Raw genomic sequence first — 52,739 nt, forward strand, 5'->3', positions numbered from 1 at the left:
GGCTTGAAAGCGAAACCTCGCACTTCGGGTTCACGAGCCGCCCCGCGCGCCACGGCCTGATCGTGCTGCAGGTGGGTCTTGGTCGTCAGCCCGGGCACACCGATTGCCGGAGAGCCCAAGGAGCCAATCCTGGCAGGGAGGGAAGCGATGCAGACGAGCCCGGGCCTCGCTCCCGTGCACTCCACAGGGATGCGCTTCGTGATGTTCTGCCATTCCCTCGTTTCCGACTGGAACCATGGCAGCGCGCACTTTCTGCGCGGCGTGTGCAGCGAACTGCTCGCGCGCGGACATGCGGTGGCCGTGTACGAGCCGCGGCAGGGCTGGAGCCGCGCCAACCTGAAGGCAGCGCACGGGCGCGCGCCGTTCGCCGATTTCTCGCGCTTCTATCCGGAGCTCTCGAGCACGACGTACGACCGCGCAAGGCTCGACTTGGGTGCCGTGCTCGACGGGGCCGACGTGGTGCTGGTCCACGAATGGACAGATCCCGCTGTGATCCGCCGCATCGGGCTGCACCGCCGCGACAGCGGCCGCTACCGGCTGCTGTTTCACGACACGCACCACCGCCCGGTGACCGATGCACGCGCCATGGCGGCTTGCGACCTGTCCCACTACGACGGCGTCCTCGCGCTGGGCAACGTGGTGCGCGACCTCTACCGGGCGCAAGGCTGGGCGCAGCGTGCATGGACCTGGCATGAAGCGGCCGATGTGCGGCGGTTCCGCCCGATGCCGGGAGCCGGAGAGGCCAAAGCCCGCCGCGGCGAACTCGTGTGGATCGGCAACTGGGGGGACCCGCAGCGCGCCGCGGAGATCGAGGAGTTCGTGCTCGGGCCGGTGCAGCGCCTGCAGATCAGGGCCCGCATCCACGGCGTGCGCTATTCCGATCGCGCGCTCTTTCGCCTTGATTCGGCGGGCGCGGACTTCGCGGGATGGCTGCCCAACTTCAAGATGCCCGCCGTGTTCGCGCGCCATGCGGTGACGGTCCATGTGCCACGCCAGCCGTTTGCGAATGCCCTGCCCGGCGTTCCCACGATGCGCATGTTCGAGGCGCTCGCCTGCGGCATTCCCCTGGTCAGCGGGCCGTGGGAGGACGTCGAGGGTCTGTTCACGCCGGGGCACGACCATTTGGTGGCGCGCAACGGCGACGCCATGCAGCGGCACCTGCGCGATGTGCTCGAAGATCCCGCGCTGGCCCGCTCGCTGGCCGCGCACGGCCTCGCCACGGTGCGCGCACGCCATACCTGCGCCCATCGCGTGGACGAGCTCCTCGCCATCCTCGCGAGCATGGCGCCCGGGGCCACGAAAGGATAAGGCCCTGCGGAGGCCGCCGGCATTGCGAGGACGGGCTCGGGCAACACCACGCGCGCCTGAGGACCGCTCCCACATCGCAGGCGAGCCACCAGCGAAATAGACATGATGTCCAGGCCGCAAGACCCGCGCAAAGGCCTGCGGCAGGACCTGCGAGACGACGGCCATGCGACAGGGGCCGACAGCCCACCACTCGACGACGGCGTGGGCGCCCGACGTTCATCCGCACGGCGGATCAGCAGCTTCTGCGGCAAATTCTTCCGGTCGATGGAAGGACTGGCAGCCGAAGCAGGCGCACATTCTCGGTCGTTCCGCGAAGCCTCCGCCAGCACCCCGCCCGGTCCAGGCGGCCCCGATCGTCAACCCGCATCCGCAGCGTTCATCACGCCGGTGGAAGGGCCTGCCGCCCTCAGCGCCTGAACGATGTGCCGGCAAAGGACGACAGGGAGGGCTTTCGACGAGGGACCGATGCAGCGGCAATCGGTGTGCCCGGCATCGTGCGGCATGGCCGGAGCAAAGAAGGAAAGAAAGAAGCAAAGAAAAAGCGCCGCTTCGTGCTCGACGAAGCGGCGCAACGAGCCCTAGCGCAGCATCAATGCGCTGGCCCCACCACCGCCTGCAGCCGTTCGATCACGCCGGGCTCGACAAAGACGCACGGCACTTCGGGTGCCAGCGCCACGTCGATCGCCCGGGCCAGCGCCTCGCGCTTCAGGTGCACGAGTCGCCCCGTGCGCCAGGCCTGCTCTGGCTTCATGCGGTTCTGATCGGCCGGCACCCCGCTGCGCTCGGGGTCGCATTCGATGAGCGCGACGAAGCCCTCGTCGAAGAGTTGGCGGTGCGGCTCGCAAAGGCCCCAGCCCGTCACTGTGTGGCGCTGCATGCGCTGGCGCAGGCGCCCGTCGAGCAGGATGCCGCCGGTGTCGAAGCTCAGGCCGCATACCAGGCAGAGGTGGCGTTCCAGCGAAACATGTGATTTCTCGTTCATGACGATCTCCGGTTGTCCGGGCGGAATTGCCCGCCGCCGGGACCGCACGGCGCAGCGCAGCAGTCAGGGGTCGGCGACGGCCGCCAGGCCGCCAGCGCCGCAACGCGGCGCGCAGCCCTTGACGGCGAGAACGCCGTGCAACGCTGAAGGCTCCCGCAAGATCGCCCTTCCCGTCCTCCCTCTTCCCCCCGTCCTCCGGCTTCCCGGCGACGCCCGCACCTGAGCAGACCCAGGCGGATGCACGCACCGCATGCCCCACCAGGACCGGATCGCTTCAAGGGGGAAATGCCAAGCCATTCTTCTTGAAGAATGGCTAAAATGGCTAATCACTTTTACCCGAGTCCGTCATGCAAGTCAGTGCCACCGATGCCAAGAATCGATTTGGCTACTACCTGGGTCAGGCCGAGCGCGAGCCCGTGCAGGTCATGAAGAACGACCGCGTTGCGGTGGTGATGGTCTCGGCTGCCCGTTACGCCGAACTCGAGGCACTCGAACGGACGAAGACGCTCGGCCAGCGCAAGCGCGAATTCAACGAGAGTTATGCGGAGTGGATTGCCGCCCAGAACGAGCTTGTCGAGCGCGTAGGTGTTTTCGGCGAGGACTACCGTCCCTGGTGATTGCACGATGGCCCAGTTCGACGTCTATGCCAACCCCTCCAAGACCCAGCGCGGCGAGATTCCCTGGATGGTGGACATCCAGAGCGAGATCCTCGACAAGCTCCCGACCCGCCTCGTGATGCCGTTGGCACTGCGTGCCCATATGCCGGGGGCGATGCCGCGGTCGCTCTGTCCGACCATCGGCTGGAACGGTGTGATGCTGGTGGCATTGCCCCATCTGGCTGCGCCCTTTCGGGTCAAGGATCTGGGCTCTGTCCAGGGCAACTTGCGATCTCAGGCCAGCGACTTCGTGGCCGCGCTCGATGCAGTGATCAGCGGAATCTGAGTCGAATCTCCGGCACGACGCTTCCAGCGCGCCGCGCCCGTGCCCGCGCCTGCGCCCAAGCGAACACCGCACGATCTCGGCGAGCGCTGAAACGACCGGCAGCAACCACGAGCTACCGGTCGGCATCGAGCCAGGCATTTCGAAAGGGCATATCGCGTGCCCCCGCTCACCATTGGATTGCCAGTCAGGAGTTTTCGCAGCGGCAAATCGGCAGGCAGCAGCAAACGCCCGCACAAGACCCGGCACGCCGCAGATCAACAAGGCGAACTGACTGCTTAAATAAGGTACTGGATCACTAGCCGGGTCACTTCGTCGATGAAGGTCTCCACCCTGTCATCCGTAAGAAGCTCCGGCTGATGCGACACCGCGCCATGCGCCAGGGTCTGCACGGTCGACACGCAGACGAAGGTGGCCAGCCCCAGGTCTAGGTGTGAAGTTTCAAAAGGTTGTTGCGGGTGTTCACCCGGAGCATTCGGCTCGGACGGGAAAGTCACGTCCAGAAAAGGCCTCGCAGTCGCGAGGTTTTTTTGCTTTCAGCCGAGGCCTTGTCCGCCGTCCATTTGGATTTTCTACTCGAGGGCGGTACAAGCTGAACTCCTAAGCAGCCCATAGCCCGCACGGCTTCGCCGCGCGGGCTTTTTTCATTTCTTAAACCTCGGCCATCGGTCGAGGTTTTTTTCGCCCGCAAGGGCGCTTTCCCCCGTGGACCACACCATGCGCAAGCTTCAATAACTGCTGGAGTGGATCTTCGTGATGATCGATCTCTACGATCTGATCGACACGCTGATCAACTTCATCAAGAACTTGTTCTGACGCACGGCCAATCGTCCTGACTTAGCCCTTGCAGGTCAGGCTGACATTGCCCCCAATGTCGGCCAAGGCCCGAACTCGCCCCAAATTTCATCAAATTTGGGGGCGACGCATTGTCTGGCGATAGGCACCGAACATCCAAAGAAGCCATCCATCCATGCCAAGCTGGGTGACGCCAAGCAAAATCGTCGTCGTGGTTCTTCTCCGCACCTGAGGATGCGCTCAGATCAGATGCTGCGCAGGTTCACGCGCTTCGACAGCGCTTCGGCGCTCTCGCGCCGCTCGCTGTAGCGGTCCACGAGATAGCCCGCGCAGTCACGCGTGAGCAGCGTGAACTTGACCAGTTCCTCCATCACGTCGACCACGCGCTCGTAGTAGGGCGATGGCTTCATGCGTCCAGCGTCGTCGAACTCCATGAAGGCCTTGGCCACCGACGATTGGTTGGGGATGGTGAGCATGCGCATCCAGCGGCCGAGCACGCGCATCTGGTTCACGGCGTTGAAGGACTGCGAACCACCTGACACCTCCATCACCGCGAGCGTCTTGCCCTGCGTGGGCCGCACCGATCCGATGGACAGTGGAATCCAGTCGATCTGCGCCTTCATGATGCCGGTCATGGCGCCATGGCGTTCGGGCGAGGTCCAGACCATGCCCTCGGACCACTGCACGAGTTCGCGCAGCTCCGCCACCTTGGGATGGTCCTCGGGTTCCGCGTCCGGCAGCGGCAGGCCCCGCGGGTCGAAGACCCGTGTCTCGGCGCCGAGTGCGCGAAGCAGCCGCGCAGCCTCCTCGGTCAGCAGGCGGCTGTAGGAGCGCTCGCGGACCGAGCCGTACAGCAGCAGGATGCGCGGCGCATGCGCAGAGCGCTCCGACGGGAAGAGTCGCTGCGGATCGGCCCGTTCGAACAGGGTCTCGTCGACGTTCGGCAGCTCACGACTCATACCAACCCCGCGACGAATTCACGACCTTGACCACCGCCAGCATGATCGGCACTTCGATCAGCACGCCGACCACGGTCGCCAGCGCCGCCCCCGAGTGGAAGCCGAAGAGGCTGATCGCAGCGGCCACGGCCAGCTCGAAGAAGTTGGATGCGCCGATCAGCGCGGAGGGGCACGCAATGCTGTGCTTCTCGCCGAGCTTGCGGTTGAGCCAGTAGGCCAGGCCGGAATTCAGCACCACCTGGATCAGGATCGGCACCGCGAGCATCGCGATCACCAGCGGCTGCCTGATGATGGCTTCGCCCTGGAAGGCGAACAGCAGCACAAGCGTGAGCAGTAGCGCAGCGATCGACCAAGGCCCGATGCGGTGCATGGCCCGCTCGAAAGCTGCAGGTCCGTCCTTCAGCAGCCGCTTGCGCAGCAGCTGCGCGAAGATCACCGGCAGCACGATGTACAGCCCCACCGAGGTGATGAGCGTGTCCCAGGGCACCGTGATGGCCGACAGGCCCAGCAGCAGGCCGACAATGGGCGCGAAGGCGAACACCATGATGGCGTCGTTCAGCGCGACCTGCGACAGCGTGAAGACCGGATCGCCACAGGTCAGCCGGCTCCAGACGAAGACCATCGCCGTGCAGGGCGCGGCAGCCAGCAGGATCAGGCCGGCAACGTAGCTGTCGAGCTGGTCGGCCGGCAGGAAGCCGGCGAAGACCTGGCGCACAAAGAGCCATGCCAAGAAGGCCATGGAGAACGGCTTCACCGCCCAGTTGATGAACAGCGTCACGCCGATGCCGCGCCAGTGGTTCTTCACCTGCGCGAGCGCCGCGAAATCGACGCGCAGCAGCATCGGGATGATCACCACCCAGATCAGCACGCCCACCGGGATGTTGACCTTGGCGACCTCCAGACGGCCGACTGCCTGGAACGCGGCCGGAAACAGTTGCCCCAACGTGATGCCGGCGACGATGCAGAGGAACACCCACACCGTCAGGTAGCGCTCGAACACGCTCATGGGGGCCGCCTTGACGGGCTGACTTTGGATCACAGCGCTCATGGTGTCAGTTCGCCGAAATGCGCTTCAGGCGCTCCTGCAGCTCGGCATCGCTCATCGCCTCCGGGTTGTCGAGCGCGAGCAGCTGCAGCATGCGATAGGAGATCGCCTGGCGCGTCAGCTCGAAGGCCTGGCGCTTGGCGGCATCGCCGCCGTCGGTGTTCGACGGGTCCGGGTAGCCCCAATGCACCTTGACGCGCGTGCCGGGCCAGTACGGGCAGGCTTCCTGCGCCGCGCTGTCGCACACCGTGATCACCACGTGCATGGGCGGCGTGGCGAACTCGTCCCAGCTCTTGCTGCGAAAGCCCTCGGTGTTCACGCCGGCGGCCTGCAGCACCTCGATGGCGAAGGGGTTGATTCGTCCGCTGGGCGCGCTGCCAGCACTGAACGCCTTCACGTCCTTGCCGAGCTTGTGGGCCCAGTGGTTGAGCATGCCCTCGGCCAGCACGCTACGGGCCGAGTTGTGGGTGCAGAGGATGAGGACGTTGAGCGTCATTGCGATGCCTTTTGAACCTTGCCGATGTCGCGGATCTCGCGCTGGATGGCCATCGTGTCGAGCCGGGCCAGCGGCAGGGCCAGCATCAGCTCGATCCGGCGCTTGAGCGCGAGAGCCGTGTCCACGAACTGGCGTTCGGTGGCTGCTTCCGTGCCGGCGAAGGCCGCCGGGTCCGCCACACCCCATTGCGCGGTCATGGGCTGGCCGGGCCACACCGGGCAGACCTCGCCTGCGGCCTTGTCGCAGACGGTGAGCACGAAGTCCATCTCGGGCGCGTCCGGCTTTGCGAACTCGTCCCAGTTCTTGCTGCGATAGCCGGTGGCCGGCAGATGCATCTTGTCGAGCGTGAGCAGCGCGTAGGCGTTGACCTTGCCGGCCGGGTGGCTGCCCGCGGAATAGGCCTTGAATCGCCCTTTGCCCAGGTGGTTGAGCAGGCCCTCGGCCATGATGGAACGCGCGGAATTGCCCGTGCAGATGAAGAGCACGTTGTAGGTCTTGTCAGTCATGACGGTGTTGCCCAGTAGGGCGAGTTAGGGGATGTCTTTGAACATGCAGACCGCGGAGGCCGGGCACAGGCTCTTGAACTCGCTGCTCGCCTGCACGGACGCCGGCAGCGCCGTGCGATCACAGCGCTTGAAGCCGCGCGCCTCGAAGAAAGGCTCTGCGGTGGTTGTCAGGATGCAGAGGCGATGCACGCCTTTCGATGCAGCGAAGGCCTCCATGGTCTGCAGCGCCTGGTCGCCCATGCCGTTGCCACGCGCGTCGGCGCGAACCGCGAGGGAACGCAGCAAGGCGGTGTCGCCGAATCGCTCCAGGCCGACACAGGCCACGATCCCTTCGTCACCGACCCGGCTGACGAAGAAGGCATCCATGTGCTCTTCCCGCAGATCGGACTCCGGAAGGCCCGCATCCCTGAGGAGGGCCCGCACGGGCGGCAAAGAGGCCGCCTCGGCGCGAACGAACAGCGATCTGACCAGCGATTCAGAGGGATCTTTGGGCATGGTTCAGCCCTCAGCAGCAGGCGACCTTGGCCTTGACGGCCACGTTCACCGGGACGCCTCGGACGACAGCGGGTGCACAGCAGGCGGACTCGGCTTCCGCAGCGGGCCTGGACTGACCGTAGACCGGGACCGTGCCGTCCAAGGTCTTGAAGTGCTCCCATGCGATGCCCTGCGGATCGGTGACCCAGTGCTTCTCGCTGCGCGCGTAGCAGCACACGGTCTCTCCTTCGTCGAGCAGCGTGCGATCGGCGGCCTGGCCGCGAGCCTTCAGCTCGGCGAGCTCTTCGTCATCCTCGGCCTGAATGCCCAGATGGTCGATGCCGTTGCCGTGCCCGACCGTGGAGATCGCGAAGTTGACGCGCGGGTCGTCGAGCATCCACTTCGCATAGTCGGCCTCGACCCGCAACGGGGGCATCGCGAAGAGGTTGGAGTAGAAGGCGATGCTCCTGGCCAGATCGTCGACGTGAAGATGGACATGAAAGCGCTTCATGAGGGTTCTCCTTCAGCATGCACAGGCGGTGGTGCTGGCGGGCAGGCAAGCTTCGCCCTGGCAGCAGTTCTCGGTGAGGTAGCCCAGCAGCGCGTTCATCTGCTCGAACACCGCGCGATAGATCAGGTTGCGGCCGTCGCGCTCCTGGCTGACCAGGCCGGCGTGCACCAACTCCTTGAGGTGGAACGACAGGCTCGTCGGGGCCACTTCGAGCCGCTCTGCGAGCACCCCTGGCGTGAGGCCGGCCGGACCGGCAACCACCAGCGCACGAAAGACCTGCAGCCGAACAGGTTGGGCCAGAGCGGCCAAGGCCTGGATGACATTCTTTTCTTCCATGATTCAATAATAGTTGAATCATGGAATAATTTCAACGCAGCCGCTGAATGCCTTCGTCTGGCACTTGGCTGACGAGCACCTCGGTGAAGCTCACTTTCCGCCGTATCGGTTCGGTCGGCAGCGCTACACCCCGCGTCCATAGGTCCGCCGGCATTCCCTTCATCGCTGCCTGAGCGCGCTTCTCGTGGTCATGTCGCTGCTGATGCCGCAGCGGGCATCGGTGAGTCATGCGTGCCCGCGGCACGCCCGACACCGACTCGATGGCGCAACCGGAGGCTGCACGCTGGCTCCTGCATGCGTACGCGTCAAGCTTGCCGAATCGGGCCGCTCGGATCGCCATGAGCAGCGTTGCGCACGCCTCTCAGGCGCAGCGCGTTGGCAATGACCGAGGCCGAGCTCAGACTCATCGCGAGCGCCGCGATCATCGGCGACAGCAGCCATCCGGTGAACGGGAACAGCACGCCGGCGGCCAGCGGCACGCCGAGGGCGTTGTAGAGGAAGGCGAAGCCGAGGTTCTGCTTCATGTTGGCAATGGTCTGCTCGGAGATGAGCCGTGCCTGAGCAATGCCCCGCAGATCTCCCTTGACCAGCGTCACCTGGGCACTGTTCATCGCGACGTCCGTGCCGGTTCCCATGGCCACGCCCACGTCGGCCTTGGCGAGCGCAGGCGCATCGTTGATGCCGTCGCCGGCCATGGCGACGAAGTGCCCTTCGCGCTGCAGTTTCTCGACCAACGCGAGCTTGTCGGCCGGCTTGACCTCGCCGTGGACCTCGTCGATGCCCAGCTTCGCCGCGACCGATCGCGCCGTGATCAAGCCATCGCCGGTCGCCATGATGACCCGCATGCCCGAGGCCTTGAGTGCCGCCAGCGCCTCCACGGTGGTGGCCTTGACCGGGTCGGACACCGCGAGCAGGCCGGCCGGCTTGCCCTCCACCGCGAGAAACATGACGCTGGCGCCGCCTTCGCGCATCGCATCGGCGGAGGCTTTCAACTCGGCGACCGAAACGCCCGACTGGGCCATCAACGCGGTGTTGCCAAGCACCAGCAGCCTGCCTCCCACCTTGCCGCTCACACCGATACCGCTGTCGGATTCGAAGTCCTCGGGTGCCGCAAGCGCGAGATGGCGCTCGCGCGCCGCGCGCACGAGGGCGTCCGCCAGCGGGTGCTCGCTGCCCTGGTCCAGACTGGCCGCAAGGCGCAGGACCTCGTCCTCGGTGAAGCCGGCCGAAGCCACCGCGCGCTCGAAGCGAGGTCGGCCTTCCGTCAGCGTCCCCGTCTTGTCCACAATGAGCGCATCCACCTTGCGGAAATTCTCGATCGCGGCGGCATCGCGGAACAGCACACCCTGCGTGGCCGCCTTGCCGGTGGCCACCATGATCGACATCGGCGTGGCCAGACCCAGGGCGCAAGGACAGGCGATGATGAGCACCGCCACGGCGTTGATCAGCCCATAGACCCAGCTCGGCTGCGGGCCGAAGAGCCCCCAGGCGAGGAACGTCAGCGCGGCCGCCGCGATGACGGCCATGACGAAATAGCCGGCGACACGGTCCGCCATCCGCTGCATCGGCGCTCTGGAGCGCTGGGCCTGCGCGACCATCTGCTCGATGCTCGCGAGCACGGTTTGCGAGCCAACCTTTTCCGACTGCATCACCAGCGCGCCATTCGTGTTCAGCGTTGCGCCGATGAGCTTGTCGCCCACCCGCTTGCTCACAGGCAGTGGCTCGCCCGTCAACATGGACTCGTCGACAGCGCTGCTGCCTTCGACAACCAGCCCATCCACGGGCACCTTCTCTCCGGGGCGCACCCGCAGCCTGTCGCCGACGTGCACCTGTCCGACGGGCACATCCTCCTCCGCGCCGTCGGGGCCGATGCGACGTGCCGTCTTCGGCGCCAGGCCCAGCAGCGACTTGATGGCCGCGGAGGTCTGAGACCGCGCCTTGAGCTCCAGGAGCTGGCCCAGCAAGGTCAGCGAAATGATCACTGCGGCGGCCTCGAAATACACCGCCACGCGCCCCATCGAAACGAACGAGGCAGGAAATACGTGCGGCGCGACCGTCGCGACGACGCTGTAGACGAATGCCGCGGCTGTGCCCAGGCCGATCAGCGTCCACATGTTCGGGCTGCGGTTCGTCACGGATTGCACCGCGCGCCGGAAGAAGGGCCACCCCGCCCACAGGACGATCGGCAAGGTGAGCACCAGCTCGATCCAGCTCTGCGTCTGCATTTCGAACCAGTGCAGACGATGGCCCGCCATTGCAAGTACCGTGACGACGACCGTCAGCGGCAGGGTCCAGAGGAAGCGCCGCTTGAAATCGCGCAGTTCAGGGTCCTGCGCTTCGTCCAGCGTCGGCAGCTCGGGTTCCAGCGTCATGCCGCACTTGGGGCAATTGCCCGGATGATCCTGCCGGACCTCAGGATGCATGGGACAGGTATAGACCGTACCGGCTGCATCTGCCGCCGTGGTGGACGCCGCCGTCGGCACCGCCTCATCGTGCGCTGCCGCAGGATGCTCGTGCGGGTGATGATCGTGGTGATGATCGCGGGGATGGGGAGGCTGTCCTTGGGATGTCTCGTTCATTCAAGCTCTCCAGGCAAGAAGGGGGATATGGCAGGCTGGCGGCACGAAGCCAGTCACTTTGGGGGGTATCCCGCTTGCGTCAAAGCTGCGATCACGCTGGCGCGGTCCTCCCGAGTTTCGACGCGGACGGTCTGCCCAGGTATATCGATTTCGACCCGCGCTTGCACGTCAAGCTTCTTGAGCGCTTGAGTGACCCGACCGGCGCAGCCGCCGCAGGTCATGGACTGGATTTCGAACTCCTGCATGGAAGACTCCTTCGTTGATGGGGGGCCGTCCAGTCTCCAGGTTGACACGATGTCAAGGTCAAGGGGGGAGACGTCCGCAATTTCTCGCGGGGAGGAAACTCGGGCTCGCACGTCGAACACAACCATCCGTCCTGGTCAACCATCTTGGTCGACACCGCTAATGACGGCCTGGTCGGATCTGGGACAGCGGCAACCGACCACCAGCGGCCCAAGTACAGAGGCTAGGTCGATACCGGCCCCGTCGTGAGCAGCAGATCGCTACCGAATAGCGCCGCCGATCACCCGGTCCCGTCCATCTGGAAAGAAGTCCAGGCCCATGCGGGCGGATTTGTCAATCCGCGTTCGTGGTATCCATTGCCTGCGGATTGACACCAGACTTCGCCTTCAACCATCAGAGGAGAGGTCATGCTGATATTCACGAATCGGGTGATGCGCAACAGCGCGAGTGAGACCGCGTTCGGGACGGGCTTCCCACAGGGGTCGCCGCAACTCGGCATGGCCACGGTGGCCGGCCCCTCTGGAAATGCATGGGCCGTCTCCGGGGCGGTCCCCGACATCAGCGACGACCAGGCCCTGGCTTCGTTGGTGCCTCTGTTCAACGGCGCGAAACCTGTTCTTGCATACATTCACGGCAACAACAACACGCCCGCCAAGTGCTTCAAGCGGTGCGATGCCTTGCAGAAGCTCTATGGTGTCGAGGTCATCGGATTTTCATGGCCGTCCGAGGGGTACTCGGCCGACGGCTCGGTGGTGACCGGCGTGATGCCGACCGAAGTCGATGGCGACGAAAACGAGCTCGCGCAAGTGACGTCGAGCAACCGGGGTGAAGGGGTGATCCGCTCGAAGATCAACCGCTATCACCAGGCGACGCTGAACGGCAAGCACTCCGGTGATGCGTTGGCACGGTTTCTCCGGTTGCTCGCAACCGCCAGGCTCTATGCCAATGCGCAGCCCTTCACGCTGGCGGCCCACAGCCTGGGCGCGCAGTACCTCGAATACACACTGGACCTTCCGGGCGCAAGCGAGTCGGCCTCCACGGCCCAGAACATCCTGCTGCTCGCGCCGTGTGTGCGCTCGAGTGGACATCGCAACTGGCTGGTCAAGATGCGCCCCAAGGGCCAGCTCTTCGTCACCTTCAATCATGGCGACTCGGTCCTGGCCGCAGCGAGCATCGCCGACAACGGCTCGGGGCCAAAGCTCGGCACAGACCCCACCACCGATCTGCTGCGAGTGCCCTACATGCGCTATGTCAGCTGCACCAACGCAGCGAAGGACGTCGGAGGCCACGGCTATTTCGTCGCCGACAAGATGCCCAAGGCGATGAAGAAGGTGTTCAAACGCATCTTCAGCGCCAGGCCGGATCTGGAACCAGGGGAGATCGACCGCGACGTCTACGGCATGAAAGGCGATGAAGACGGCTTGACGAAATACTTCAACGCGCCGTGATGGGCCTGGGCTTTATGGCGCCATGCCCGTCACCGAACGACGGCATTGGGCCTCGCATCAAGAGCCGCGAAAAGACGGTATGAGTTGCTGCAGTGGGGCGGCTTCCTTCGCCTCACCTCCGACCGGTGCCGTAGCGCACGCCGTCATTTTTTCCGCTGGCAGTGCTCGCCGCGCCCACTATCGGGACGTGCGATGAGGCAGCGTCATCGCGTGATCGCGGGCGTTGGCCGAGGAGACGACTACCGGCAACAGCGGCGCGATCTTCTTGAACAGCGCGGCGCTGATCTCTTTGTTCTTGTTTCGACCCACGCAGCGTCATCCGGCGATCAGGGGTTTGGCGCCGACATCGTTTTGTTAACCGCTCTAGACTTGAAGGTCGGACACCACGCGCGAACACCAGGCCGGCATCTTCAATTCGCGGGTGCCACAGGATGCTCAAGAAGCACGCTCGGCACCGTGCTCCTCTCCTTTTTTCGGAAACAAACAACATGTGCAATCGCGTCCTCCAGGTCGCTGCGGCAGCAGTGGCCTTCCTTTTTTCAGCGCCCTTCGCGACCGCGCATGAGTTGTGCACACTGATCGCAGATGCCGATTCCGGCAAGCTCGTTCTGCAGCGCGGCCCCGCCTGTTCCGAGCGCGTGACACCTGCCTCGACTTTCAAGCTCGCCATCAGCCTCATGGGATATGACGCAGGCGTGCTGAAGGACGCTGCACAGCCTGCCTTGCCGTATCAGGCGGGATATCCGGATTGGGGCGGCGATGCCTGGCGGCGGGACATCACGCCGACAACGTGGATCAGGGACTCCGTCTTCTGGTACTCACAGCAGGTTGTGAAGCGAATGGGGCAGGAGCGCTTCGCGCAATATGTGAAGGCTTTTCAGTATGGCAATGCAGATGTCTCTGCCGTGCCGGTCGATGACCCCGGGCAGAGCGGCGTCTGGGTGATGAGTTCGCTGCGCATCTCCCCCGAGGAACAGCTTGCGTTCGTGCGCAAGATCGTGCGCCGCCAGTTGCCGGTGAGTGCGCATGCCTTCGACATGACCGCACTCATCTCGAACTACGGCGCCCCGATCGACGGCTGGGCCGTGCATGGCAAGACGGGCACCGGGTCGCCAGGCAGCGACAACCGCTATGACGCGAGCCGCGCTTATGGCTGGTACGTCGGCTGGGCTACCAAGGGCGCGCGAAGGCTGGCGTTTGCACGCCTGATCCAGGATGAGCAAGCCCTCAAGCCCAACGCGGGCCTGCGTGCGCGCGACGAGCTGCTTCGGCTTCTGCCAACCGTTGACGATTGAGGCGGGCATCGCCATGACCGCATTGCGTCGCGCACTTGCCGCGCTTCTCGTCCTTCTCGGTTCGTCCTGCGTTCCGGCCCAGACCTTGGCGCTGACGTTCGACGATGGCCTCGACCCTTCGAAAGAGCCCGCGGCCGCGTCGTGGAACCGGCAGATCCTGGAGACGCTCCGCGATGCGGGCATCACGTCCATGGTGTTTCCAACACTCGTGCGCACCGGCCGGGCCCAAGGACTGGACCTCATCCGGGATTGGGCGCACGCAGGCCACGCGGTAGGCAACCACACGTCCCGGCACCGCAGCCTGGGGTCGCCTCAAGTGCCGCTTGCGGACTTCATCGGCGATGTCAAGGAAGCCGATACCGTGCTGAGCCGGATGCCGGGCTGGACGAAGATGCTGCGCTTTCCGTATCTCAAGGAGGGCAACACGCTTGCCAAGCGGGACGGCATGCGTCTGTGGATGCAGGCCGCAGGCTACAGGGCGGCGCCGGTTTCCATCGACGCGAGCGATTGGTACTACAACCAGGTCTATGCGGCCTGGCTGGACGAAGGAAATGCCGACAAGGCCGATCGCGTGAAGGCCGCGTACATCGAGCATCTGCTGGACCGCGCGGCCTACTACGATGGCTTGGCGCGGCAGGTCCTCGGCCGCAGCCCTGCCCACGTGATGCTGCTGCACACAAGCAGGATCAACGCCGCCGCTCTCGAGGAATCGATCGCGGCATTCCGGGTGCGACGATGGTCTTTCACAGCCGCCAGGACAGCCTTCGATGACCCGATCTACACCGTGCAGATCGACACCCTGCCGGCGGGCGAAAGCGTCGTCTGGGCCAGCGCCAAGGCGGCGCGGATTCCAGGTCTGCGCTATCCAGCCGAGGACTCGGTCTATGAAGAGCCCAAACTACGCGCGCTGGGACTGGTGCCGGCGCGCATGCCGCAGTAGTGCACCGGCAAGGTGTTTGACGATGACATGGTTTTGTTAGCCGCTCTTGGGAATCCATACTCCCGAGGAGTTGGTCAAGCAGCTCTGCGAACGTCTTCGCAACGAGCGATTGACTCGGCAGATGACGCAGGCCGACGTGGCCGCGCGCGCCGGCATCGGGGTCAATACGGTATCCGGCCTGAAGGCTGGCCGGAACGTGACGTTCGAAAACGCGATTCGCCTGGCCATGCTGCTCGGACGCACGCAGGAACTGGAAGAATTGTTCGAGCCGAAGCTCTACAGCCTGGAAGACATTGTTCGCTACGAAAGCAGCGCCACGCGACAACGCCTCAGGAGGAAAACCGGGGAGGCCTAGGAAGCTCGGCGTCTTCCATGACGGCTGGGGCAAACATCGGCGGTGGGGCACGCTCGTTTCCTCCACCGCCCACACCGGAAGCCCGCTGATCGCGCTCGAATACAGTGATGAAGCGCGGAGCTCGCGGGCCGTGAAGCACGGCAGCATCATCGACGGCATGTGCGACGTGCCGGCCGAATTCTCGGCAATGGCCAGGAACACGCATCCCGGTCAGGTCACCCGGGACACGAGGCGCACGACTCAAGGCCGGATCGACGACAACATCCGTCGCCTCCGATAGAGGCGGCCTGCAAGGGCCGCACGAGGTCCCACAAAAGCCCCACAAGGCCGGGCACGCCGCGGACCGACCCAGCACAATCTGCCGGCCCAAAAGCCTGAGCGGCAGAAGCCGTTTTCGCATCCTCGCCCGGAAGGCGATGCGCGTTCATGAGGGAGGGTCGCGAGCGATTTGCCCTGCGACCCGAAGCGCGCGTGATTGCAGACAGGCCCAGCGCGTCTGGCGGCAAATGTCTGCCGACGCCGCGCGCTTCTCATGCGGCGTCTTGCGGTGAAGCCGACGCTGGCAGGCCGATGCCCCGCGCTTCGGCCTGCTCGATCCATTCAATGCACTTGCGCTTCAGTGCCTCGAGGCCTGCAGCACGGGCGGTCCGGGGCAGGCTGACCACCAATTTGCAGCGCTGTTGCCGATGCAGTTCCACATCCGCCACGGCACTGAACGCGTCGTCGCCGGCCTCGATGATGTAGATGGTGTAGATCCATTGCCCCGACCTGCTGTCATGAGTAAATGTTTCGCCCCTCATAAGGCACCCTATTGCTCGGTACTACCCCGCATCACGATACGCGCAACCCGCTCGCCAGCCAACAGGAGGCGGCCCGAGGACGGTTTTCATCAGGGCAGGCAGCACCTCCCCTCAAGTGCCACCTGATACAATCAGGCCATGCCCAGTCCTGCTGGGCAATGCCTGGCCAGGCAAGCTGAATCTCATGCCAGCGCGTCGAAGTCACTACGACGAGAAAAACAACAATGACTTCATGCAAAAGAATTTGCCGTAGCGTGGACCGCGTAAGAGTTCACGACCACCTTCCCAAAGCCCGCCCTGCGCGGGCTTTTTCACGGGCGCGGGCGCTGCCCCTGTTCCTACGCCGGGTGTGCTCGTCGGCCCGGTGTGGGCGTCGGAGCCTCGGGCCCGTCAACCCATCACAGGCCAGCCTCCTTCGCCACCCCGATGGCGCGGTAGGCGGAAGCTGCCAGCGGCCGACCGATGAGCACGCAGGAGGCAGGAGGAAAGCGCTTGCCGTCGCGCGCCCTGAAGGTGTCGTCTGCTCACGACCTTCTCGGATGCCGCGCCGCCTCAGCCCGCTCTTGGAGTAGAGTCATCACACCTCAACACGGAACCCGCAAGGGAAGGACAAGATGACCACACCGCAAGAGGCTACGGGAGCAGCTTCAGCTGCAAACTCTCTCGGAACGGAGATGGCGCTGACTGCCGCGTTAAGGGCACTCATCAAGACGCACCCCCATCCCAACCTGCTGGCCCAGGAACTGGCGCAACAGCGGCAGTTTTCTCAGGCCCACCTCGAAGCAAGCCCGGTCCCGGACAAGGCGTTGATGGGCTTCGAACTGACCTGGGCGCTGATTCTTCATCAGGATCCTGCGCAAGACGTCAGGCTGGTGGCGCGTCCCGGATAGGGCTCGGCGAGACGGGCCGTTGTAGACGCCAGGCGGGTCAACGACGCGAACCTCCTTGAGGCCCACCCTGCCCCGCCGGCTCGTTTCCACCGAGGGGCAAGGGCCCCGTCCCCTGGTGTCCACCACCGACCTCCAGCGAGATCGCCGAGTGTGATTCACAGGCCTTGTGCGCGGCTTGACTGGAGACGTGCGCGGCGCCGATGGTCAAGCAACCCTGGCGTTCCGCCTGCGAGGTCTTTCTCCCAAGTCCTTGTCCAACAGACAGTCGATAAATGCACCGAGGAGGGCCGGTCGATGCTGCCTGTTCGGATAGTAGAGAAACAGCCCTGGGCGTGAAATGGACCAGTCCGCCAGGACTTGAACCAACCTGCCCTGGGCCAGGAGGTCACCGACGCTATCTCGCTCGAAGTGATAGGCAATGCCGAGCCCGCCCAGTGCGGCGGCAATGCCGATGTCAGCGTGATTCGTGACGACGGGGCCGTCCACCGCCGCTTCGAGTCGTTGCCCCTTTTTCTCGAACTCCCAGCGATAGTGCCTGCCGTCCATCTGAAGCCGCCAGTTGATGCACGCGTGGCCATGCAGATCGGCCGGGGTCTTGGGTATGCCTCGACCAGCAAGGTAGTCGGGAGACGCCACGGCAACCATGTCGAGGTCTGGCGTCAGGCGGACGGCGACCATGTCCTTCTCGAGGCGTCCGCCCACGCGGATGCCCGCGTCGAATCGACCGGCGACGATATCGGCCAGCGCGTCATCGACCACGATGTCGAGCACCACGTCGGGGTATGCCTGATGAAAGCGTGAAAGCCTGGGGGCGATGATGGTTCTCGCTGCAATCCCCAGCGTGTTGATACGAAGCGTGCCCGTGTTCTGTCCTGCGGCTTCACTGGCTTGAGCGACCGCAGCAGCCATCTCTCGAAACAACGGGGCGATGCGCATATAGAGCAACTCGCCACTGGCCGATGGCGCGACGCTTCGTGTCGTGCGATTGAGAAGGCGTGCGCCGATGCGGCCTTCAAGCTGTCGAATGGTCTGGCTCAGCGCAGAGGGCGACAGGCCCAGATGTTCTGCTGCCCGGGCAAAGCTCTTTCGTTCGACCACTGCGGCGAAGGCCTTCAGCTCGGCGAATTCTGCCCCGCGCATTATGTATTCCTTTCTACACAGCCTATTCAGATTCTAGGATATTCCCTAAATTAACCCGCGCATGCATCCTCGGGTCATCACCAACACATGGAGCCATCACCATGGGCAACCTGACCCTTCCCGAGCCAATTGCCGCGTACTTCGCGGCCGAACACAACCCTGAGGCCCTGGCGCGTTGCTTCACGGCGCAGGCCGTCATGAAGGACGACGGCCGCACCTACATGGGCGTCGATGCCATCAGGGCCTTCATGGCCGAGGCATCTGCCAAGTACAGCGCCACGAGCGCGCCGTTCGCGCTGGAGCGCGGGGACGGCTTCCAGGTCGTCCGCGCCAAAGTTGCGGGCAACTTTCCCGGCAGCCCGATCGATCTGTCTTACCGCTTTCGACTCGAAGGCGGCCTGATCGCATCGCTAGAGATCACGGCATGAGCTTCGACCTCCAACTGCAAGGGCAGCGTGCCCTGGTCACGGGCGGCACGAAGGGGCTGGGCGCTGCGCTCGTCAAGAGTCTCCAGAATGTCGGCGTGCAGGTCATGACCACTGCGCGCTCCGCGCCCGAGAAGCCGCTGGAAGGCGTGACATATGTCCAGACCGACTTGGCTACCGCGGAAGGTGTGACAAGGCTCGCGCGCGCGGTCACGGAGCGCTGGGGCGGCGTCGACATCCTGATCAACTCCCTGGGAGGCTCAAGCGCGCCAACAGGTGGCTTCGCGGCCCTTGACGACGCCGTGTGGTTCAGCGAGCTGAACCTGAATTTCATGTCCGCCGTTCGTCTCGACCGTGCACTGCTGCCCGCCATGTTGGCCAGGGGCACCGGCGTCATCCTGCACGTGACCTCGATTCAGCGAGTGCTTCCGCTGCCGGAATCGACCACCGCCTACGCCGCGGCAAAGGGGGCCCTTTCGACCTACAGCAAATCCTTGTCGAAGGAGGTCACGCCCAAGGGTGTTCGCGTTTTGCGCGTCTCGCCAGGCTGGATCGAGACCGAGGCTTCGGTCGCGTTCGCCGAGCGAATGGCTGCCCACGCAGGCACGGACTACGAGGGCGGCAAGAAGATTGTCATGGACTGGCTCGGCGGAATTCCGGTTGGCCGCCCAGCCAAGCCGCAGGAGGTCGCAGACCTGATCACCTTCCTTGTGTCTCCACGCGCGGCATCGGTGTCGGGCTCAGAACACGTGATCGATGGCGGGACAGTTCCCACCGTCTGAAACCCTGGGCCTGATCGTCCAGTCGATGTGTCAGCCTCCGCGGCATGCTGCAGTCTCCGGGGACGTCATCCAATCCCGGTCTCGCAGCCGAACCTGGTACACGCCACCGTGACACTGACTGAAGCAGCGCATGAAGCCCCAGACGGCGCAGCGCCGTGGCCGCGGCTCACCACCGACGCGATCAGGGCGACGAAGAAGCCAAAAGAGAGTGAGTGAGACAGGGAGTGAGACAGGGAGAAAAAAGCGCCGTCGCGGACTCGACGAAGCGGCGCAACGCCCTCAACGCAGCATCAATGCGCCGGCCCCACCATCGCTGCGCCCGAGCTGATCCACAAGGATCGGGACCGTCTGTCTGCCCCTGGGTTCTCGATGCGGCCGCGTCGAGGCGGGGCATCCGGCCGATGCGACGGACTTCGATGCGTGCGCGATGACGCTCGGTCAGTCGAGCGCCGGAAGGCCGAAGCCGAACCCGAAGCTCGGCCCTTTCTTTGCCCCCGGGGTGGCCTCCGCCTCCTCTTCGACGGGCCCCACGTCGAGGTCGTCGATCATGCCCTGCAGTTGCAGCAGTCCCGCCGCCATGGCGGCCTTGTAGCTGCGCACGGGCCGGGGCTGCTCACGCAGGACGCGCCAACCGGCCTCGTCGAGTTCGATCAGGCGCCACCGGTAGGCACCTTGCGTGTCCTCGACGACCGTGATGGCGATGTGGCGCAGGGTGGGCATAAGGGGTCTCGCGTGCTGACGGCCTGAACCCACAGTAGCGTGCCCCCCGAGGCATCGCAATGAGCGGGCGGGAGCCAGTGCCGGACAGCGCCGTCCTACACGGTCCTCTCGGCGCCCGATGTCTCGCGGCCCCGCGATGAACGCGCCGTCAGGGATCGCTGGCCTCGATGTCGCGCCGGCCTGCGATGCGCGCCGACGCTGCCGTCCGTTGGTCACAGGCCCGACCCCGCACAGCGCCGATGCCGCACTGGCAAGCCACCTCAGCGCAGCGCCACGACCGGGGACGTCCGCCCCGGTGGACCGACTTGCCAGTCTCAATGAAGGGCCGCCAGTGTCTTCAGCCGCGCCAGCAACGCACCGACGACGTCGCCGTACGTGCGCCGCTCGGACGGCCCGACCCACTGCGCGAACGCCACGCGAAAGACCGCAATGCCCGCCTCGGCCACCAGGCTCGCGTCGGGCTCGCCGATCCCTCTGGCGCGCAGCGCCTCGGCCAGCGCCGCGGAGAGCCTCGCCAGCTTGATGAGTTCGCGCTCGTGCAGTTCGCCATTGGCGGCGATCACCGAAGCGCGCATGCGAGCGAAGTCGCGGCGATCCTCGCCGAAGAAATCGGCGGGCGCCTGCAACGCGAACGCCATCGCATCCATGGCGCTGGCATCCACTGGCGCGCTGCGAAGCGCCGCCACCATCGACGCCTGCAGCACGTCCGAGCCGCTGAAGAGCACCTCCCGCTTGTCGGCGAAATGGCGGAAGAACGTGCGCGAGGTGAGCCCCGCGCGCTCGGCGATGGCGGCGACGGTCGTCTGTTCGTAGCCGACCTCCGCAAACAGTTCCATGGCCGCCATTCGAAGGCGGCCTTCGCCGTCCGGCTCCCAACGCCCCATCGTCGCATCCCCGTGGTGTTGACACAAAGTGACATCATAGGCCTACAATGATGTCACTCAATGACATCAAAGGACCATCCATGCGAATCCTCGTGACCGGCGCTTCCGGCTGGATCGGCTCGGCCAGCGTCACCGAACTCATCGCGGCCGGCCACCATGTGATCGGCCTGGCACGCAGCGACGAGGCCGCGGCCAGGATCAAGGCCCTGGGGGCCGAAGTGATGCAAGGCTCGCTCGACGACCTGGACAGCCTGCGCAACGCCACCGCCCGCGCCGAAGGCGTCGTGCACCTGGGCTACAAGCACGATTTCTCCCAAATGGCCGAGGCAGCGCGAACCGATCGCGCGGCCATCGACACCTTCGCCGAGGTGCTGCAGGGCAGCGGCGGCCCGCTGCTGATCGCCTCGGGCACGCTGGGCCTGGCGCCGGGGCGCATCGGCACCGAGGCGGACATGCCGGACCCGGCGGTGCATCCCCGGGTCGGCAATGCGGCCTACACGCTGGGCCTGGCCGATCGCGGCATCCGATCCCTGGTGGTGCGTTTCGCACCGACCGTCCATGGCGCCGGCGGCGACCACGGCTTCGTGGCAACCCTGGCCAGGATCGCGCGCACCCAGGGCGTCTCGGCCTGCCTCGGCGAGGGCCGGAACCGCTGGTCCGCGGTCCACCGGCTCGACGCCGCGAAGCTGGTGCGCCTCGCCATCGACAAGGCTGCGCCGGGCTGCGTGCTGCACGCGGTCGCCGAGGAAGCCATCACCGCGCACACCATTGCCACCGCGCTGGGCCGGTCGCTGGCGGTCCCGGTGACATCGGTCCCTTCAGACCGTGCGGCCTCGCATTTCGGCTGGATCGGCGCGTTCTTCGGTGCCGACGCGCCGGCGTCGAGTACCCAGACGCGAGAACGGCTGGGCTGGAAGCCGCAGCACCCGACCTTGCTCGAAGACATCGCGGCGGGCCACTACCCGGGCACCTGAAGGGCCCAGGCCGCTCGAAGGATCAGGGACTTCACTTGCAGTTGGCCGCATGAGAAGAGCCTCGAGGGCCCATCGACCACCCGGCGACGCGCCAGCCCGTTCACCGCCCATCGACACCTGCCTTCAACAAGCCACTGGCACGCCCGAAGGCGAAAGGATCTCCTGTGGGAGGCACCGCGCCCGAAAATCCTCGCACCACGCTCCCAGTCACGGAACGTGCAAATGGAAGCGCGTCCCGATAACATTCCCGCGACATTTGTTTCCTTAAGTAGAAAATGCCGCCACTGCCCCCTCGCACGCGACTGAGCCTCGCCCTGGCCATCGTCGTGCCCTTGATGCTTGCATCGTGCGGCGGGGGCGGAGGCGGCGGCTTTTCCTTCGTGCCCCTTCCTCCGGCCAACGGCGGCGGAGGCGACGCACCATCGCCGCCACCTCCTCCGCCCCCTGCGCCACCCGCAGGCGCGTCGAAGTTCACCGTCGGCGGCACTGTCACCGGCCTCGCGGGCAGCGGGCTGGTGCTGCAGAACAACGCAGGTGACGACCTGGCCGTGGGAGCCAACGGCAGCTTCAGCTTCGCCACTTCGCTGGACGACGGTGCCAACTACGGCGTGACCGTGAAGACGCAGCCCACGGCGCTGCAGGTCTGCGTTGCGAAACAGGCCTTCGGGACGGTGGCGGGAGCGGCGGTGAGCTCGGTGACGGTCAGTTGCTCGGAGGCGGGAGCCGATCGCTTCGGCTTTGCGGCCAACGAGCGATCGGACAATCTGACTGCATACACCGTTTCTTCGGATGGCAGTTTGTCGGCAGCCACCGCGTACCCCTTGGCGGGCACGCCCCAGCACGTGACCGCGCATCCCTCGGGGAAAAAGCTTTACACCAGCGTCTACGTCGGGACCAAAGGCGTCACCCAATACACCATTGATCCCGCCGGTACGCTGTCGCAGAACCTCAATATCACCACCGGCGTGGGCACGAGCCCGGTTTTTGTCGGCGTCGAACCCAAAGGACGTTTCGCCTACGTGATCGGCGATGGGCAGATCCATCGGCTCAATATCGACGCCACCACCGGCGACCTCGACGGCAGCACGGCCGTGGCCGTGGTCGGCGGCAATAGCCGCAAGCTGGGTTTCGATCCCGACGGGCGATTCGCGCTCGTGCCCAACGGCGCGTCCGTCGAGGTGTTTCGCCTGGATCAGGGCACCGGCGTTCCGATCTCGCCGCCCGTGTCGGTCGCGCTGCCGGTCGGCGGCTTCGTCGACGTCGCGGTCGAGCCCAGCGGCCGTTTCGCCTACGTGAGCACCGGCAACAATCCCGGCACCCTGCTCGCTTATTCCATCGACCAGACCACGGGCGCGTTGACTTCGATCGGCTCGGTGCCCTCCGGCGACACGCCCTTTGGCATGGCCATCGAGCCGACCGGACGCTTCGTGTACGTTGCGAACAGGAACTCCAACAACATCTCGGCCTACGCCATCAACCCACGAACCGGCGCGCTGACAGCGGTGCCGGGCCAGCCGTTCTCCGTCGGAGCGAACACGCCCAACTCCGTGACCGTGGATCGCACAGGCCGGTTCGCCTACACGGCGAACCAAGGCGACAACACGATCTCGAACTTCACGATCGACCGGACCACCGGCGCGCTCGCTCTGCAAACCGCGCACCCGGCCGGAGCCAATGGGCCGCAGTTCTTCGCGCTCACAAAGTAGCGCCAGCCCGGATCAGGCCCCGTAGAGCACGAACGCGGCCCAGTAGGCCGACCGGCGCAGCTTCTCGCCGTATTCGCCGCCGGCGAACACCCGCTTTGTGCCGCAATCGAGCGGTCAAGCGGTGGATCCATCCGCCCCACTGCCGTAGCAAGGCGGCGGACGGATCAGCGTCAGCCTCTTGCGTCGTGAATCAATTGCTTGTGGCCGACGATGTTCCAGAACGCGAAGGCGATGGCACCTTGCGGTGGATCGGCATCGGGGTAGAGCTGCACCACGCCCGCATGGCCGGGCAGCCAGGCCGGATGCGCGTCCCGTGGCCGAACTGACGGCCAGCATGGAGGCGCTGATTGCTGCGGGGACATCCCCTGCCTGATGCGCTTGCCTGTCGTCTAAAACGCAGGGACGCGGAGCTAGAGATCTTCGGCGGAGCCGCTATCGCTATCCCTCATCTCCACCAGCAGCCAATCCCTGAACGCCTTCACCTTCCGCTGATGGATCGCCTCCGGTGGATACACCAGGTAGAAGCTGGAATAGGCCTTCAGCGTCTGCTTGAACGGCCTCACCAGACGGCCTGCAGCAAGGTCGTCGGCAACAAGCATGGTGCGGCCCAGGGCAACGCCTTCGCCCTGCACGGCGGCCTGCACCGCAAAGGTATAGGAGTCGAACGTCAGGCCAGCGCGAGGGTTGACGCCTTCGATGCCGGCGGCTGAGAGCCAGTCGGCCCAGGCGATCGGGTAGCCGTCGCGGATGAGCGTGTGGTGGCGCAGATCGGCGGGGTTGCGCAGCGCCCGCGGGCCTTTGAGCAAACCGGGGCTGCAGACGGGGAAGACCTCTTCGTCGGCGAGCCACTCGGTGGTCAGGCCCGGATAGTTGCCTTGGCCATAACGGATGGCAACGTCGATGCCGTCGCCATGAAAATTCGCCAGGCGGCCCGTGGTGGACACGCGCACGTCGACGTCATCGTTGGCCCGGTGGAACCTGTACAGGCGCGGCACCAGCCAGCGGCCCGCGAAGCCGTCCGAGGTGCTGACATTGAGGGTGCTGCAGGACTGGCGCGCCGCGGCCGCCGCGGTGGCGGCAGCGAGTTGACCCAGCATGTCGCGCACGGCCTTGGCGTAGGGCTCGCCCGTCTCGGTGAGGCGCACGGAGCGCGTGGCCCGTTCGAAGAGCTGCACGCCGATTTGCTCTTCCAGGTGCTTCACCGCGCGGCTGATGGCGCCTGGCGTGAGGTGCAGTTCCTCGGCCGCCTTGGTGAAGCTCCGCAGCCGGGCCGCGGCCTCAAAACATGGCAAGGCGGTGAGCGGCGGCAGCTTGCCGGGCGAAGCGGTCAGGTCGGGCATGGTTGAATATTTCTCACAGGTCGTTGCCAAAATATGGTTTGTCACCAGGGTCAGCCCCGCACAGAATGTCCTTCATTCGTGAGTACAAATCAAGGACAGAACATGCGCAACACCGGCACTCATCCCGTCACTGTGGTGATCACCTGTGCCATCCGACCCGACAAGCTGGAGGTCGCCCGGCAGGAGCTGAAAGCCGTCATTCGGCAGGTCATGGCGCTCGAGCCCGCCTGCAAGGGCATCCGCGTGCTCGAGGCGACGGATGCCCCATACCGCTGGCTGATCGTCGAGCAATGGGAAAGCGAGGAGGTATTCAGCGGTCCGCACATGCAGCAGCCGCACATGCGGGCCTTCATGAAAACGGCCGAGACCTTCCTTGATGGCAAGGCCGATTTCGCGTTCTGGCACGAGACGTTTGCCGCCTGAGGAGACCGCCATGCAACCAACCATCCTGCAATGCCGCTGTGGCCAGGTGCAACTGCACTTGAGCGAGGCGCCGATCGCGCAGTTCTACTGCCACTGCGGCGATTGCCGCGCCGTGACAGGTGGCGGGTATTCACCGCTGGCGCTTTTCCCGGCCGCCAGCGTCAAGCTCGCCGGCGGCGACACCACGACCTGGACGTATCGGACCATGCCGCGGACCCGTTGCGCCCACTGCGGCACGCTGCTGTTCGGCGAATCCCCAGGCATGAATATGCGCGGTGTGAGCGGCTTCCTGCTGCCGGCCGACCTCTTCAACCCGACCTTCCACATCCGCTGCCAGCATGCGGTGATGCCGGTGAAGGATGATCTACCGCACTTCAAGGACGTGCCGGCTGCTTTTGGGGGTGACGACGAGGCGGTGGGTTGGTAGAGATCTGGGGTACGCCTACTCTCACTGACTGGCTTGTCGTGAGCAAAATAGCGGAGTCAGAGCCCAAAGGGGTCGTTATTACCTCAGCGCCAAATCCGAGCGGGACGAGCGATGCGCAGCCGAATGCCCGGAACTCCGCCAGCAGGGGGTGCCGAACTGAGGGAGCGTCTGCTTCAGAGCGTCGGATCCAACGCCGGGAATGACAGCGGCGGGCCTGAAACGCCTAGTAGTCGACAGGCGAAAGTCAGCCCCAACCGGGCGCTCCCGACCGCCCGCCAATTTGCCTGTGAAGCCAACAGCATGCCCATCGAAGCTCACCTCAATATCGCTGAGATGTATCCGTCCGGCAAAGTCATCTTGAACCGGCAGTCGCCTGCGACAAGGATGCTGTCCACGTAACGTAGGTGGACGCATGACAAGCGACAAGAAGACACGGCGGCGATACAGCGAGTTGGAGAAGGCGCAGGTGCTGGCCGAATGCAGCGAGCCTGGCGCGTCGGTGGCCAAGGTGGCGATGGCCCACGGCATCAATGCCAACGTCGTTCACCGCTGGAGGCAGTTGTCTCATGGCCAGGCCCCTACCGGACTCGCCAAGACAAGCGAGTTCATCTCGCTCCCGCTCCCTGCGCCGACGGAGCCTGCTGCGGTGGCGCCTGATGTCCGAGTCGAACTCCGGCGCGGGCCAGTCTCGATCACGGTTACCTGGCCGGTCAGCGTGGCGGCAGAGCTTGCCGCCTGGACTCGCGAGTTGTTGCGGTGATCCGCGTCGACGCCGTGTGGCTGTCGGTCGAGCCGCTGGACATGCGAGCCGGCACCGAGGCCGCCCTGCGCCGCGTTGTCGCTGTCTTCGGTGCTGCCCGGCCCCACCATGCCTACCTCTTCGCCAATCGCCGGGCCAACCGGATGAAGGTGCTTGTGCATGACGGCATCGGCGTGTGGCTGGCGGCTCGTCGCTTGAACGCCGGCCGCTTTGTGTGGCCACGGGACGTGACCGCCACGGTGAGCCTGAACCGCGCCCAATTCGACGCGCTGGTGCTGGGCCTGCCCTGGCAGCACGTCGGCGAGGCCGGCATCATCACGCTGCTGTAGCTCTGAGTCCATTGCGGCAACTGCCGATGGGCAGCTCGGTCTGCGCCGGGCAGTATCACGTCTCGTGATTGCCGATGACCTTGACACGCTCGATGCCCAGCAATTGCGCGACGCCCTGAGGGCCGCTCGCGCCGAGGCCGCGTTCAAGCAGGCCGTCATCGACAAGCTCACGCACGAGAACGCCATCCTCAAGCGATTGAAGTTCGCGGCCCAGAGCGAGCGCTTCAGCGCCGAGCAGAAGAGCTTACTGGACGAGACGCTGGACAGCGACCTGGCGGCTGTTGCCGCCGAGATTGAGGCACTGCAGCCAGCCCGCGCCGCTGGCGAGCGGCAACAGCCCCGACGCGAGAAGCTGCCGGCGCACCTGCCGCGCCGCGACGTGCACCATGAGCCGCGGGACACCACCTGCGGCTGCGGGCAGACCATGCAGCGCATCGGCGAGGACGTGGCCGAGAAGCTGGACTACCGGCCTGGCGTCTTCACCGTCGAGCGCCACATCCGAGGCAAGTGGGTGTGCAAGTGCTGTGAGCGCATCGTGCAGGCGCCGGTCGCGCCGCACATCATCGACAAGGGCCTGCCGACGACGGGCCTCCTTGCCCAGGTGCTAGTGGCCAAGTACCTCGACCACCTGCCGTTGTACCGACAGGAAGCTATCTTCGAGCGGGCCGGCCACGCCATCGCGCGTTCCACGTTGGCGCAATGGGTCGGCGAGTGCGGTGTGCAATTGCAGCCGCTCGTCGACGCGCTGATCGCGGAGTTGCTGCGCCAGCCGGTGCTGCATGCTGACGAGACGCCGGTGGCGATGCTCAAGCCCACCGGTCAGCGCGACGGCAAAACACATCGGGCCTACCTGTGGAGCTACTGCAGCACGCAGTTCAGCGCGTTGCAGGCCGTCGTCTTCGACTTCGCCGACAGCCGTGGTGGCCAGCACGCCCGCGACTTCCTCGGACTGCCTGGCACGTCAAGCCAGCCAGCTTGGCAAGGCAAGCTCGTCTGTGACGACTTCGCCGGCTACAAGGCTTGCTTCGAGCAGGGCGTGACCGAGGTCGGCTGCATGGCGCACGCGCGGCGCAAGTTCCACGAGCTCTGGGCCAATCACGGCAGCCAGGTCGGCGAGCAGGCGCTGAAGTTCTTCGGCCAGCTCTACGAGGTCGAGCGAACCACCGCCAGCGCCGACAGCGCGACCCGGCTTGAAGCCCGGCAGGTCGCAAGGCCACTAGCCGACGCCCTCCACCAGTGGCTGCGACAGCAACGCCAGCGCGTGCCCGACGGCTCAGCCACCGCGCGGGCCCTCGACTACAGCCTCAAGCGTTGGGTGGCGCTGACGCGCTACCTCGATGACGGCGACCTGCCCATCGACAACAACTGGGTGGAGAATCGCATCCGTCCCATCGCGCTCGGTCGGCAGAACTGGCTATTCGCCGGCAGCCTGCGCGCGGGCAAACGGGCAGCGGCGGTGATGAGCCTCATCCAATCGGCCAAGCTCAACGGGATTGATCCCTATGCGTACCTTCGCGACGTGCTTGAGCGGCTGCCGACGCAGCCGGCCAGCCAGATCGGGAAATTGATGCCGCATCGCTGGAGGGAACCCTCGAACTCAGTCCACAGAACTGCGCTCTCCGCAACCGTTAAGCTTTCGCCCGCGGCTTCATGCGGAAGCTAATGCCCATGCGGTTTATCGCGTTCATCGCGGCGATGGTAAGGGTCAGGTTGACCAAGTCCTTCTCGCCGAACACCGCCAACGCCGCCTCGTAGGCTTCATCGGAAGCGTGCGTTTCGCTGACGCGGGTGACTTCCTCGGACCAAGCAAGGGCCGCTCGCTCTTGCTCCGAAAACAGGTACTCCGCTTCGTGCCACACTGGGACGAGAACTACTTTCTCAACCGACATTCCGCCAGTCATCAGGTCCCGGGTGTGAATGTCGATGCAGTGGGCACAGCCATTGATCTGCGAGACTCGCAGGAACACCAGATGGATAAGCTGGCTCGGCAACGACGTGCCCGAGGTGACGAAGTGATGCAGGCCACCGATGGCCTTAGCGCCTTCGGGAGATGCTTGAAACCAAACTGCGCGGGTCATAGACGCTTTCTTCAAGTAGAGATTGGGAGCGGCTGCAGGAGCAACCTGATCCCAAGACGTTTGACTTGATCGCGTTGTGACAGCCACAGCAAAAAAAGGGCCGCTCCCGGAGCATCAGGTTCGTGGTGGCAGCCCGTTTGGCCAAAAACTCAGGAAACGAGTTCCTTTGCCTTCAACCGTGCCAACTTCACCGGATTCCGCTGGATGCGAACCCGAGCGACCTGAACATCGGTGAACTCGAAAGTTTGTACGGAGTCAAGGGCACCATCGAGGTAGCGCAGGAGCGCCCATTCGCCATTGAGTTTGGCCAGCTCAAGTCGCATGGCGTCACCGTGGCGACGATGCATGGCGAAGTAGAGCTGAGCGATGCGTTGAGCCCCAAGCAAAGGCCCCGTAAAGCTTGGCCTGACGTCGCCGAAATCGCCCAGCATCTCCGCTTCCTCTGCGAGGAGCATCTTTATGTCTCCAAGGTTGCCGCTCGAAATGGAATGAACGAGACGTCGCAACAGTTCCAGCTGAGCCGGTGCGGGCATTGGCAAGGCCTTGGTGCCCGCCGATCCACGTGCGTTCTCAAGCCGTCGCTTGGCTCTATGGACAATCTGGCGGGCGGAAGCCTCGCTTCGTCCAATGGCCTCGGCTATCTGCTCGTACTCAGCGTCGAAAACCTCACGCAGCAAAAAGGCGGCCCGCGCTTCCGGCGACAGGCAGTCCAGAAGTAGCAGGAAGGCGATAGACACATCGTCGGCTGTTTCACATGCCTGCTCAGGCGTGGTCGGCGCCTGTTCCAAAATTGGCTCAGGGAACCAAGCGCCCTCATATGTGGCTCTTCGTAGTTTTGCCGCCCGTAGCCGGTCTATCGCCATCCGCGTAGTCACTGTGACGAGCCAAGCTTCGGCATTCAAGACATGGGTTTGGGACGACTTCGTCTCCTCATGCCAGCGCAACCATGCGTCTTGCACCAAGTCCTCCGCCTCCTGCACGGACGAAAGCATGCGGTAGCCAATTGCCATCAGCCTGGGACGCACGTTCGAGAACAGTTCGGTAGACGCGGACGACATGATGAACAAGTCTAGTACGAGGGTCAGGCTCCCTGGCGCGGCGTGACCATCTCCCGTCGCGAGCCGGTTGCGGGCATTGGTTCACGACGTTGGTTTCGCTGCCATACGCCATCGCTACCCTGTCCACAGCGCGCCAGAGTCCTTTCACGCCGCCACTCAAGGCCGCGCTGTAGCGCCGTCGCTATCCGTCCTGTCATCACGTCCACCCGTCCACTAAGTTGGGTGCACACGACCCTTCTGCCTTCAGCCCCGGTTTCCAGATGACTTGGCCGGACGGATACGCTGAGATTCCCTACGAGTCAGGAGCTATCAGATTCCGCTATGCACGGGTGATGACACCAGACCGGACACACTGGATTCGGCACGGTCTCTTTGTTGAGTACCATGAGAATGGCACAGTAATTTCCGAGGGCCAGTACGCGGCTGGCAAGGAGGACGGGCTCTGGCGCGACTTCCATCCGAACGGCCAACTTGCATCAGAGGGATGCTATCGCGCGGGCAAGGAGGTCGGCGTCTGGCGGTTTTGGAATCTCGCTGGGATCGAAGAGCCGAGCACGGACTTCAACTGAAGGCTAGTTCCAGACATTCATCTCCGCTTCCCAATTGCCCTCAACGCCTGATGCAGAACGCCCTGCAGCTTCTGGTCTACGCGGTTTTCGCGTTGGGGGCAACTGTGTGTGCTGGAACGGTCATTATGGCGGCCGTTCTTCGCAGAAGGTTTCCGGAAGTCTGGGCCAGCTGGGGACAGCCCGAAGCTTGGATATGGCTTGCCAGAACACCCGCAAGCAGAAGCTTTTTCGAGTTCTTGGACCGACGGGCGTACCTCATGACGTATGACCGGACGTTCATCGCCTATTGCTCCGTCCTCCGGGCAGGCTGGTACTTGTTCTTAGGGTTGTTTGTGGTGGCACTCATCGTGCTTGTCGCCGTACTGGTTTAGCAGAACGACACCAGAACCCGGGGGGAGGCAGAATGCGGCCAGGACCGGTCATCCAACGCCGCCTCAGAAATCGCTAGAAAGCAGACGCTCCGTCAAACGGCGCGGCGCCCTGAATGTGCGGCGCACAGGCCTTTCAGCTGAACACGCTTTCGAGGTCGACTTCCTCGGCACTGTCATCCAGCTTCAGACTCTGTTCGATGTGATCGAGGTGATGCAGCATCAGCTTCTCGGCGCGCGAGGCGTCGCCGCGATTCACCGCGGCGACGATTTCCTCGTGCTCGTCGGCGCGGCAGCTGGTGGCCGTGGGCGCGTCGTACAACGAGATGATCAGGCAGGTCAGCGCCGACAACTCGCGCATTGAACGCGCCAGCGCCGAGTTACCCGCCAGTTCGGCCAGCAGCACGTGGAACTCGCCTGACAGCCGCACGATGGCACGCTTGTCGTCACGCCGCCGTGCGTCGGCCTCGAGTTCGATGTGGCGTTGCAAGCGCTGCTTCTTGGCATCGTCGAACGTGCGGATAAGTCGGCGCAGCACTCCGGGCTCGATGAGACGGCGCGCCTCGAACACGTCCTGCGCCTGCTCGATGGTGGGCTTGGCAACGAAGGCACCGCGCTGCGGCACCAGTTCGACGATCTGCTCGTGCGCCAGTCGGGCCAGCACTTCGCGCACCTTGGCACGGCTGGTCGCGAAGATCGTGGCGAGCCGATCCTCCCCCAGCTTCGTGCCGGGCGCGAGACGATGTTCCAGGATGGCGGCCGAGATCTTCTCGGCGATCTCGTCGACGCTGTGTTCACGGGCATTGGTGGCACTTGTCGTGCCAATGGCGCCATTCGCGCCGCGGGCTGGGGCTTTGGTGGGCATCGGCGCTGATTCTATCGGCGCCCCCTCCAGACTGCAGGGTGTCACAGCGCCCGGGACCTCAGCCCGGAGCGCGTGCGCTGTCGCGTGCCAAAAGCCGCGCCAAGGCCTCGGGCAGCCCGTGGTTCGGCTTGATCGGCGGAGGTGCAAAACTGCCCAGCCGCGCCGGCGCGGGCGCCAGCGAGACGAGCGTCTGCGCATGGCAAACGGCGCTCGACACCCCATCGACCACTGGCACCGGAATGCGGTCCTTGATCGAGCGCGCCAGGCCCGCCAGCGGCGCGCCGGCAATGATGATCACGTCCGCACCATCGTCCTGGATGGCCGACATGCACAGGGCCTCCAGCCGCTGGCCGTGGTCGTCCTGCACATGCCCGATGTCCTTGAGCGGACCGTCGAGGCTGCGGATGCTCGCCAGCCGGTGGATCAGGCCGTTGGCCTGCACGCACTCGCGGTACCACGCCGTGATGCGCCGCGAGATCGCGACGATCGAGAAGCGCTTGCCCAGCAGGCACGCGCTCATGAGCGCGGCTTCGGTGAGGCCGACCACGGGAATGTCGAGCGCCTCGCGCAGGCCGTCGATGCCGGGGTCGCCGAAAGCCGCGACCACGATGGCGTCGTGCCGCGTGTGGTGTTCGGCCGCGAGCGTGGCGGCAGCGTAGGCGCCGATCAGCGATTCGAAGCGGGTCTCGATGTAGGCCACGCCGAAGGGCGCCGTGAGCACTTCGATGTGCGTGTCGCTCGCGGCCGCGCGCCGGGCCTCGGCCGCGATCAGGTCGGAGACGCTTTGCGAGGTGTTGGGGTTGATGAGCAGCAGATTCATGGCGGTGGCTCCAGATTCAGGACGGTCGGCGGCTCGGCAGCAAGGTGGGCTCGCCCCGGGGCAGGAATTCTCCTCGTCCGGCGCGCGGATGGAAGCGCTCGCCGTCCCACACGACTTCGCCGCGCGCCAGCGTCAGCGCCGGCCAGGCCTTGACCTCGATGCCCTCATAGGGCGTGTAGTCGACGTCGTGGTGCAGGTCGGCATTGCGGATCGCGCGCGGCGTGGCGCCCCAGACCACGAGGTCGGCATCGGCGCCGACGGCGATGGTGCCCTTGCGCGGATGCAGCCCGTAGGCCTTGGCGGGGTTGGTGGACGTCAGCTCGACGAACTTGTTGATGGTGATGCGCCCGTCGAGCACGCCGTGCGAAAACAGCAGCGGCAGCCGCGTCTCGATGCCGGGAATGCCGTTCGGGATGTGGCGGAACGCCACCTCTTCGCCGCCGGGCTTCTTTCCTTCGGGCGCGTCGTAGCGGAACGGCGCATGGTCCGACGAGAAGATCGTGAACAGGCCGTCCGACAAGCCGTTCCAGATCACCTGCTGGTTCTCGCGGTTGCGCGGCGGCGGGCTGCAGACGCAGCGCGCGCCCTGGTAGCTGTCGTCGATGCCGAGGTCTTCGGCGGTCAGGAACAGGTACTGCGGGCAGGTTTCGGCGAACACGCTCAGGCCGTGCGCGCGTGCCCAGCGGATCTGCTCGACGGCTTCGCGTCCGGACACGTGCACGATCATGATCGGCACGTCGACCAGCTCCGACAGCGCGATCGCGCGGTGCGTCGCCTCGCGCTCGACCAACATTGGCCGCGCATGCGCATGAAAGCGCGGCGCGGTGCGCCCGCTGGCTTCGAGCCGCTTGGTCAGCCACTCGATGCAGTCGGCATTCTCGGCGTGGATCATCGCCATCGCGCCCTGCTCCCTTGCCACCGCCAGCACGTCGAGGATCTGGCCATCGTCCAGCTTCAGATCGTCGTAGGTCATGTAGATCTTGAAGGAGGTGTAGCCCTCCGCGATCAACTGCGGCAGCTCTCGCTTGAGCACCTCCTCGGTCGGATCGCTGACGATCAGGTGAAAGGCGTGGTCCACGTGGGCGCGGCCTTCGGCGCGCTGGTGGTAGTCCTGCACGGCGGCGCGCAGCGACTGGCCCTTGTGCTGAGCGGCGAACGGGATCACGGTGGTCGTGCCGCCGCAGGCCGCGGCGCGGGTGCCGGTATCGAAGTCGTCGGCCATGCGCACCGGCGGCTCCATCGGCTGATCGAGGTGGCAGTGGGCATCGACGCCGCCCGGCGTCACATAGCGGCCGGCGGCGTCGATTTCCTGTCGGCCGGGCGGCAGGCCAAGGCCGAGTTGTACGATGCGGCCGTCGCGAATGCCGATGTCCGAGTCGAAGGTGTCGCTGGCGGTGGCAACGCGGGCGTTGCGCACCACGAGATCGAGGTCGCGGAAGGTCATGGTCTTTCTTTGCTTTTCTGTCTGGCTGCTGGCGGGTCGGGTCCTGGACAAGGCTCAGGCCTTCGCGTCGAAGAGTCGGCCCCAGCCTTTCACGGCATGCGGATCGACGCCGACCGTCTTCAGCGCCTGCCACACCACGGTGGCCACCGAGTCGTAGATCGGGATGCCGAGTTCGCGCTCCATCTCCTCGACCAACTGCGCGCCGCTCAGGTTGGTGCACATGATGCTGATCGCGTCGGGGCGTTGCTGCGCCACCTCGCGCAGCATGCGGCGCAGCGTGTCGGGCTGGACCTCGCTGAACGAGAAGTTCACCGTCAGGTCCAGATGCCGCTCGGCCACGCAGTCGATGCCGATGCCCGCGTAGTTGGCGACGATGCGCCGCTGCACGTCCTCGACATACGGCGACACCAGGCCCAGCGTGCGTGCGCCCTGCGCGACCAGCAGTTCGTTGAGCGCCAGCACCGAGGTGGTCGCCGGGATACCGGTCGCCTCGGTGATGCGCGCGCACAGCGCCTGGTCTTTCTCGAAGCCAAGCCAGCTGGCCGAGGTGCCGCTCCAGCAGATCGTGTCCACACGCGCGTCGGCCAGCAGCCGTGCGGCCTCGAGGATCTTGCTGTCGTCGAACTGGCTCAGCGACGCGCCGCGCATCGAGATCTCGGTGACGGTGAAGCGCGAGAAATGCGCCGAGACGCCGGGCACGCCCGCAACCATCGCGCTGGTCAGTGGTTCGAGCGCGGTGTTCGAGGAAGGCGTCAGCACGCCGATGAGCTTTCGTTGCGTCATGGTCTTCAGAGTCGGGGGGTGTCGGTCGGGTCGGCCGGTGCGCCCGGCTTGCCCTGGTGGTGCGCGGCCAGATCGAGCTCGCGCGCCAGGGCCTTGCGGCGCGCGGGCGTCGGGGCGGCATGCGAGGCATTGGCCAGCGCGGGCAGAACGAAGTCGTTGACCATGTGCCGGATCGCGAGGACGTTCTTCGACTCGCGCAAACCACCCTCGATGGGCAGCATGCTGGTCATGACGACCACCGCGTTGCGCTGCGGCAGCGCCACGATGAACTGGCCCTTGAAGCCCATGGCATGCACCTCGGGCTCGGTGGCGACGATGTCGTTGATCCACCAGTACTGACCGTACCAGGGCGCGGACGATGGCGCCGTCATGGTCCGTACCCAGGCCTGCGACACGATCTGCCGGTCGTTCCAGCGGCCGCCGGACAGCACCAGCATGCCGAGCTTGGCCATGTCGACGGCGCGCAGTCGCAGGCCCCAGCCGGAGGAAACGAGCCCCTTGTCGTCCGCGCGCTCCCAGGCGTAGTGCGTCATGCCCATCGGCTTGAATATCTTCTGCTCGGCGAAGGCCTGCAGGGGCATGCCGGCATCGGCGCCCAGCGTGGCGCTCGCAAGGATGGGGTTGACGTCGGTGTAGTCAAAGGCCTCGCCGGGCGGGCGCCGGGGCGTGGTGCCAGCCGCGAGCTTCAGGCGGTCCGGCGCGCCGTAGTAGATCGGGTCGTCGGTCGGCTTGAAGTCGTAGAACAGGCCGGTCGACATCGACATCACGTGTCGCAGTTCGATGGCCTGCTTGTCCGCGAGCGCGTCCTTCAGGTCGGGGCGCGCCGTGGCCAGAATGGGCGCGATCTTCTCGTCGAGGTGCGAGCGGCCCTCGTCGATCAGCACGCCGGCCGCCAGCGCCGTGACGTTCTTGGTGATCGAGTACAGCTCGTAGTTGTGGTCTCGGGTGAGCCCCTGGCTGTAGCGCTCGAAGACCAGCTTGCCGTCCTTGACCACGAGGAAGCTGCGCACGTCAAGGTTTTCCTTGCGGATCCACTCCGACAGCCGCACCAGCGGCTGAGAGTCGACGCCCACCGCCTCGGGCGCCGCAACGGCAATCCCGGGCTCGGCATCGGCCGGCGGCTGGGCCAGGACCGCGCCGGCGAAGGCAAGCTGCAGGACAACCGCAACCGCCGCGAGACGAAGATGAGAAACAAACATGGGAGAGTCTCCTTCCGGTTCGGTTGCGAGCCTCAGACCGGCAGCTTCTTGCCGTAGTCGATCAGCATCGTCGAGCAGACGAACAGACCGGCGCCGGCCGCCGTGAACAGCATCAGCGCCATGAAGTAGGAGCCGGTCGCCTGCACGATCAGGCCCACCACGATCGGCACGCCAATGCCCGCGACGTTACCGCCGAGGTTCATGGTGCCGCCGAGGAAGCCGACCCGCGCACGCGTACCGAGGATCGACGGAACGCACCAGAACAGGCCGCACCAGCGCAGGAAGAACAGCGTGACCGACAGCAGCACGACCACGGCGACCGGGTCCTTGATCCGGGTCACCATGAAGATGGCGATGGTGGCGATGATCGACGAGATGCCGAACAGCGTGCGCAGCACCTTGCTCTGGGACGCGCCGGCCGCCTGCCACTTGTCGGCCAGCCAGCCGCCGAACATTTCGCCGACGAAGCCCGAGAAGAACATGATGAACACCGCGCCGCCCATCTGCTTGATGTCGAAGCCGTGCACCTTCGACAGGTAGTTGGGCATCCACGTGAGCAGGCCGTAGAACAGCGCGTTGAAGCACATCCAGCCGAAGAACATGCCCCACACCGAGCGGTAGCGGAAGAAGTCCAAAACCCTGCCGCTCGCGTCGGCCGACTCCTTGGCAGCGTCGGCGGCATGGCTGGCCTCGATGTAGCGCGCCTCGGCCTCGTTCACGCCGGGATGCTGGCGTGGATGGTTGCGGACGTAGCTCCAGGCGAAATAGCCGGCGATCACGGTCCCGACACCAGCGATCACGAAGGCCAGGCGCCACGAGCCGAGCACGGCGATCAGCGCCGAGATCAGGATCGCGCCCAGCGCCGCGCCCAGGGGCGCACCGCCGTCGAGCAAAGTGGCGCCCCGCCCGCGTTCGGTCTGCGTCATCCAGATGCCGTTGAGCTTGCCGCCCGCCGGGTAGATCGGTGCCTCAGCCGCGCCCAGGCCCAGCCGCGTCAGCAGCAAGGGAACCCAGCCGGTACAGGCCGCTGCGATGGCCTGGAAGAAACCCCAGCCCACGGTGGCGCCGGCGATGACGACGCGTGGGCCGAAACGGTCGGCCAGCATGCCACCCGGAATCTGCATCAGCGCATAGGTCCAGAAGAAGGAACTGAGCAGCAGGCCCTGCACGGCCGGGCCGATGTCGAACTCCTTGGCGATCAGTGGCATGGCCACTGAGAGCGAGGCCCGGTCGATGTAGTTGATCGAGATCAGGAACAACATCATCAGGAAGATCTTCCAGCGCACCTTGGTGGGCTGGAGGGCGACGTCGGGCGCTGCGGCGGTCGCCTTGGCGCCGTCCGTCATGGTGTTTTGCATCGGTTTGTCTCCTTGCAGTGGCACGGATGCCAGCTTGCAAGGAAACGACCCGGCACGCTGGCGAACTTTGCAGTCGCGGGTCGGGCTGGTCCGGGCCAGTGCGCCTCCGAGGCTGTGGGGCGGAATTTAGGCTTTGTCGAAATCATAGTCAACAATGTTGTTGACAATATTGTTGACGATAATGGCAAACACCTAGCCGGCACGCCTGCCAGCTTGAAACCCATCTCGATGCCAGTCAATGCGGCCATCAGGGTGAGGTCGTTGCAGTCGCCCGGATGGCCGATGCGGAACATGCGCCCCCTGAGCTTGCCCAGCCCCGAACCCAGCGACAGGTCGAAGGGCTGGTGGATGAGGCGGCGCAGCGCGTCGGCATCGCCCCCTTGCGGTGTTATGACGCCGGTCAGCACGGGGGAATGCACGCGCTCGTCGGCGCACTGCGTCGGCAGGCCCCATGCCTGCACGGCGGCACGCACGCCGCGGCTCCAGCGCTGGTGGCGCTCGAAGATCACGGGCAAGCCCTGCTCGAGCACCATGTCCAGCGCCTCGCTGAGCCCGTACAGCAGGTTCGTGCTCGGCGTGTAGGGCCAATAGCCACCCTGGTTCATCTCGATGATCTCGTCCCAGGCCCAGAAGGCCTTGGGCAAGCGCGCCGTCTTCGCCACCTCGAGCGCCTACGGCGACACCGCGTTGAAGCTGATGCCCGGCGGCAGCATGAGGCACTTCTGCGAGCCGCTAACGGTGACGTCCACGCCCCATTCGTCGTGCCGGCAACCGAACGTTAGAACCGAGGACATAGCGAGGCACTTGCAGGGCCCCCTTGAACCTTCGCGAGGGCTGAGCGACCAGCTACAGTCGGCCAAGACCGGTCAGTCGGGCCGTGTGGAAAATTCGGCCAGAAGCGGCTGTCCGTTAGGCCTGGCTCATTCACCACAATCGACAGCGGCGAGCGGTGTTGTAGCGTCAGGCCCCGATGCCGGGCGGCCAGTCAAGGTAGTAGTTGCAGCTCTTGGGGAGCGGATTTCCATCCATGATGTACGCTGCCCACGCGAACAAATTCAACATATGCTTAGCGCCGGCAGGTGTCAGGCCGCAGGACTCGGCGACTTCTGGCAAGCGCGCACAACAGACGTCAAGATGGCGTCGTACGCCCTCCCGTCCACCGAGGTAGGTATTGAACTCGTCAAGATCGATGCCCAAACCGGAGACTCCGTAGGTGCCCGCCACGCCCGGTGCATCGGTATAGACGGCCATGACATCGTGGCCTTCAAGAGTCGCAACAGTCGTCAGCACTTCGCAAAAGGCATCTTTCATCCCATTGCTGATCCAGAGGTCCGTCTTGTTGTTGATCCAGATGGGAGCGCCCATAAGGTTTGCCTTTGAGTAAGCCTTAGGAGGCGTTTGGGTTGCAGGCCTCAGCGATGCTGGGTGTTCGCGGCTGTCGCTACGTAAGTTGAGTTGAATGCCAGCTTTGGAGAAGATGCTACATCCGCTTCGGGTCCTTTGCGCAGCGACCTGTCCAGCTACATTCGGCCATGACCAGTCATTGAAGAAGCATGCCCGAAAAGATGCCCAGGCTCTATCCGTGCGCAAAGCTGGCAGACTGTGCAAGTAAATATGTCGCTGCGCTCGGCGAGTAACAGACGCGCAGTTGGTCAGTCGTTCTTACATTCTCATTTGCCATGGGCTACAACGTTTACGTCACGCGCCGCAAAGACTGGTTCACGGAAGACGGCCCTGAAATTTCACTGAGGGAGTGGGTTGACCTCGTTCAGGCCGACGACGAAATGCGGCTGGACGGGTATGCCGAAGCGGCAGCAGGCAGCGGTGACGTGATTCGCGTCAAAGACGAAAGCATGGCCGTGTGGCTCAAGTATTCAAAACACGAGGACAGCGGGAATATGGCGTGGATCTGGCACTTTCAAGGCAACATCGTCGCAAAGAACCCTGACGAGGAGATTCTTCGCAAGATGTGGCGAGTGGCTCAGGCCATGTCAGCCAAGGTGCAGGGAGAGGAGTCCGAACTCTATGGTGCGGATGGCCGCCTCCTTCAGGAGACATCTGTGGAGGAGGAGGCTTACAAGTCCACCAGCAGACCTTGGTGGCGCCTCTGGTAAGCACGGCGCCGGCCAGAAGCAGACGTATATCAGAGTGCGCCGGTGTACTCGCCACGTGCCGGGTACTCGTTCTTGATGACGAAATCCAAGGCTTGCACAACCTCGGCAAAGTTCGGTCGAACGAACGGCATTGACTGGACCGAGAGCCAGTACAGAATCTGATCTGGCCGCACGAGGAACAGGCCCGGCTCGGAGAACTTTGCAGGCTCCTCTATCCCGATGGAGGTCTTGCCACGAGACTCCGAAATGTAGAGGCCCCAGGCCCGCGCAACTTCCAAGGAAAGTCCGTACCCGAAGTCAAGCTGCGCACCGTCACCTTGATTTTCGAGACGTCGTTGTTGAGGGCCGTGAAATCCTGCTCCGACACCAGTGTTGTCCCTTCATGGAAGTCGGCCTCATTCACGCAGGCGGCGGAGGAATCAGCCCTATCGGAGAGGGGGGCGGGGGCAGAGGATGGCGCCAGCATCGAGGCCAGGGCGGGAGCAGGTGCTGACGGCGGTTTGTTCGGCAGATTGGACTGCGCGCTCTCCCCTCCGTGGCTGCCACCTCCGGCACAGGCCGCCAGAGCTATGAGGACCACGGCAGCGGCATGGATCCTGGATTCTCCGAGCTTCGTATCAACCAATTGATTTCTCCCGCCTCCGGCTGCGCGAGGTGGCTGCTTGGCCTGTGCAAGCGGATCGTCTTCTCTTGACTCATATGCCGCCAACCCACTCTGGCGGGCAGACGTTCCGCTTACACAGGGCCGAGCGCTACTTCGGCGTGTACGTGATCTGCTTGACGACGAGAGTGCCGACTGTGTGTAAGCCGTCAATTAACCACGCCCTTGTTCAGGGAGCAATGAGCTGTGAGGCTACGTGCCCATGTATAGCAACATGGACACGTAGACATGACAGAGCAGTACGCAGAGTTGAGAGGCCGGTTGGTTGTGGGGCGCAAGAGTGACGGTCGCGGCGTCTACGACGAATCCGCCAAGAGGGAGTTGATCGTTGCCTGTCTCAAGCAGGGAGTGTCGGTGGCACGCATGGCGATGGAGCACGGTGTCAACACGAACCTGCTGAGGACCTGGATCGCGGCTTACCAGAGGCGAAGCGCCCAAGTGTCGGCGGGCGACATCGCGCGAACGCAAGATGCGGCATTCGTTGCCGTACACGTGGAGGGCGAACAGGATCCGCCGCAGCGCGAGCGTGCGGTGGCTGTGCCCGCGGTAGCCCACACACCTGCCACGGCCGTGGCGGTGATCCCGGATGAGAGCCCCTTGGCGACACCGACTCCGATGGTCGGTTTGCAGGTGCGGCTGCCCAACGGTGTGCAGCTCGATCTCGGCGAGACGAGCTTGCAGGAATTGCCGACGCTGGTGCAGATGTTGAGCCGATTGCCATGTTCCGCTTCGACGAAGGGCTGAAGGTCTACCTGCATCGCGAGCCGGTGGACTTCCGGCTGAGCATCAACGGCCTGGCGGTGCTGGTGGAGCAGGCGCTGGGCCTGGATCCGTTCGCATCGTGCGCCTACGTGTTCAGCAACCGCAGGCGCGACCGGGTGAAGATCCTGGGTTGGGAGCGCAACGGCTTCTGGCTGTTGCTCAAGCGGCTGGAGAAGGACAGGTTCATCTGGCCCTCGGCCGAGGCGGTTCCGGCGCTGACGGCCGAGCAACTGCACTGGTTGCTGGAAGGCATCGACATCGCGGTGGTGCAACGCCACCCCCATCTGCGCTATTGCAGCGTGGCCTGACGGAACAATGCTGGGGCACGCCGATCCAAGCTGGCGTGTCCACGCCTGCCACCATCACCGCTGAAGAACTCGCTGGCCTCATCGCCGAGCGCGATGCGCTGGCCGGCGCGCTTCGTATTGCGACCACCGAACGGGACTTGGCGCTCGAACGGTTGAGGTCGCTGCAGCGCCAGCTGTTCGCCGCCAAGAGCGAAGCGCGCGGCACCGAGCAGAAGGATCTGTTCCTCAACGAGGCCGAAGCACTCGCGCCCACTGATCAGGCACCGCAGGCCGAGACTGACGAAGAGGAATCGACACCGGTCGCCGGGCATCAGCGCAAAAAGCGCGGACGCAAGCCGCTGGACCCCGCGCTGCCGCGCGAGATCGTGCGCCACGAGCTGCCCGAGGCCCAGCGCGTGTGCGCACACGACGGACACGCGCTGGTGGAGATCGGCTCCGAGATCAGCGAGCAGATGGATGTCATTCCCGAACAGGTGCGCGTGCTGCAGCACCACCGCATCAAGTACGCATGTCCCTGCTGCGATCAGAGCCTGAAGGTCGCACCGGCGCCGGCGCGCATCATCCCTCGCGGGCTGCTCACCGAGCAGGCCCAAGCCTGGGTCATCACCGGCAAGTATCAGTTCGGCATGCCGCTGTACCGCACGGCCGCGCTGCTGCGCCGCTTCGGTGGCGACATCGTGAGCAACACCCTGGCCTCTGGCGTCGTGCGCATCGGCCGGGCTGTGCAGCCCGTCATCAACCTGCTGCGCGATCACCTGCTCGACTCGGACCTGATCTACGGTGACGAGACCACGGTCCAGGTGCTCAAGGAGCCCGGAAGGAAAGCCCAGACGAAGAGCTACATGTGGGCGCAGATGAATGGCACGGGTCCACCGGTACGGCTGTTCGCCTATGCGCCGGGGCGCGGCGCCGTGCACGCCGAGAAACTGTATGCCGGCATCCGCCCCGGCACCACGCTCATCACCGACGGCTACGAGGTCTACAACGGCATCGCGAAGGCCGGTGGCCTCACGCATCTTGGATGCTGGGTTCACGCGCGCCGACCGCTGATCAAGGCCGAGGAGGCCATCCCGAAGGCAGCTCGTTCGCTCGACCAGCTCGCGACCCGGTTCGTGCGGCTCATTGGCAAGCTGTACCGCGCGGAGGCACTGGCCAAGGACTGGACGCCCGCGCGTCGGCTGCGGCTGCGTTCGCGCTACAGCGCCGCCGTTGTGCGCAACATCGAGCGGTTGCTGCTCACGCACCTGCACAGCGTTGCGCCGTCGAGCCTGCTGGGCGAAGCACTGCACTACCTGCATGGGCAGTGGCCCAAGCTCGTGCGGTTCCTGGACAACGGAACCTGGCCGCTGGACTCCAACCCGGTGGAGAACGCGATCCGGCCCTTCGTCGTTGGAAGACGAAGCTGGTTGTTCGCCGACACCGTGGGCGGCGCGAACGCCAGTGCCAACCTGTACTCGCTGATCGAGACGGCCAAGGCCAACAACGTCGAGCCCTACCGCTACCTCGTCGCGCTGTTCAAGAAGCTGCCGCTGGCACAGACCGTCGACGACTACGAGGCGCTGTTGCCCTGGAACATCGAGCTCGGCTCGCCGTAGACCACCCCGTGCACGTCGATTCCGACACCGCGCGCAAGGGCGTGGTTTATTGACGGCTTACGACTGTGTCACCTTCGTGAGTGACCATCTTCAGCAACTGACCGCGATTGGGACCTTCGGCAGCGATCCAGTTGTCCTGCCATTGAGTCACGTCCGATCCGTTGGGCTGCCGGATCCGCGCCACGCTCGAGAACTTGCAGGCATTGATGGCCCCCATGGCCGTCGCCAGGGACTCGCGTCCGACGTAGGTCCTTGTCCCCGAGATGGGCTGCTCGGTGCGGATCTCGCCGTTTTCACCCGAGATGCCCACGATCACGTAGTTCTGCCCCGGGGTCATGGTGGGAGTTTCAACGGCCGGTTGGTTGAGGGTGTAGCCGAACTTCGGATCGGCACCGTCGCCTCCGTTGCGCGAACCGTATGCACAATGCCCAGCCCGGCAATCTCGCCCCTCACGGCTTGCCCTGGTCGTATTGCAGTGAGACCCGTGCAAGATCCTGTTGTGACCCACTGCCCCTTGCGCAGCGGGACGCCACGCTCGGCGCAATGGCGCGCGAGCCAAGCTAGCAGGCGCCACATGTCCTGAGCAGGATTCCCACCAACAGTGTCAACTGTCATCTGTTCGTCAACAAAAAGCCGCGCCTGCGTTTGTCGCAGGTCGAAGTCGGCCGCGACTGCCGGCAGGGGCGGGCCAAGCACGAGCGCCCGATGCGATTGCAGGTCTGCCAGCTTGGCGAACTGTGTTGCACCAACGCCTTCCGAAAGTCGCGTTGCCACCGATTCCATCGCGATGCAGGATGCATCGAGTGAAAGCGCGAATTCCCGCGCCGAAGGCAGGTCGCGCGCACTGTCGAGGTCCACGCCCAGCCGCACGGCCACCTCTACCTCGACAAGCGGCGCCGATTCCGCGAGTTCGCTGCCACCGGGCAGGATCCAGTCCTTCGGGATGGGGGCCGTGTGCGGTTCGCCCGACGCGTCGGGGGCGCCGACTTTCCAGCCGCCGATCTCCAGGCCGAGGGCGGCGAGCAGTCGGTCCTGTACTTCGTAGGCCTGCCCAGCCAAGGTCAATTCCCAGCTTGCACTTGAGGTGACGGTCTGTTGGCGAAGGGCGTTGGCCAGACTGTCGGCAATGGAGGTGAGTGAGTTCACTGCGTTGAGCCCGGCAGCTGTGCCAACGGGTAGGAATTGGATGAAAAGAGTTCGGCCGCCACAGACAACAAGCGGGCATCATCGCCACGCGCTCCCACAATTTGGGCCGACACAGGCAATCCATCGACCAAGGCGCAGGGCACGCTGATTGCGCACAGGCCTAGTGCGTTGACGAAGGGCGTAAACACCGCATCTGATCGCGCACCGGCGGCCTGCCCCTCGATGACGGCCGGGAACGGCTCCTCAAGGGGCCAAGCCCGCGCGGATGTGGCCGGCGTGAGGATGAAGTCGAACTCGGCCAGAAGCGTATCAAGCCTGCGGCGCAGACCTTCGATGGCGTCACGGAGCTTGCGCAACGCCGAGTGCTCAAGGCCGCACCCGGCTGCGTAAACTTCGCGGGTGTGAGGCTCGCACGCGGCGAGGCCCGCTGTCGCGTCACCGGTCCCAAGAAGGTCGGGCCACTGGCTCGCGTTCTCAAGAAGATGGGCGAGCCCCAGCGCAGATAGCCGAGGCCACAACGCGTGCACAGGTTCGGCCCATGACGCATCCGTGCCTTCTGTGACGCGATGTCCTCTTACCATCGCATGGCGGGCAAACGCGCGCACGCCTCCAACGATGCGGCTGTCCACCGGGCGCGTCCCCATTTGCGTAAGGAGCAGGATCCGGGTCTCTTGCGCGGCAGGCTTGGCGAGCGGAGCGCCTGCCAAAACATCGAGAAGCGCCCGCAGGTCCGGCAGACTACGCGCCAGGCACCCGACGACCTCGTGGCCCTCGAACAGATCCGGAAGCCCACCTTCGCGTGGTACGAGGCCTTCCGAAGGCTTGTAGCCCAGGACGCCGCAATAGGCCGCCGGGCGCCGGATGGAGCCGCCACCATCGGTGGCGATGGCCAGCGGCGCATAGCCCGCCGCGACTGATGCGGCCGCACCACCAGACGACCCGCCGGGCGACAGGCGCAGGTCTCGCGGGTTGCGAGTGACGCCGCCCAGCCGGCTTGCGGTGAAGCCTTGCAGCGCAAACTCTGGCAATTGCGTCTTGCCCAGGATCACGCCTCCAGCCTCCCGCACGCGGCGCACCGGCAGTTCGTCCTGCGGCTGGGCCTCAGGCCGGGTGAGCAAGCTGCCCCAGCGTGTGGGCAATCCGCGCGCATGAAGATTGTCCTTCAGTGTGAGAGGCACGCCGTCGAGATCACCCAGCGCCACGCCTGCCTGCCACCGCGCCGCGCTCTCGGTTGCAGCATGAAGTGCACCTGGCGCGTCCACGCACACCATGGCGTGCAGCTCGGGTTCGCACCGAGCGACCCGCTCGAGGCAGGCCTTCGCTGCATCCAGCGGTGTGAAGCGGGAGGCGCGGTAGCCCGCGACCAGGTCAAACGCCGAGAGCCGCCATAGCGGCCCGGGCGTCGTGTCATCCATGTCGGATCACAGGGGAAGATCGCCCGCCGGCTTGCCCAGCCACTTGACCGAAAGTTTGTCGAGTTCACCGCTCTGGCGCGCATAGGCGAGGATCTCGTTGATTTTCAGGCGCAGCTTGTCTTCACCCTTGGCCACGCCAACGAAGTTTGGGGAGTCCTTCAGACCGAACTTGTATTCAGTCCCCAGTTGCGGGTTGCGCGCCATGATCGTGCTGGCGGTCGCGATGCTGGTGGCGATCACTTGCGTTTGGCCCGACACGTAGGCCGTCACGGTGCCCGCGTTGTCCTCGAAGCGGCGCACCTCGGCACCGGTGGGTGCGACCTTGGTCAGTTCCTGGTCATCGACCGAGCCGCGGGTAACCGCGATGGTCTTGCCGGCAATGTCTGCCGGCGCCCTGACTGAGAGCGACTTGGGCGCGAACACGCCGATGAAGAAAGGCGAATAGGCCGAGGTGAAGTCGATCACCTTTTCGCGTTCCGGATTCTTGCCCAGCGTGGAGATGACGAGATCGGCCTTCTTGGTCTGCAGATAGGCAATGCGGTTGGCCGTGGTCACCGGCACCAGTTCCGCTTTCACCCCCAGCTTGTCGGCGATGTAGTTGGCGATGTCGATGTCCAGGCCGCGGGGCGCCATGTCCGCGCCCACCGAGCCATAGGGCGGGAAGTCAGTGGGGATCGCGATCTTGATCTGCCGCGACTTCAGCACCTCGTCGAGCGCGTTCTGGGCGTGCACGAGCGAGACAGTGACCGTCGAGGTGAGGAATGCGGCCGCTACGAGAGCGGCGCGGCGGGTGGTGCGCGTGCAGGAGGTCATAGGAGCTTTCCTAGGTAGGTGCCGGAGCGGGAGGATTGGCGAGCCGCTCGCGCTGGCGAGCGGCGGGACACGGGCACGGATTTCGATTCCACCATTGCGACGTCCGCAGGCTTTGCGCCCGCATCGGTGATGGGCTCGAGCGCCTGTCGCAGTTGGTCCAACGGATTGTCGGCGACGACCGGCACATGCAGTTTGCTTTCCCAGCTGCGCAAGTGCCGCGCCATGCGCTTCTCGGCAAGGGCAAGGTTGCCGTCTTCCAGTGCCTCGACGATCTGCGCATGCTCGGCGCACGAACGCAGCGCCTCGCGCGGGGATTGGTGGCGCATCGCCACCAGCATGGTCCGCGCCGTGAGATCGCGCAGCGTGTCCGAGATGAGAGGGTTGCCCAGACATTCGGCAACACAGATGTGGAAGTCGCCGAGCAGAAAGCTGCGCAGCCCAGCGTCGTCATCCTGGATTGCACGTTCCTGGCGCTGCACGTGTTCACGAAGTCGGCGCGCCGTTGCGGGCGGCACCTCGCGAACGTGGCGCAGTACGGCAGTCTCGATTACTTCGCGGGCTTGGAACGCGAGACGGGCTTCCTCCGGCGTGAGTTCAACCACGTACCAGCCGCGCCTTGGGCTCGAAGCCACGAGGCCGCGCACCGCCAGCTCCGTCAGGGCCTCACGGACGATGGTCCGGCTGCAATCGAACAGCATTGCGAGAGGCTGCTCGCCAATGCGGTCGCCTGCCGCGAGCTTCCCGGCCCGGATGGAGTCGAGAATGCGCTGCGCGATCTGCGAAGAGGTGCCCATGCCGTGTGGTGAGCAGGGAACGTGCCAGCTTGAATTCCAGCAGTGGTTTATCTGGTATGCCAGATTGATCGAATCTTGTGATCCAAATTGGGGCCAAAGTTACTTTGCGGTGCGCGGCTGCCCACGAGCGGTGCGGAGAAGGTCTGGGGCCCCGGAGGGGCGTTGGGCGGTAGAACCGCCTTTGGTAGTTCGTCGGGCCGGGGGAATGCAGCGATGGCTTTCGTCCCGCTGCTCACGATCAAACGTCCGGTCCAGCGGAGGGCCCCCGGCGCTCTCAGGCCGGTCGAATGACCGTGCCGCACATTGGTGTCGTAGCGCACCGCACTCTGCTGCACCGCCTGCAATTGGCGCACGTTCACTGCGTCGGTGGCCTGCGTGCCGCCGGCCACGTTGGTAAGGCATGTACACCTTCCCCGAGGTAATAACAGAAATCGTGGTCGAAAGCGCGTCCAGAGAGCCAAGTGTGCTGGCTCAGGAACTGCCCACGCAATTCTTAGATGGCGTTGCTGAGTCAGTTCTTGCGCTTCCGGCGAATGCAACGGCTGTCCTGCTCTCCCGTGCTCTGGTTGATAACAAAGATTCGAGGGAGGCTGAGCGCCCCCCGCTGCGCGTGTCGCACGCGCTGGGTGACCAGACGCATACCGGTCTCTCTCTCCGTGACGATGACGTCGAAGGCAGGAGGCGTCCCATGCTCACCCATAAGGACCTTTTCCACCGTGGAGCGCTGCGTCTCAAAATTCAGATTGGCGGCGAGAGCTGCTTCAATGCCCAAAGAAATCAGTGGGCTCATGTCGCAAATCAAGACGCGCACTTGTTGCGTTCCGTCAGGGCAATTTGTCATCATCCAGTCCTTGGGATCGGGTTCTCACCATGAATGGCGTGTCGTGAGGGTGACGCCTTCTGCGCCAGAGATTCCGTGCATTGCGGCGTGTCGCTCCGTGCAGCGCAGCGCAACGCATCGGTCAAATCCATAGCGATCCTGGCGGAGGAAATTTGTGGCTCCTTCAACATGTTTCAGGCCGAGGAAGCGGTTGACCGAGCCGCTGCATGCGATGGTCGATAGCCGGCCATCGCATGCCCTGCGTCTCCCGTTCACTAGCGGAGCGGACTTCCGAGTTCAGAATGAAGGCGGCCTCTTGTATCTTTATGGCTCGGACCGGCTCGGGTAGCCCGAGCGGCCTCTGGGATGCTTGAAGCCCGCCTCTGAGCACTGGGCGCCCGAGCCGGACCGTCCTTCTCTACAGCCCGAACGGTTGTAGGAACTTGAAGTTCGCATAGACAAGGATGGGAGTGAGAGGACGTGTCCGACTCTGTTTTTATCGGCATCGACGTTTCCAGTCAGACGCTGGAGATCGCCAGCAGCGACCAGGCCAAGACCTGGCGGGTCGCCAACGACACCAGCGGCATCGAGCAACTGGTCAGCCAGGCATCGGCCTTGGCGCCCGCATTGACAGTGCTCGAGGCCACTGGCGGCTATGAATTCGAGGCGGCCTGCGCGCTTCAGGCCGCAGGCTTGGCGGTGGCCGTGGTCAATCCGCGCACAGCGCGTGACTTTGCTCGCGCCATGGGCGCATTGGCAAAGACCGACGCCCTGGATGCGCGCATGCTTGCGGCCTTCGCCCGCGTGCTGCACCAGCATCCCGAGCGCGAGCGTTTCGTCAAGCCGATGGCGGATGCCGAACTGCAGCAGCTCCAAGCCCTGGTGCTGCGGCGGCGCCAGTTGGTGCAGATGCTGACCTCAGAGCGACAACGCCTGCGCCTAGCGCATGCGGCCGCGCGCCCAAGCATCGAGCGCGTGATCGAGTTCCTCAAGAAGGAGCAGGGAGACAGCGAAGTCGAGGTGGCTGCACATGTCCAGCGCCATCACGCTCAACTGGCGCAGGCGCTGGCCAGCGTGCCGGGTATCGGCGCGGCCAGCGTGGCCGTGCTGCTGGCCGAGCTGCCCGAACTCAGCAAACTCGACCGGCGCCGCATCGCAGCACTCGTGGGCGTGGCACCCTTGAACCACGACTCCGGCCAGATGCGTGGTCAACGCTCCATCTGGGGTGGGCGAGCCGATGTGCGGCGAACCCTATACATGGCCACCCTCACAGCGGTGCGGTACAACCCAGCCCTCAAGGCCTGCTACGACCGCCTGCTGGCTGTTGGCAAGCGCAAGAAAGTCGCTCTGGTCGCTTGCATGCGCAAGCTGCTGACCATGCTCAATGCCATCGCAAAGCATGGCTCTACTTGGGACTCGACTATGCATATCGCTTGACTGCCAAGACGGTTGCTCAGGGGCGGCCTTTGCTTTTGACAAGTCAATCCTTTCTGAACGCGCGAGCCGCCTCAGCCGTATCAAGGGCCTCCCGCAACAGCTTGATTCGACCGTCCTGTGCGATCAGAACCCCTGCGTAGACTTGCCGGTAGATCTTGCCGGTGTCCGGAACCGGTGCCTCGACCCTGTACTCGGCAAACACTCGATCGGGCGTCTGGATCCAGAACGTAGGCTTTTGAAAAGCGAAGTCTGGAACTTTCTTCAGTAGCCCCGTCAGCAAATCGGCAACCGCGGCCGGCCCCTGGGCTCGCGCATTGACGGTTGGCAGTTCCAGGATGCCGTCTTGCGCAAAGAGTGCCCCGGCTGCCTCGGGATTCGAGACGCTGTTCAGATAGGCATTGAGGAGATCGGTTGCGGTGGTCAGTTTGGTCATTTGCAATTCCTTGGATGCGTGGGCGGGTCAGACTTGGGCCATGCCGCCATCGACGAACAGCTCGATGCCGTTGACGAAGCTCGCGGCATCGGACGCTAGGAAGGCGACGGCCTTGCCGATCTCGCCGGGCTCGCCCAGGCGGCCTAGCGGCACCTGCGATGCCAGGTGGTCGAAGAGCCCCTGGCGCGCCTCCTCGGGCACGAGGTCGCCCAGGCCGGGCGTGCGGATCGGGCCAGGGCTCACGGCGTTCACGCGGATGCCGCGGTCTTTGAGATCCAGGGCCCAGGAGCGCGCGAAGTTGCGCACCGCCGCCTTGCTCGCGCTATAGACGCTGAAGCTGGCCGTGCCCTGGATGGACGTGGTGGAGGAGGTAAGGATCACCGAGGCCCCGTTGCTCAGCAGGGGCAGCGCCTTCTGCACCGTGAACAGCACGCCGCGCACGTTGGTGCCGAAGATACGGTCGAAGTGCTCTTCGGTGATCGCGCCCAGCGGCATCATGTCGCCGCCGCCAGCGTTGGCGAATAGGATGTCCAGCCGGCCGGCCGCCTTCGCGATGTGCGCGTAGACGGCATCAAGGTCCGACAGCACCGATGCGTCGGCGCGCAGCGCCGTGGCGGAAGAGCCGATCTGTGCGACCGCCGCGTCTAGCTCCTGCTGGCGACGGCCGGTGATGAAGACGCGCGCGCCCTGCGCCGCGAGTTCCTTCGCGGCACCCAGGCCGATGCCGCTGCTGCCGCCGGTGACCAAGGCGATCTTGCCTTCGAGTTGCTTGTTCATGGTGTGCTCCGTTTCGTGAATGGATGAGGATGGATCGATGCCTCTCGAAGGTCCCGCTGCACTTCTGCAGCGGCGCTTCGCTTGGGGCATGGAGGAAATGTAGGTTTCGCTCATTGAATGAAAAAGCGAACTGAATGGAATGACTATCCATGTGTATGGATAATCAAGGGCTTGTTCTGCAGCAAGGAATGCCCATGGACCAACTGCTGGCGATGCGCGCCTTCGCCCGCGTGGTGGAAGCCGGCGGATTCACCCGCGCGGCCGATTCGCTCGACATGCCCATCGCCACGGTGAGCAAGCTGGTGCGCGAGCTGGAGGCCCATCTCGGGGTGTCGCTGCTGCAGCGCACGACCCGGCGCGTGACGGTGACGCCGGAAGGCCAGGACTACCACGCCAAGTGCACGCGCATCCTGCGCGATCTGGAAGACATCGATGCCTCGTTCAATCTCGCGCGCGGCAGGCCGCGCGGGCATCTGCGCATCGACGTCGGCGGCTCCACCGCGCGCGACGTGCTCATTCCGCTGCTGCCGGACTTCGTGGCGCGCTACCCCGACATCCGCATCGACCTGGGCGTGTCCGACCGTCCGGTGGACCTGATCGGCGACAACGTCGACTGCGTGATACGCGGCGGTCCGCTGGAAAGCTCGTCGCTGGTGAGCCGCCGCGTGGGCGAGGCGGTGATGATCACTTGCGCCACGCCCGGCTATCTCAAGCACTACGGCACGCCTGCCTACCCCGACGAGTTGAAGAACGGCCACCGGCTGGTGAGCTACGTGTCCAGCCAGACGGGCCGGGCCACGCCGTTTCGATTCGAGCGGGGCGATGAGAAGACCGAGATCAAGGTCGAGCATCGCATCGGCGTCAACGAGAGCAACGCACATCTGGCCGCGTGCGTGGCAGGTTTGGGGATCGTCCAGACCTTTGCCTACGCGACCGCATCGGCGCTGCGCGACGGCTCGCTGGTGGAAATCCTGAAGGCTTGGCGGCCCGCGCCTTATCCGTTCCACGTCGTCTATCCGCAAAACCGGCATGTCACCCATCGGCTGCGGGTCTTCATCGATTGGGTGGTCGAGGTCTTCCCTGGGCGACTCAATGAAGGCAAGTTTCCTACGAAGACAGCATCTTCCTACGCGAGGCCGCGTACACGGCACGCAGGGCGAACTGGCTAGTTCCTGGGGCGCTCCTCTTTAAGAGGCCCAAGCAGGCGCCTTCTCGGTTCTGCCCTTGGTCAGCACATGCGCGGGGTGGTTGCCATGGTCGTGCGACGCGGTGCCAGTACTCAGGCGGCTCCCTCGCGGGGCGCGGAGAGGAGCTGAAGCTTCCAGCCCAATCCCGTTGCCACTCGGAGACGATCGCCAGCCAGGTCATGGGGTTGGCCCCCGCGCGGATCATCCTGAGGACTGACATTTCGTGCGCTTCGCGGCTCACGCCGCCCGAGGCGTCGGTGCCCGTAGCTCGGACAGCAACTCTCTGAAGCCTTCTTCCTCTATGGGAGATTCCGCGCCGTAGGTGACTGGCTGCGAATCGACGGTTTGGGCCTGGTCCCATACGACCCGCTGAATGAAGAATTTCCTGCCCCGGACCAAGACGCAGACGGCTTAAATGACGGGTAACGGAATCTGATGACTCCTGACTCGCAGGGAATCTCGGCGATGTTGAGGTCAGCTTCGATGGTCATGCTGTTGGCTTCGACCGGCAAATTTGCAAGCGGTCGCGAACGTCCGGTCCGGGCCGCATGTGCTGGCTCGGCGACGGCCGGTTCTGGCCGTCAGCAGGCTTGCAGCTAGAGGCACATAAACAGAAGAAGGCTCTTGCCCTGGCCTATCGCCTGCCGAGCGAATCCGCTCATCGCCGCGACGATCGGTTCGATGCCAGGGCCGTCAGCGCCCATATGCGCCAACTCTTCATGCTTGGCCCAGGACGTTGCGACTTCCAGGGCGGCGCCAGGCTGCAATGCAGCAAGCCGATGCACGAAATCCTGCGGAAATTCAAACACCCATCGCTCGTGCGTATGCGCAAGGAGGTACTTCTCACCCTCAAAATCCGCCTCGGTCGTCCCGCCAAGAGCGGACCAAAGTCCGGCCAAGGCCATGTTGTCCAAAGAGTTGAACTGCAAACGAGGCCAGCCACCTGAAGGAGTGGAAAGAATTTCAGGAGCATCGTCGGTCGAGGCAATCAGGATGTCTGTAAGCATGCTTGATAGATCTTGAGCGTCGTAGTCATACGACCGGTCATGGCCGAGGCTGTGTGAAAGCGTGTGAAGTTCGTATTCTCGTGGGTGGTCAACGCACTTCCTAAGCCTCCATCGTCG

60 protein-coding genes and 6 pseudogenes are annotated in these 52,739 nt (G+C 64.8%); 25 read left to right on the top strand and 41 right to left on the bottom strand.

Annotated elements, in window-relative coordinates; translation table 11 throughout:
• The first annotated feature begins 189 nt into the window (after positions 1–189).
• Positions 190–1,308, top strand: coding sequence for a glycosyltransferase (locus tag ACHMXA_RS31920; RefSeq protein WP_395322644.1), 1,119 nt, complete (start codon positions 190–192; stop codon positions 1,306–1,308).
• Between the two features lie 356 nt (positions 1,309–1,664).
• On the opposite strand, the gene ACHMXA_RS31925 is transcribed toward ACHMXA_RS31920, so the two are convergent.
• Together ACHMXA_RS31925 and ACHMXA_RS31930 are read right to left on the bottom strand one after the other, a co-directional pair.
• Positions 1,665–1,880, bottom strand: coding sequence for a hypothetical protein (locus ACHMXA_RS31925; protein WP_395322395.1), 216 nt, complete (start codon positions 1,878–1,880; stop codon positions 1,665–1,667).
• 17 nt (positions 1,881–1,897) lie between these two features.
• Positions 1,898–2,290, bottom strand: coding sequence for an ATPase (locus ACHMXA_RS31930; protein WP_395322397.1), 393 nt, complete (start codon positions 2,288–2,290; stop codon positions 1,898–1,900).
• 347 nt (positions 2,291–2,637) lie between these two features.
• Here ACHMXA_RS31930 and ACHMXA_RS31935 point away from each other — a divergent pair, with 347 nt between their 5' ends.
• On the top strand, positions 2,638–2,907 hold the full coding sequence (locus tag ACHMXA_RS31935) for a type II toxin-antitoxin system prevent-host-death family antitoxin (protein WP_395322399.1): 270 nt from the start codon (positions 2,638–2,640) through the stop codon (positions 2,905–2,907).
• 7 nt (positions 2,908–2,914) lie between these two features.
• Positions 2,915–3,232, top strand: a complete 318-nt coding sequence (locus ACHMXA_RS31940) for a CcdB family protein (protein WP_395322401.1) — start codon at positions 2,915–2,917, stop codon at positions 3,230–3,232.
• Positions 3,233–3,507: 275 nt separating this feature from the next.
• On the opposite strand, the gene ACHMXA_RS31945 is transcribed toward ACHMXA_RS31940, so the two are convergent.
• From ACHMXA_RS31945 to ACHMXA_RS31990, 10 genes are all read right to left on the bottom strand, one after another.
• Complete coding sequence (locus ACHMXA_RS31945) at positions 3,508–3,726, bottom strand: hypothetical protein (RefSeq protein ID WP_395322403.1); 219 nt, start codon at positions 3,724–3,726, stop codon at positions 3,508–3,510.
• Positions 3,727–4,269: 543 nt separating this feature from the next.
• A complete protein-coding gene (gene arsH / locus ACHMXA_RS31950) occupies positions 4,270–4,983 on the bottom strand; it encodes an arsenical resistance protein ArsH (RefSeq protein ID WP_395322404.1) in 714 nt (237 codons plus the stop codon).
• Positions 4,973–6,031 carry an ACR3 family arsenite efflux transporter gene (gene arsB, locus ACHMXA_RS31955; RefSeq protein WP_395322406.1) on the bottom strand — a complete coding sequence of 353 codons (1,059 nt, stop codon included), beginning with the start codon at positions 6,029–6,031 and terminating at the stop codon, positions 4,973–4,975. Before arsB ends, arsH begins: the two co-directional genes overlap by 11 nt.
• Positions 6,032–6,035: 4 nt before the next feature.
• Positions 6,036–6,524 carry an arsenate reductase ArsC gene (locus ACHMXA_RS31960; RefSeq protein WP_395322407.1) on the bottom strand — a complete coding sequence of 163 codons (489 nt, stop codon included), beginning with the start codon at positions 6,522–6,524 and terminating at the stop codon, positions 6,036–6,038.
• Positions 6,521–7,030, bottom strand: coding sequence for an arsenate reductase ArsC (locus ACHMXA_RS31965; RefSeq protein WP_395322409.1), 510 nt, complete (start codon positions 7,028–7,030; stop codon positions 6,521–6,523). Before ACHMXA_RS31965 ends, ACHMXA_RS31960 begins: the two co-directional genes overlap by 4 nt.
• A 24-nt stretch (positions 7,031–7,054) precedes the next feature.
• Positions 7,055–7,525 carry an arsenic resistance N-acetyltransferase ArsN2 gene (gene arsN2, locus ACHMXA_RS31970; protein WP_395322411.1) on the bottom strand — a complete coding sequence of 157 codons (471 nt, stop codon included), beginning with the start codon at positions 7,523–7,525 and terminating at the stop codon, positions 7,055–7,057.
• Positions 7,526–7,535: 10 nt separating this feature from the next.
• Positions 7,536–8,015, bottom strand: a complete 480-nt coding sequence (locus ACHMXA_RS31975) for an ArsI/CadI family heavy metal resistance metalloenzyme (RefSeq protein ID WP_395322413.1) — start codon at positions 8,013–8,015, stop codon at positions 7,536–7,538.
• Between the two features lie 12 nt (positions 8,016–8,027).
• Positions 8,028–8,351 carry an ArsR/SmtB family transcription factor gene (locus ACHMXA_RS31980; RefSeq protein WP_395322415.1) on the bottom strand — a complete coding sequence of 108 codons (324 nt, stop codon included), beginning with the start codon at positions 8,349–8,351 and terminating at the stop codon, positions 8,028–8,030.
• A gap of 305 nt (positions 8,352–8,656) precedes the next feature.
• Complete coding sequence (locus ACHMXA_RS31985; protein WP_395322417.1) at positions 8,657–10,930, bottom strand: copper-transporting P-type ATPase; 2,274 nt, start codon at positions 10,928–10,930, stop codon at positions 8,657–8,659.
• Positions 10,931–10,983: 53 nt separating this feature from the next.
• Positions 10,984–11,175 carry a heavy-metal-associated domain-containing protein gene (locus tag ACHMXA_RS31990; RefSeq protein WP_395322419.1) on the bottom strand — a complete coding sequence of 64 codons (192 nt, stop codon included), beginning with the start codon at positions 11,173–11,175 and terminating at the stop codon, positions 10,984–10,986.
• A 405-nt stretch (positions 11,176–11,580) separates the two neighbouring features.
• Here ACHMXA_RS31990 and ACHMXA_RS31995 point away from each other — a divergent pair, with 405 nt between their 5' ends.
• Positions 11,581–12,621: an alpha/beta hydrolase gene (locus ACHMXA_RS31995; RefSeq protein WP_395322421.1), complete on the top strand. Its 1,041-nt coding sequence runs from the start codon at positions 11,581–11,583 to the stop codon at positions 12,619–12,621.
• Between the two features lie 177 nt (positions 12,622–12,798).
• Here the strand turns inward: ACHMXA_RS31995 and ACHMXA_RS32000 are convergent, their stop codons facing one another.
• Positions 12,799–12,930, bottom strand: coding sequence for a hypothetical protein (locus ACHMXA_RS32000; RefSeq protein WP_395322423.1), 132 nt, complete (start codon positions 12,928–12,930; stop codon positions 12,799–12,801).
• 179 nt (positions 12,931–13,109) lie between these two features.
• Between ACHMXA_RS32000 and blaOXA the strand changes: the two genes are divergently transcribed.
• The 4 genes and pseudogenes from blaOXA to ACHMXA_RS32020 form a co-directional block, all read left to right on the top strand.
• Positions 13,110–13,916, top strand: coding sequence for a class D beta-lactamase (blaOXA, locus tag ACHMXA_RS32005; RefSeq protein WP_395322425.1), 807 nt, complete (start codon positions 13,110–13,112; stop codon positions 13,914–13,916).
• The gene (locus ACHMXA_RS32010; protein ID WP_395322427.1) at positions 13,870–14,856 is read left to right on the top strand and encodes a polysaccharide deacetylase family protein; all 987 of its coding nucleotides are present in this window, start codon (positions 13,870–13,872) and stop codon (positions 14,854–14,856) included. Before blaOXA ends, ACHMXA_RS32010 begins: the two co-directional genes overlap by 47 nt.
• Positions 14,857–14,902: 46 nt before the next feature.
• A complete protein-coding gene (locus ACHMXA_RS32015; RefSeq protein ID WP_395322429.1) occupies positions 14,903–15,211 on the top strand; it encodes a helix-turn-helix transcriptional regulator in 309 nt (102 codons plus the stop codon).
• Positions 15,150–15,332 (top strand): annotated as a pseudogene (locus ACHMXA_RS32020) (hypothetical protein); the annotation flags it as partial. The gene ACHMXA_RS32015 and the pseudogene ACHMXA_RS32020, both read left to right, overlap by 62 nt.
• A gap of 409 nt (positions 15,333–15,741) precedes the next feature.
• Here ACHMXA_RS32020 and ACHMXA_RS32025 read toward each other — a convergent pair.
• Positions 15,742–16,011 carry a hypothetical protein gene (locus ACHMXA_RS32025; RefSeq protein ID WP_395322431.1) on the bottom strand — a complete coding sequence of 90 codons (270 nt, stop codon included), beginning with the start codon at positions 16,009–16,011 and terminating at the stop codon, positions 15,742–15,744.
• 614 nt (positions 16,012–16,625) lie between these two features.
• On the opposite strand from ACHMXA_RS32025, the gene ACHMXA_RS32030 reads away from it, so the two are divergent.
• Entirely contained in the window at positions 16,626–16,901 is a 276-nt protein-coding gene (locus tag ACHMXA_RS32030) for a hypothetical protein (protein WP_176668623.1), read from the top strand.
• A gap of 204 nt (positions 16,902–17,105) precedes the next feature.
• Here the strand turns inward: ACHMXA_RS32030 and ACHMXA_RS32035 are convergent, their stop codons facing one another.
• A complete protein-coding gene (locus ACHMXA_RS32035; RefSeq protein WP_395322433.1) occupies positions 17,106–18,041 on the bottom strand; it encodes a LysR family transcriptional regulator in 936 nt (311 codons plus the stop codon).
• A 101-nt stretch (positions 18,042–18,142) separates the two neighbouring features.
• Between ACHMXA_RS32035 and ACHMXA_RS32040 the strand changes: the two genes are divergently transcribed.
• Together ACHMXA_RS32040 and ACHMXA_RS32045 are read left to right on the top strand one after the other, a co-directional pair.
• Positions 18,143–18,469, top strand: coding sequence for a nuclear transport factor 2 family protein (locus ACHMXA_RS32040; RefSeq protein WP_395322435.1), 327 nt, complete (start codon positions 18,143–18,145; stop codon positions 18,467–18,469).
• Positions 18,466–19,248 (top strand): SDR family oxidoreductase, encoded by a 783-nt coding sequence (locus ACHMXA_RS32045; protein ID WP_395322437.1) that lies wholly within the window; start codon positions 18,466–18,468, stop codon positions 19,246–19,248. The genes ACHMXA_RS32040 and ACHMXA_RS32045 overlap by 4 nt, the downstream gene beginning before the upstream one ends.
• A gap of 438 nt (positions 19,249–19,686) precedes the next feature.
• Here ACHMXA_RS32045 and ACHMXA_RS32050 read toward each other — a convergent pair whose 3' ends face one another.
• Together ACHMXA_RS32050 and ACHMXA_RS32055 are read right to left on the bottom strand one after the other, a co-directional pair.
• Positions 19,687–19,968: a hypothetical protein gene (locus ACHMXA_RS32050; RefSeq protein WP_395322439.1), complete on the bottom strand. Its 282-nt coding sequence runs from the start codon at positions 19,966–19,968 to the stop codon at positions 19,687–19,689.
• A gap of 314 nt (positions 19,969–20,282) precedes the next feature.
• Positions 20,283–20,852: a TetR/AcrR family transcriptional regulator gene (locus ACHMXA_RS32055; RefSeq protein WP_395322441.1), complete on the bottom strand. Its 570-nt coding sequence runs from the start codon at positions 20,850–20,852 to the stop codon at positions 20,283–20,285.
• Positions 20,853–20,932: 80 nt separating this feature from the next.
• Here ACHMXA_RS32055 and ACHMXA_RS32060 point away from each other — a divergent pair, with 80 nt between their 5' ends.
• Both ACHMXA_RS32060 and ACHMXA_RS32065 read left to right on the top strand, forming a co-directional pair.
• Complete coding sequence (locus tag ACHMXA_RS32060) at positions 20,933–21,826, top strand: SDR family oxidoreductase (RefSeq protein WP_395322443.1); 894 nt, start codon at positions 20,933–20,935, stop codon at positions 21,824–21,826.
• Positions 21,827–22,101: 275 nt separating this feature from the next.
• Positions 22,102–23,532 carry a lactonase family protein gene (locus ACHMXA_RS32065; RefSeq protein ID WP_395322445.1) on the top strand — a complete coding sequence of 477 codons (1,431 nt, stop codon included), beginning with the start codon at positions 22,102–22,104 and terminating at the stop codon, positions 23,530–23,532.
• Positions 23,533–23,708: 176 nt separating this feature from the next.
• Here the strand turns inward: ACHMXA_RS32065 and ACHMXA_RS32070 are convergent.
• Both ACHMXA_RS32070 and gcvA read right to left on the bottom strand, forming a co-directional pair.
• A pseudogene (locus tag ACHMXA_RS32070) lies at positions 23,709–23,861 on the bottom strand (DUF7011 domain-containing protein); the annotation flags it as partial.
• An 81-nt stretch (positions 23,862–23,942) separates the two neighbouring features.
• Entirely contained in the window at positions 23,943–24,872 is a 930-nt protein-coding gene (gcvA, locus tag ACHMXA_RS32075) for a transcriptional regulator GcvA (protein ID WP_395322447.1), read from the bottom strand.
• A 102-nt stretch (positions 24,873–24,974) separates the two neighbouring features.
• Here gcvA and ACHMXA_RS32080 point away from each other — a divergent pair, with 102 nt between their 5' ends.
• From ACHMXA_RS32080 to tnpC (ACHMXA_RS32100), 5 genes are all read left to right on the top strand, one after another.
• The gene (locus ACHMXA_RS32080) at positions 24,975–25,295 is read left to right on the top strand and encodes a putative quinol monooxygenase (protein ID WP_395322449.1); all 321 of its coding nucleotides are present in this window, start codon (positions 24,975–24,977) and stop codon (positions 25,293–25,295) included.
• A 10-nt stretch (positions 25,296–25,305) separates the two neighbouring features.
• Complete coding sequence (locus tag ACHMXA_RS32085; protein ID WP_395322451.1) at positions 25,306–25,722, top strand: GFA family protein; 417 nt, start codon at positions 25,306–25,308, stop codon at positions 25,720–25,722.
• A gap of 412 nt (positions 25,723–26,134) precedes the next feature.
• The gene (gene tnpA, locus ACHMXA_RS32090) at positions 26,135–26,482 is read left to right on the top strand and encodes an IS66-like element accessory protein TnpA (RefSeq protein ID WP_145762085.1); all 348 of its coding nucleotides are present in this window, start codon (positions 26,135–26,137) and stop codon (positions 26,480–26,482) included.
• Positions 26,479–26,811, top strand: coding sequence for an IS66 family insertion sequence element accessory protein TnpB (gene tnpB, locus ACHMXA_RS32095; protein ID WP_354415519.1), 333 nt, complete (start codon positions 26,479–26,481; stop codon positions 26,809–26,811). The genes tnpA and tnpB (ACHMXA_RS32095) overlap by 4 nt, the downstream gene beginning before the upstream one ends.
• A 103-nt stretch (positions 26,812–26,914) precedes the next feature.
• Positions 26,915–28,474 carry an IS66 family transposase gene (gene tnpC / locus ACHMXA_RS32100; RefSeq protein WP_354415532.1) on the top strand — a complete coding sequence of 520 codons (1,560 nt, stop codon included), beginning with the start codon at positions 26,915–26,917 and terminating at the stop codon, positions 28,472–28,474.
• On the opposite strand, the gene ACHMXA_RS32105 is transcribed toward tnpC (ACHMXA_RS32100), so the two are convergent.
• Both ACHMXA_RS32105 and ACHMXA_RS32110 read right to left on the bottom strand, forming a co-directional pair.
• Positions 28,440–28,889 (bottom strand): carboxymuconolactone decarboxylase family protein, encoded by a 450-nt coding sequence (locus ACHMXA_RS32105; RefSeq protein WP_145762087.1) that lies wholly within the window; start codon positions 28,887–28,889, stop codon positions 28,440–28,442. The genes tnpC (ACHMXA_RS32100) and ACHMXA_RS32105 overlap by 35 nt on opposite strands.
• Positions 28,890–29,038: 149 nt before the next feature.
• Complete coding sequence (locus ACHMXA_RS32110) at positions 29,039–29,947, bottom strand: sigma-70 family RNA polymerase sigma factor (protein ID WP_309938919.1); 909 nt, start codon at positions 29,945–29,947, stop codon at positions 29,039–29,041.
• Between the two features lie 332 nt (positions 29,948–30,279).
• Here ACHMXA_RS32110 and ACHMXA_RS32115 point away from each other — a divergent pair, with 332 nt between their 5' ends.
• On the top strand, positions 30,280–30,516 hold the full coding sequence (locus ACHMXA_RS32115; RefSeq protein WP_395322646.1) for a toxin-antitoxin system YwqK family antitoxin: 237 nt from the start codon (positions 30,280–30,282) through the stop codon (positions 30,514–30,516).
• A gap of 504 nt (positions 30,517–31,020) precedes the next feature.
• Here ACHMXA_RS32115 and ACHMXA_RS32120 read toward each other — a convergent pair.
• The 8 genes and pseudogenes from ACHMXA_RS32120 to ACHMXA_RS32155 all read right to left on the bottom strand — a co-directional run bounded on the left by ACHMXA_RS32120 (position 31,021) and on the right by ACHMXA_RS32155 (position 38,718).
• Positions 31,021–31,749, bottom strand: a complete 729-nt coding sequence (locus ACHMXA_RS32120) for a GntR family transcriptional regulator (protein ID WP_395322454.1) — start codon at positions 31,747–31,749, stop codon at positions 31,021–31,023.
• Positions 31,750–31,807: 58 nt separating this feature from the next.
• Positions 31,808–32,569, bottom strand: a complete 762-nt coding sequence (locus ACHMXA_RS32125) for an aspartate/glutamate racemase family protein (RefSeq protein WP_395322456.1) — start codon at positions 32,567–32,569, stop codon at positions 31,808–31,810.
• A 16-nt stretch (positions 32,570–32,585) separates the two neighbouring features.
• Positions 32,586–34,013, bottom strand: a complete 1,428-nt coding sequence (hydA, locus tag ACHMXA_RS32130) for a dihydropyrimidinase (RefSeq protein WP_395322458.1) — start codon at positions 34,011–34,013, stop codon at positions 32,586–32,588.
• 54 nt (positions 34,014–34,067) lie between these two features.
• The gene (locus ACHMXA_RS32135; protein ID WP_395322460.1) at positions 34,068–34,796 is read right to left on the bottom strand and encodes an aspartate/glutamate racemase family protein; all 729 of its coding nucleotides are present in this window, start codon (positions 34,794–34,796) and stop codon (positions 34,068–34,070) included.
• Between the two features lie 5 nt (positions 34,797–34,801).
• Positions 34,802–35,995 (bottom strand): serine hydrolase domain-containing protein, encoded by a 1,194-nt coding sequence (locus ACHMXA_RS32140; protein WP_395322462.1) that lies wholly within the window; start codon positions 35,993–35,995, stop codon positions 34,802–34,804.
• A gap of 32 nt (positions 35,996–36,027) precedes the next feature.
• A complete protein-coding gene (locus ACHMXA_RS32145) occupies positions 36,028–37,341 on the bottom strand; it encodes an MFS transporter (protein WP_395322648.1) in 1,314 nt (437 codons plus the stop codon).
• Between the two features lie 209 nt (positions 37,342–37,550).
• Positions 37,551–38,120, bottom strand: a pseudogene (locus tag ACHMXA_RS32150) (pyridoxal-phosphate-dependent aminotransferase family protein); the annotation flags it as partial.
• A 193-nt stretch (positions 38,121–38,313) separates the two neighbouring features.
• Positions 38,314–38,718, bottom strand: coding sequence for a hypothetical protein (locus tag ACHMXA_RS32155; RefSeq protein WP_395322464.1), 405 nt, complete (start codon positions 38,716–38,718; stop codon positions 38,314–38,316).
• Between the two features lie 314 nt (positions 38,719–39,032).
• Between ACHMXA_RS32155 and ACHMXA_RS32160 the strand changes: the two genes are divergently transcribed.
• Positions 39,033–39,467 (top strand): hypothetical protein, encoded by a 435-nt coding sequence (locus tag ACHMXA_RS32160; RefSeq protein WP_395322466.1) that lies wholly within the window; start codon positions 39,033–39,035, stop codon positions 39,465–39,467.
• 29 nt (positions 39,468–39,496) lie between these two features.
• Here ACHMXA_RS32160 and ACHMXA_RS32165 read toward each other — a convergent pair.
• A pseudogene (locus tag ACHMXA_RS32165) lies at positions 39,497–39,769 on the bottom strand (AhpC/TSA family protein); the annotation flags it as partial.
• 587 nt (positions 39,770–40,356) lie between these two features.
• On the opposite strand from ACHMXA_RS32165, the gene ACHMXA_RS32170 reads away from it, so the two are divergent.
• The 3 genes from ACHMXA_RS32170 to tnpC (ACHMXA_RS32180) are packed head-to-tail and all read left to right on the top strand — an operon-like array spanning position 40,357 to position 42,793.
• Positions 40,357–40,872, top strand: a complete 516-nt coding sequence (locus tag ACHMXA_RS32170) for a transposase (protein ID WP_395316601.1) — start codon at positions 40,357–40,359, stop codon at positions 40,870–40,872.
• Positions 40,848–41,198: an IS66 family insertion sequence element accessory protein TnpB gene (tnpB, locus tag ACHMXA_RS32175; RefSeq protein ID WP_395316602.1), complete on the top strand. Its 351-nt coding sequence runs from the start codon at positions 40,848–40,850 to the stop codon at positions 41,196–41,198. Before ACHMXA_RS32170 ends, tnpB (ACHMXA_RS32175) begins: the two co-directional genes overlap by 25 nt.
• A 35-nt stretch (positions 41,199–41,233) precedes the next feature.
• Positions 41,234–42,793, top strand: coding sequence for an IS66 family transposase (gene tnpC, locus ACHMXA_RS32180; protein WP_395316603.1), 1,560 nt, complete (start codon positions 41,234–41,236; stop codon positions 42,791–42,793).
• A 46-nt stretch (positions 42,794–42,839) separates the two neighbouring features.
• Here tnpC (ACHMXA_RS32180) and ACHMXA_RS32185 read toward each other — a convergent pair whose 3' ends face one another.
• The 7 genes and pseudogenes from ACHMXA_RS32185 to ACHMXA_RS32215 form a co-directional block, all read right to left on the bottom strand.
• Positions 42,840–43,130 carry a hypothetical protein gene (locus tag ACHMXA_RS32185; RefSeq protein ID WP_395322468.1) on the bottom strand — a complete coding sequence of 97 codons (291 nt, stop codon included), beginning with the start codon at positions 43,128–43,130 and terminating at the stop codon, positions 42,840–42,842.
• On the bottom strand, positions 43,127–43,939 hold the full coding sequence (locus tag ACHMXA_RS32190; RefSeq protein ID WP_395322470.1) for a fumarylacetoacetate hydrolase family protein: 813 nt from the start codon (positions 43,937–43,939) through the stop codon (positions 43,127–43,129). Before ACHMXA_RS32190 ends, ACHMXA_RS32185 begins: the two co-directional genes overlap by 4 nt.
• Entirely contained in the window at positions 43,936–45,354 is a 1,419-nt protein-coding gene (locus tag ACHMXA_RS32195) for an amidase (protein WP_395322472.1), read from the bottom strand. The genes ACHMXA_RS32190 and ACHMXA_RS32195 overlap by 4 nt, the downstream gene beginning before the upstream one ends.
• 6 nt (positions 45,355–45,360) lie before the next feature.
• Positions 45,361–46,167, bottom strand: coding sequence for a transporter substrate-binding domain-containing protein (locus ACHMXA_RS32200; RefSeq protein WP_395322473.1), 807 nt, complete (start codon positions 46,165–46,167; stop codon positions 45,361–45,363).
• Positions 46,164–46,961, bottom strand: coding sequence for a GntR family transcriptional regulator (locus tag ACHMXA_RS32205; RefSeq protein WP_395322475.1), 798 nt, complete (start codon positions 46,959–46,961; stop codon positions 46,164–46,166). Before ACHMXA_RS32205 ends, ACHMXA_RS32200 begins: the two co-directional genes overlap by 4 nt.
• Before the next feature lie 299 nt (positions 46,962–47,260).
• Positions 47,261–47,359 (bottom strand): annotated as a pseudogene (locus tag ACHMXA_RS32210) (hypothetical protein); the annotation flags it as partial.
• A gap of 113 nt (positions 47,360–47,472) precedes the next feature.
• Entirely contained in the window at positions 47,473–47,751 is a 279-nt protein-coding gene (locus tag ACHMXA_RS32215; protein WP_395322477.1) for a hypothetical protein, read from the bottom strand.
• Between the two features lie 510 nt (positions 47,752–48,261).
• Here ACHMXA_RS32215 and ACHMXA_RS32220 point away from each other — a divergent pair.
• The gene (locus ACHMXA_RS32220; protein WP_395321598.1) at positions 48,262–49,218 is read left to right on the top strand and encodes an IS110 family transposase; all 957 of its coding nucleotides are present in this window, start codon (positions 48,262–48,264) and stop codon (positions 49,216–49,218) included.
• Positions 49,219–49,261: 43 nt separating this feature from the next.
• Here ACHMXA_RS32220 and ACHMXA_RS32225 read toward each other — a convergent pair whose 3' ends face one another.
• Complete coding sequence (locus ACHMXA_RS32225; protein WP_395322479.1) at positions 49,262–49,651, bottom strand: nuclear transport factor 2 family protein; 390 nt, start codon at positions 49,649–49,651, stop codon at positions 49,262–49,264.
• 27 nt (positions 49,652–49,678) lie between these two features.
• Entirely contained in the window at positions 49,679–50,428 is a 750-nt protein-coding gene (locus tag ACHMXA_RS32230) for a glucose 1-dehydrogenase (protein WP_176668659.1), read from the bottom strand.
• Positions 50,429–50,622: 194 nt separating this feature from the next.
• Between ACHMXA_RS32230 and ACHMXA_RS32235 the strand changes: the two genes are divergently transcribed.
• Positions 50,623–51,597, top strand: a complete 975-nt coding sequence (locus ACHMXA_RS32235; protein WP_395322481.1) for a LysR family transcriptional regulator — start codon at positions 50,623–50,625, stop codon at positions 51,595–51,597.
• A 154-nt stretch (positions 51,598–51,751) separates the two neighbouring features.
• Here the strand turns inward: ACHMXA_RS32235 and ACHMXA_RS32240 are convergent.
• Together ACHMXA_RS32240 and ACHMXA_RS32245 are read right to left on the bottom strand one after the other, a co-directional pair.
• A pseudogene (locus tag ACHMXA_RS32240) lies at positions 51,752–51,874 on the bottom strand (hydrolase); the annotation flags it as partial.
• 337 nt (positions 51,875–52,211) lie between these two features.
• Positions 52,212–52,622 carry a hypothetical protein gene (locus ACHMXA_RS32245; protein ID WP_395322483.1) on the bottom strand — a complete coding sequence of 137 codons (411 nt, stop codon included), beginning with the start codon at positions 52,620–52,622 and terminating at the stop codon, positions 52,212–52,214.
• Between the last annotated feature and the right edge of the window lie 117 nt (positions 52,623–52,739).

The organism is Variovorax sp. UC74_104 (assembly GCF_044055375.1).
In the GTDB taxonomy this organism is placed as follows: Bacteria; Pseudomonadota; Gammaproteobacteria; order Burkholderiales; family Burkholderiaceae_C; genus Variovorax.

Bases quoted from the DNA above. Each gene is read 5' to 3' on its own strand.
- ACHMXA_RS32025 (WP_395322431.1), bottom strand. From the start codon at position 16,011: ATGAGGGGCGAAACATTTACTCATGACAGCAGGTCGGGGCAATGGATC.
- ACHMXA_RS32235 (WP_395322481.1), top strand. From the start codon at position 50,623: ATGGACCAACTGCTGGCGATGCGCGCCTTCGCCCGCGTGGTGGAAGCC.
- ACHMXA_RS32030 (WP_176668623.1), top strand. From the start codon at position 16,626: ATGACCACACCGCAAGAGGCTACGGGAGCAGCTTCAGCTGCAAACTCT.
- ACHMXA_RS31930 (WP_395322397.1), bottom strand. From the start codon at position 2,290: ATGAACGAGAAATCACATGTTTCGCTGGAACGCCACCTCTGCCTGGTA.
- arsB (WP_395322406.1), bottom strand. From the start codon at position 6,031: ATGAGCGCTGTGATCCAAAGTCAGCCCGTCAAGGCGGCCCCCATGAGC.
- ACHMXA_RS31940 (WP_395322401.1), top strand. From the start codon at position 2,915: ATGGCCCAGTTCGACGTCTATGCCAACCCCTCCAAGACCCAGCGCGGC.
- ACHMXA_RS31960 (WP_395322407.1), bottom strand. From the start codon at position 6,524: ATGACGCTCAACGTCCTCATCCTCTGCACCCACAACTCGGCCCGTAGC.
- ACHMXA_RS32085 (WP_395322451.1), top strand. From the start codon at position 25,306: ATGCAACCAACCATCCTGCAATGCCGCTGTGGCCAGGTGCAACTGCAC.
- ACHMXA_RS32215 (WP_395322477.1), bottom strand. From the start codon at position 47,751: ATGAGCCCACTGATTTCTTTGGGCATTGAAGCAGCTCTCGCCGCCAAT.
- hydA (WP_395322458.1), bottom strand. From the start codon at position 34,013: ATGACCTTCCGCGACCTCGATCTCGTGGTGCGCAACGCCCGCGTTGCC.
- ACHMXA_RS31995 (WP_395322421.1), top strand. From the start codon at position 11,581: ATGCTGATATTCACGAATCGGGTGATGCGCAACAGCGCGAGTGAGACC.
- ACHMXA_RS32170 (WP_395316601.1), top strand. From the start codon at position 40,357: ATGACAGAGCAGTACGCAGAGTTGAGAGGCCGGTTGGTTGTGGGGCGC.
- ACHMXA_RS32205 (WP_395322475.1), bottom strand. From the start codon at position 46,961: ATGGGCACCTCTTCGCAGATCGCGCAGCGCATTCTCGACTCCATCCGG.
- ACHMXA_RS32110 (WP_309938919.1), bottom strand. From the start codon at position 29,947: ATGTCGTCCGCGTCTACCGAACTGTTCTCGAACGTGCGTCCCAGGCTG.
- arsN2 (WP_395322411.1), bottom strand. From the start codon at position 7,525: ATGCCCAAAGATCCCTCTGAATCGCTGGTCAGATCGCTGTTCGTTCGC.
- arsH (WP_395322404.1), bottom strand. From the start codon at position 4,983: ATGAGTCGTGAGCTGCCGAACGTCGACGAGACCCTGTTCGAACGGGCC.
- ACHMXA_RS32065 (WP_395322445.1), top strand. From the start codon at position 22,102: ATGCCGCCACTGCCCCCTCGCACGCGACTGAGCCTCGCCCTGGCCATC.
- ACHMXA_RS32105 (WP_145762087.1), bottom strand. From the start codon at position 28,889: ATGACCCGCGCAGTTTGGTTTCAAGCATCTCCCGAAGGCGCTAAGGCC.
- ACHMXA_RS32195 (WP_395322472.1), bottom strand. From the start codon at position 45,354: ATGGATGACACGACGCCCGGGCCGCTATGGCGGCTCTCGGCGTTTGAC.
- ACHMXA_RS32245 (WP_395322483.1), bottom strand. From the start codon at position 52,622: ATGCTTACAGACATCCTGATTGCCTCGACCGACGATGCTCCTGAAATT.
- ACHMXA_RS32135 (WP_395322460.1), bottom strand. From the start codon at position 34,796: ATGACGCAACGAAAGCTCATCGGCGTGCTGACGCCTTCCTCGAACACC.
- ACHMXA_RS31975 (WP_395322413.1), bottom strand. From the start codon at position 8,015: ATGAAGCGCTTTCATGTCCATCTTCACGTCGACGATCTGGCCAGGAGC.
- tnpA (WP_145762085.1), top strand. From the start codon at position 26,135: ATGACAAGCGACAAGAAGACACGGCGGCGATACAGCGAGTTGGAGAAG.
- ACHMXA_RS32155 (WP_395322464.1), bottom strand. From the start codon at position 38,718: ATGGGCGCTCCCATCTGGATCAACAACAAGACGGACCTCTGGATCAGC.
- ACHMXA_RS32045 (WP_395322437.1), top strand. From the start codon at position 18,466: ATGAGCTTCGACCTCCAACTGCAAGGGCAGCGTGCCCTGGTCACGGGC.
- ACHMXA_RS32035 (WP_395322433.1), bottom strand. From the start codon at position 18,041: ATGCGCGGGGCAGAATTCGCCGAGCTGAAGGCCTTCGCCGCAGTGGTC.
- ACHMXA_RS32225 (WP_395322479.1), bottom strand. From the start codon at position 49,651: ATGACCAAACTGACCACCGCAACCGATCTCCTCAATGCCTATCTGAAC.
- ACHMXA_RS32055 (WP_395322441.1), bottom strand. From the start codon at position 20,852: ATGGGGCGTTGGGAGCCGGACGGCGAAGGCCGCCTTCGAATGGCGGCC.
- ACHMXA_RS31990 (WP_395322419.1), bottom strand. From the start codon at position 11,175: ATGCAGGAGTTCGAAATCCAGTCCATGACCTGCGGCGGCTGCGCCGGT.
- ACHMXA_RS31980 (WP_395322415.1), bottom strand. From the start codon at position 8,351: ATGGAAGAAAAGAATGTCATCCAGGCCTTGGCCGCTCTGGCCCAACCT.
- blaOXA (WP_395322425.1), top strand. From the start codon at position 13,110: ATGTGCAATCGCGTCCTCCAGGTCGCTGCGGCAGCAGTGGCCTTCCTT.
- ACHMXA_RS32160 (WP_395322466.1), top strand. From the start codon at position 39,033: ATGGGCTACAACGTTTACGTCACGCGCCGCAAAGACTGGTTCACGGAA.
- tnpB (WP_395316602.1), top strand. From the start codon at position 40,848: ATGTTCCGCTTCGACGAAGGGCTGAAGGTCTACCTGCATCGCGAGCCG.
- ACHMXA_RS32115 (WP_395322646.1), top strand. From the start codon at position 30,280: ATGACACCAGACCGGACACACTGGATTCGGCACGGTCTCTTTGTTGAG.
- ACHMXA_RS32050 (WP_395322439.1), bottom strand. From the start codon at position 19,968: ATGCCCACCCTGCGCCACATCGCCATCACGGTCGTCGAGGACACGCAA.
- ACHMXA_RS32230 (WP_176668659.1), bottom strand. From the start codon at position 50,428: ATGAACAAGCAACTCGAAGGCAAGATCGCCTTGGTCACCGGCGGCAGC.
- ACHMXA_RS32145 (WP_395322648.1), bottom strand. From the start codon at position 37,341: ATGACGGACGGCGCCAAGGCGACCGCCGCAGCGCCCGACGTCGCCCTC.
- ACHMXA_RS32080 (WP_395322449.1), top strand. From the start codon at position 24,975: ATGCGCAACACCGGCACTCATCCCGTCACTGTGGTGATCACCTGTGCC.
- ACHMXA_RS32125 (WP_395322456.1), bottom strand. From the start codon at position 32,569: ATGAATCTGCTGCTCATCAACCCCAACACCTCGCAAAGCGTCTCCGAC.
- ACHMXA_RS32060 (WP_395322443.1), top strand. From the start codon at position 20,933: ATGCGAATCCTCGTGACCGGCGCTTCCGGCTGGATCGGCTCGGCCAGC.
- ACHMXA_RS32040 (WP_395322435.1), top strand. From the start codon at position 18,143: ATGGGCAACCTGACCCTTCCCGAGCCAATTGCCGCGTACTTCGCGGCC.
- ACHMXA_RS31920 (WP_395322644.1), top strand. From the start codon at position 190: ATGCGCTTCGTGATGTTCTGCCATTCCCTCGTTTCCGACTGGAACCAT.
- ACHMXA_RS32185 (WP_395322468.1), bottom strand. From the start codon at position 43,130: ATGACCCCGGGGCAGAACTACGTGATCGTGGGCATCTCGGGTGAAAAC.
- gcvA (WP_395322447.1), bottom strand. From the start codon at position 24,872: ATGCCCGACCTGACCGCTTCGCCCGGCAAGCTGCCGCCGCTCACCGCC.
- ACHMXA_RS31965 (WP_395322409.1), bottom strand. From the start codon at position 7,030: ATGACTGACAAGACCTACAACGTGCTCTTCATCTGCACGGGCAATTCC.
- ACHMXA_RS32140 (WP_395322462.1), bottom strand. From the start codon at position 35,995: ATGTTTGTTTCTCATCTTCGTCTCGCGGCGGTTGCGGTTGTCCTGCAG.
- ACHMXA_RS32200 (WP_395322473.1), bottom strand. From the start codon at position 46,167: ATGACCTCCTGCACGCGCACCACCCGCCGCGCCGCTCTCGTAGCGGCC.
- ACHMXA_RS31985 (WP_395322417.1), bottom strand. From the start codon at position 10,930: ATGAACGAGACATCCCAAGGACAGCCTCCCCATCCCCGCGATCATCAC.
- ACHMXA_RS31935 (WP_395322399.1), top strand. From the start codon at position 2,638: ATGCAAGTCAGTGCCACCGATGCCAAGAATCGATTTGGCTACTACCTG.
- ACHMXA_RS32120 (WP_395322454.1), bottom strand. From the start codon at position 31,749: ATGCCCACCAAAGCCCCAGCCCGCGGCGCGAATGGCGCCATTGGCACG.